The organism is Phenylobacterium sp. (assembly GCF_036677185.1).
Taxonomy (GTDB): domain Bacteria; phylum Pseudomonadota; class Alphaproteobacteria; order Caulobacterales; family Caulobacteraceae; genus Phenylobacterium.
Window position 1 is genome coordinate 225,011 of sequence record NZ_JAKFEN010000020.1, and the last position, 55,044, is coordinate 280,054.

The following is a 55,044-nucleotide window of genomic DNA, read 5'->3' on the forward strand; positions in this document are numbered from 1 at the left end:
TCACCGGCTTGCAGAACGCGCTCGCCGCCGCGGCGGGCGACACGGCCCTGGCCGGGGTGCGGCGGGTGGTCGAGGCCGAGGTCGCCGACCGCAACCTGCGCAACCGCGTCCTGGAGCCCATCGCCCCTCTGTTCGCGGGCGACGCCGCCGACCAGGCCCGCATCGCCTTCCCGCGCGCGGCCCTCGCCCTCATCTGGCGCGGGCTGAAGGCCCAGGCGCCGTTCGAGGTGGCTAGCGCCGCCCGGGCGCTGGTGGAATACCGCCCCGGGGCCAGCTCCACCGAACCCTTCGACATCCTGACCCAGATGGCCGCGGACGGCCTGCGGGCGGGCGAACAGCGCGACTTCATCGCGGCCATCGACGCCATCGAACCGACCCGGCCCGGCGGGACCCAGCACCTGCTCTCCTGCCTGACCCTGGCGCCGATCGTGCGGCAGGCGACCCTTCGGCTGCCCGAATGGATCGGCCGGTTCAACGAAGAGCACGCCGCCGCCGCGCGGGTGGCCTACAAGGACGCCAGCCTCGAGGCCGAGGACGCCGGCCCGAGGTTCTTCGAGATGCTCTCGGCCCAGCTCGCCGAGCCTTGGACCATCCTGCGGGTGGTCTCGGCGGTCATGGACCGGCCGAACGAGCACTACCTGGCTGACTCCGAGCTGGCGATCTTCGCGATCCGGCTGATGGAGGCCATCGACGCCAATCTGAAGAAGGTCGCCGACTTCGACCTGAACAGCGGGCCGCCCGGCGGCCTGGCCGCCGCCGCCACGGTTGAGACCCTGACCCTGCAGATCGCCGAGATGGAGAACTCCATCGAGCTGTCGCGCGAGAGCGGCTGGGGCTTCCGCGTCCAGAAGCAGAAGCAGACCCTGGCCGCCGTGGTCGAGGGCCGCCTGCGCGAGCTGGACAAGGTGCTGGGCGCAGCCCTGCCCAACCACAAGGTCCGGGTGGCGCGGATGATGCGCACCGAACCGCGCCTGACCCTGGAGCCCGACGCCAAGCTGGTCGACCGCTGCCGCACCCTGCTGGCCTTCGCCGAGGCCATCCGGCCCAGCGCCAACTATGGCGGCTTCGCCTCCACTCGCGCCAAGGTGATGGAGAAGGCCGGCGAGAGCCTGGACACCTATGTCGAGGAGGTCCTGTCGCTGGTGCGCGACAACGAGGTCCCCGATCGGGAGATCGCCGCCCGCTTCCTGCAGATCGCCGCCGAGTTCGCCGCCCCCATCCACGAGCCCCGCGCCGGGGACATCGTGCGCCGCCGCGCGGCCACCGCTTTTGGCGCCAGGAAGCCGCCGCCGCAGGTCTTCGCCGAGGACCCGGCCAAGCCGGTCTAGAACAAGCCCGCCGTTTCAGATAAACGCGCCTGATGATCGCCTTCTGGGTGGTCGCCGGCGTGCTTTCCGCCGCCGCGGCCGGCCTCATCCTGCAGAACGCCGCCCGCGCGGCCCATCGCGCCGGGTCCGTGGACCCGACGAGCGCGGTCTATCGCCGGCAGCTCCGCGAGATCGACGACCTGGCGGGACGGGGCCTGATCGCCGACGAGGAACGCAAGAGCGCCCACGCCGAGGCCGCCCGGCGCCTGCTGTCGGCCGCGGACGCCGCCGCGCCGCCCTGGACCGCGCAGACGCAATATCGCCGGCCGGTGCTGGTGGCCGCCCTGCTCGCGCCGTTCGCCGCCCTCGGCCTCTATCTGGCGGTCGGTGCGCCCGGCCTGCCGGACCAGCCCTTCCGCGGACGGATCGCCGCCTGGCGAGACCTGGACCCGGCCATGCTGACCGCGCCGCAGATGGCCGCCGTGCTCAAGGCGCTGATCGCCGAGCGCGGCCCCGACGCCGAGGCCTACGGCTTCCTGGCCAAGGCGGAGATCGCCGCCGACAATCCCAGCGGCGCCATCCGCGCCCTGCGCCGCGCCATTGAGCTCGCGCCCCAGCGGGTCGACCTCTGGGAGGGCTTGGGCGAGGTGCTGATGATCGAGGCCGGCGGAGAGGTCACGCCCCCGGCGCAGCGCGCCTTCGCCGAGGCCCTGAAGCGCGATCCGACCTCGGTGATCTCACGCTTCCACCTGGCCCGCGGCCGCATCGCCGCCGGCGACCGCGACGGCGGCCTGGCCGACTGGAAGGCCCTGGCCTCCGGGCTGCCCCAGGGCGACCCCCGTCGCGCCGCCGTGGAGAGCGCCATCGCGCAGGCTCAGGGCGCGCCGCCCGCCGCCCCGGGCGAGATGGCCGCGATCCGCGGCATGGTGGAGGGGCTTGCGGCCCGGCTGCAGGCCTCGCCGGAGGATCCGCAGGGTTGGGTGCGGTTGGTCCGCTCCTATGCCGTGCTGGGCATGGACAGCGAGCGCGACGCGGCGCTCGCCAAGGCCCGGGCCCGCTACGCCGACCGTCCGGAAATCGTCAAGGCGCTGGAGATCGCCGCCAAGACCGCGCCCATGCGGACGTCCCGGCCATGAGCGGCTGGTTGCCCAAGTCGCCCAAGGCGCGGCGTCGCCTGACGCTGGTGGCGGCCATCGCTCCGGTGCTGGCCCTCGCCGTGGGCCTGACCCTCTGGGGGCTGCGGGACTCGATCTCCTATTTCTACACCCCCTCACAGGCGATTGAGGCCAAGCCGCCGCCGGGCCGTTCGATCCAGTTGGGCGGCCTCGTCCAGGTCGGCAGCGTGGTGAAGCATCCGGATGGGCGGGTGGAGTTCACCGTCTCCGATCGCACCGCGACCACCCGCGTCACCTTTGCCGGCGACCTGCCCGACCTGTTCCGCGAGGGCCAGGGGATCGTGGCCACCGGCGCCTTCCGCGCCGACGGCGGCTTCGAGGCCAGGCAGGTCCTGGCCAAGCACGACGAGAAGTACATGCCGCGCGAGATCTCCAAGGCCTTGAAGGAACAGGGCGAATGGCGCGGCGAGGGCGCGCCGCCGCCGGCCTACGCCAAGGACGGCGAATGATCGTCGAGATCGGGGCTTTCTCCCTCGTGCTCGCTCTGGCGGTGTCGCTGGTGCAGGCTGTGCTGTCGGCCACCGCGCGTGTGACGCGCTCGCGGGTTCTGGCCGGGGCGGGGGAGGGCGCGGCGCTCGCCGCCTTCGCGGGGCTGATCCTGGCCTTCGCGGCCCTGATGTACGCCTTCGTGACCTCGGACTTCTCGGTGGCCAATGTCGCGGCCAATTCTCACAGCGACAAGCCGCTGCTCTATCGGATCGCCGGGACCTGGGGCAGCCACGAGGGCTCCATGCTGCTGTGGTGCCTGGCGCTGACCGGGTGCGGCGCGGCGGTGGCTGGGCTCGGCCGCGGCCTGCCGGACGGGCTGAAGGCCCTGACCCTGGCGGTCCAGGGCGTGCTGGGCGTGGTGTTCCTGGCCTATACGGTCCTGGCCTCCAACCCGTTCGCGCGCCTGGATGCGCCGCCCATCGAGGGCCGCTCGCTCAATCCGCTGCTGCAGGACCCGGCGCTCGCCTTCCACCCGCCCATGCTCTACCTCGGCTATGTCGGGCTCTCGGTGGTGTTCTCCTTCGCCGTGGCCGCCCTGATCGAGGGCCGGGTCGACGCGGCCTGGGCGCGCTGGGTGCGGCCCTGGACGCTCGCGGCCTGGAGCGCGCTCACCGTCGGCATCACGCTGGGCGCCTTTTGGGCCTACTACGAGCTGGGCTGGGGCGGCTGGTGGTTCTGGGACCCGGTGGAGAACGCCTCCTTCATGCCCTGGCTGGTGGCCACGGCCCTCCTGCACTCGGCCATTGTCACCGAGAAGCGCGGCGCCCTGGCTGGCTGGACGGTGTTCCTGGCGCTCGCGGCCTTCACCTTCTCCATGCTGGGCGCCTTCCTGGTGCGCTCCGGCGTCCTGACCTCGGTCCACGCCTTCGCGGTCGACCCGACGCGCGGGACCCTGCTGTTGATCATCCTCGGCGTCACGGCGGGCGCCGCCTTCGCCCTCTTCGCCTGGCGGGCGCCGGCGCTCAGTCCCGGCGGGGTGTTCGCGCCGGTCAGCCGCGAGAGCGCGCTGGTGCTCAACAACATCCTGCTGGCCGCGGCCACGGCGACCGTGCTGCTGGGCACCCTCTATCCGCTGATCCGCGAGGCCGCGACCGGTGAAGCGATCTCGGTGGGGCCGCCATTCTTCAACCTCACCTTCACGCCGCTGATGGCGGCTCTGGCCATCCTGTTGCCGGCCGGACCCCTGCTGGCCTGGAAGCGGGGCGATGCGCGGGGCGTGGCCCAGCGCCTATGGGTCGCGGTGCTGATCGCCATGGCCTGCGGCCTGGCGGCCTTCGCCCTGGTCAGCCCGCGAAAGGCCTTCGCCTCGGCCGGGATCGCCGTGGGCGCCTGGCTGGTGGTGGGCGCCTTTGTCGAGCTCGCGGAGCGCGCCCGGGCGTTCCGGGGACCGATGACCGAGACCTGGCGTCGCCTCAGCGGCTTGCCGCGGGGCGCCTGGGGCATGACCTTGGCCCACCTCGGCCTGGGCGTCTTCGTGCTGGGCGCCTGTTTCGAGACCGGCTGGAAGCTCGAAGCAGCCGAGGCTATCCCTATCGGCGGGCGGCTGGATGTCGGGGCCTATCAGCTGGTGCTGGACCAGGTCCGCGGGGTCGAAGGCCCCAACTACGACGCCGAGCGCGGCTATCTGCGCGCCACCAAGGCCGACGCGCTGGTCTGCGAGCCGCGCCCCGAGCGGCGTTTCTATCCCACCGGCGGCCAGACCACCTCGGAAGTGGCCATCTGCACCCGCGGGGTCAGCCATCTCTATGTGGTCCTGGGTGAGCGCCGGCCCGGCGCCGATGGTCCGGTCTGGCTGGTGCGGGCCTATTGGAACCCTTGGGCGCTGCTGATCTTCATCGGCCCGGCGATCATGGCCCTGGGCGGCTTGGTCTCACTGTCGGACCGCCGCCTGCGAATGGCGGTCGGCGCCAAGGAGGCGAGGGCGTGAGACGGGTCCTGGCCATTCTGGCGGCGATGTTCTGCCTGGCCGCGGCTTCCGACCCGGCCGAGCGGCTGGCCGATCCGTCCCAGGAGGCCCGGGCCCGCGCCATCTTCCGCGAAGTCCGCTGCCTGGTCTGCCAAAACGAGTCCATCGACGATTCCAACTCCGAACTGGCCGCCGACCTGCGCCGCCTGGTGCGCGACGAGGTGAAGGCGGGGATGAGCGACGACCAGGTCCGCGATCATCTCACCGGCCGCTATGGCGAGTTCGTGCTGCTGAAACCGGCCTTCTCCTGGGGCAACGCGGCGCTTTGGGGCGCCCCGTTCCTGGTCGTGGGCCTGGGTTTGCTGCTGCTGGTCCGGGGGTTTCGGAGCCGCGGAGCCGAGGCCGAACTGTCGCAGGATGAGGCCGAACGCCTGGCGCGGCTGTCTGACGACGAGCCGACATGACAAAGTTGCGCCCAACATCGGACGCTATGAAGCTTGGAGCGTGACCTAAACGTAACTTGAGAGACGTTGCGCTCTTTGGCATCGAACCTAGGTTGTTCGGGACGGGCGCATGATATGTGCGGCTCGCTCCCACAGGGAAATTGAAGGCTTATGACCTCGAAGAAGACCGGTTACCTCATCGGCGCCCTGGCCGGCGTCGGCGTCGCCACCGCAGCCCTCGCCGGCGCGGGCTTCAGCGACCGTGCTCCGGGCGCGGGGAACGAGGGCCTGCTGATCCGCGCTTCCACCGCTCCGATCTTCGCCCCGCCGCCGGGCGCGCCGCTCTCCTTCGCCGACATCTTCGACAAGGTCTCTCCGGCGGTGGTCTCGATCAACGTGACCTCGGAGGCCGATCCGGCCGCCCTGCGCCGCATTCCGGGCTTCGAGAACTTCCCCTTCGACGTCGTGCCGCGCGGTCAGCCGCCGAGCGGCGGCGGAGACGATGACGAAGCCCAGCCGGGCCAGCCGGCCCAACCCGGTCAGCCGGGCCGCGGCCAGCCGCGCCTGCCGCCGCAGCTCTCCTCCGGGTCGGGCTTCTTCATCTCGGCCGACGGCTACATCGTCACCAACAACCACGTCGTGGAGAACGCCAAGGAGATCAAGGTCGTGCTCAAGGACGAGCGCGAGCTGGACGCCGTGGTGGTGGGCCGCGACGAAGGCACCGACCTAGCCGTGCTCAAGGTCAAGGGCGCGGGCTTCCCCTATGTGAACTTCGAGAATGCCGCCAAGCCGCGGGTCGGCGACTGGGTGATCACGGTGGGCAACCCCTTCGGCCTGGGCGGCACCGCCACGGCCGGGATCATCTCGGCCTATGGCCGCGACATCGGTGAGACCTTCGTCGACTACATCCAGATCGACGCCCCCATCAATCGGGGCAATTCCGGCGGCCCGACCTTCGACGTCTACGGCCGGGTGATCGGGGTCAACACCGCGATCTTCTCGCCCTCCGGCGGTTCTGTGGGTATCGGCTTCGCCATCCCCGCCGAGGTGGCCGACGCCATCACCAAGCAGCTGATCGCCGGCGGCAAGATCACCCGGGGCTATATCGGGGCCTCGATCCAGAACTTCACCGCCGAGATGGCGGAAGCCCAGGGCCTGGGCGCCCAGCGCGGGGCCATCGTGGCCAATGTCACCGCGGGCGGTCCGTCCGAGCGGGGCGGCCTGCAGTCGGGCGACATCGTCACCGCCGTGAACGGCGTCAATGTGAAAAGCTCGTCGGAACTGACCCGCGAGGTGGCCAAGGCCCAGGCCGGTGACGTCCTGCGCCTCGACGTCTTGCGCGGCGGCAAGCGCAAGATCGTCGAGATCCGTTCCGGCGTGCGCCCCACCGAGCGCGAGCTGGCCGCCAACGACAACACCCCGGGCGGCGCCAACCGCGGCGGGGCCGACGGCGCGACGCCCCAGGTTCAGCGTCCGGTGGTGCTGGGTCTCGCCCTCGCCCCCCTGGACGACGCCACGCGCAAGCGCCTGAACCTCGATCCGGGCGTGCGCGGTGTGCTGATCGACCGGGTCGACCAGTCCTCCGACGCCGCTCAGCGTGGCCTGCGCAAGGACGACGTTATCGTCCAGGCCGGGGGCCTGCCGGTGGGCAGCGCTTCGGAATTCTCGGCCCAGGTCGACATCGCCAAGAAGGCTGGTCGCCCCAGCGTGCTGGTCGGCGTCCATCGCGGCGGTCGCACGTCCTTCCTGCCGCTGAAGATTTCCGGTTAGGTGGGATGAGGTTCGGGGGATTGAGTCGATGCGCATCCTGATTGTCGAAGACGACCTCGAAGCGGCCGAAGTCATGGATCGTGGCCTCACCGAGGCGGGCCATGAATGCGTTCGCGCTCAGGACGGCGAGGATGGCCTCAACGCCACCCGCGGCGGCGAGTTCGACGTGATGATCGTCGACCGGATGATGCCGCGGATGGACGGGGTCACCATGGTCCAGACCATCCGCCGCGAGGGCGACCAGACCCCGGTGCTGTTCCTGTCGGCGCTCGGCGAGATCACCGACCGCGTCGACGGCCTGAAGGCCGGCGGCGACGACTATCTGGTCAAGCCCTACGCCTTCGCCGAGCTGATCGCCCGGGTTGAGGCCCTGTCGCGGCGGCGCGAGACCGGCTCGGTCCAGACCCTGCTGCGGGTCGGCGAGCTGGAGATGGACCTGATCGGCCGCGCCGTGCATCGGCAGGGCAAGGAGATCGATCTGCAGCCGCGCGAGTTCCAGCTGCTGGAATTCATGATGCGCCACGCCGGCCAGTCGGTGACCCGCACCATGCTGCTGGAGAAGGTCTGGGAGTACCACTTCGACCCCCAGACCAACGTCATCGACGTGCACATCTCCCGCCTGCGCTCGAAGATCGACAAGGGCTTCGACAAACCGATGCTGCAGACGGTGCGCGGGGCGGGCTACCGCCTCGACCCCTAAGGTCCGGCCGGGCCCATGCGCCTGCCCAGGCTTTTCCGCACCACGCCGTTCCGGCTGACCCTGCTGTTCCTGGCGCTGTTCGCCGCGGCGGCCAGCGCCTTCCTGGCCTATATCTACCTGGCGACCGCCGGGGAGGCGACGCGGCGCACGGACGAGGATATCGGCCGCGAGATGCGCGCGCTCCAGGCCGCCTATGAGCGCGGCGGAGCCAATGTGCTGAACCAGTCGCTGATCGAGCGGGCGGCCAGCGAACGGCCGTTCCTCTATCTTCTGATGACCAAGGACGGGAAGCGGATCTCCGGCTCCATCGAGGAGTCGCCGGTCGAGGAGTTCACCGGCGCGCCCGCGCGAGCCAGCTTCTCGGTCACCGACATCGATGTGAACGGCCGTGAGCGCAAGCATCCGGCCCGTGGCTTCCAGGAGCAGCTACGCGACGGCGAGATTCTGTTCGTCGGCGCCGACATCAGCGAGGATCAGGCCTATGTCCTGAAGATCGTCCGGGCGCTGTGGGGCGCCGGCGCCCTGGTCATCGTGCTGGGCCTGCTGGGCGGGCTGCTGGTCAGCCGCAATGTCAGCCGCAGCATGGCCGGCCTCGCCGACGTGGTCACCGCCGTGCGTAACGGCGACCTGGAGGCCCGCGCGCAAGTTCGGGGAACCCGCGACGAGTTCGATGAGCTGGCCGAGGGCCTCAACGAGATGCTGGACCGGCTGGAGCGCTCCATGGCCGGCCACCGCCACGCCGGCGACGCCATCGCCCATGACCTGCGCTCCCCGCTCACCCGCCTGCGGGCGCGGCTGGAGACCGCCTATCTCGACGTGGAGGCCGGCAAGGGCAACGCCGAGGAAGCCCTCGCCCAGGCCCTGGAGGACACCGACGGGGTGCTGAAGACCTTCGGGGCCGTGCTCTCCATCGCCCGGCTGCAGGCGGCGGGCCAGGCGCCCGATCAGAACGTGTTCGACCCCGCCGAGCTGGGCGGCGACATGGCCGAACTCTATGAACCGGTCTGCGAGGACAAGGGGCTCGACTTCGCCGCCGAATTCGCCGTCGACCTGCAGGTGCGCGGCAACCGCGAGTTCCTCGCCCAGGCCCTGGCCAACATCCTGGACAACGCCGTGAAGTACACGCCCTCGGGAGGGGCGATCATGCTGCGGGTGCGCCGGCGGTCCTCGGGCGAGGTGGAGTATTCCGTCACCGACACCGGCCCGGGTGTTCCCGACGAGGACCGCGAACGGGTGGTCGAGCGTTTCGTGCGCCTGGAGAACAGCCGCAGTGAGCCGGGCTCGGGCCTGGGGCTCTCGCTGGTGGCGGCTGTGGCCGAAGCCCACGGGGGACGGCTGGAGCTGGCCGAGGGACCAGGCAAGGTCGGGGAGATGGGGCCCGGCCTGCGCGTGGCCCTGATCCTGCCCCGGGCCGCCTAGGAGCGCCGGGCCAACCCGGCGTCCAGGGCGTAGCGGCCGGGTCCGACCGCGGCCAGCAGCAAGCCCATGGCGACCAGGCTGGCCGAGGGGAAGGACCCGTCGATCCCTTGGAAACGGTCGACCATGGCGATGGCCACCACGAAGTTGAACGCCACGACCAGCCCGGCCCAGGCCGTGGCGAGGCCGGCGATCAGCGCCAGGCCGGCCAGCAGCATCGCCCAGATCGACAGCGGCGCCAGCAGTTGCGGCGCCGCGAAGCCGTGCTTGGCCATGAAGCTCGCGAACTCGGCTAGCTTCCCCGCCTGGAATCCGTAGGGCGCGGCCGAGACGATCAGGAAGCCGGCCACCAGCAGCCGGATCAGCAGCAGGACCAGATCGCGACCGCCGCGAAGGGGCGTCAGGGTCAGCAGGCGGCGGGGCGATGTCATGGGCGCATCAAGGCCCAAGCCTGGGCGCGCCGCTATCGAGTTCCGAGGGTGCGTGGGGCGATCAGCCTGTCCAGGGCCAACCGTCCGGGTCCATGGGTCGCCAGGTAGAGGCCGATCACCACCAGGCAGGCCGACGGGAATGACCCGCGAATCCCCTGATGATGGTCGACCATGGCGATGGCGACGACGAAGTTGAAGGCGCAGATCAGCCCCGCCCACCGGGTGGCGAACCCGGCGATGAACGCCAAGCCGCAGGCGAACTGGGCCCAGACCGAGAACGGCGCCATGAGCTTGGGGAGCGGAAAGCCGAACTTGGTGAGGAAGAGCTCGAACTCGGTCATGCGTTCGGCGCTTGCGATGTTGTCCCAGACCCCGAAGATCAGGAACGACCCGACCATCAGCCGCATGAGCAATAAAGCCGCGTCGGAACCGCGCGACAGGAATGGCAGCGTGAGAACCTCGACGTTACGCACCCCTGGACCCCTCCCCTGGATGTATCCGGCGCATCTGTGCCTGGGAACGGCCTCGCCGCTAGCTGGAATTTCTCAGTGAGCGTCGGCGTCGAGCAAATTCATCCCGGCCTGGCGGCGCGGATGACGCCGTGCGGGCCGATCGCCGATCCCAGGGCCGCCGAGCGCGCGCGCCACGTCCTGGTCGAGGCCGCGCTCCGCGACGGCTGGGCGGGCGAGCTGGAGGCCGCCTGGCCGGCGCTCGCCCCGGTGTTCGGCGCCTCGCCCTATCTGACCAGCCTCGCCCGCCGCGATCCCGATCGGCTGCGCGCCCTGCTGGCCGCCGATCCCGTTGCGCGGTTCGCCGATCTGCTGGACCGCACGGCGGCCCTCTCCACCGCCGCCTGGGACGCCGCCAAGACCGGCCTGCGAGTGCTGAAGGCCGAGGCCCATCTGCTGATCGCCCTGGCCGACCTGGGCGGGGTCTGGGACCTGGACGCGGTGACCGGAAGTCTCACCCGGTTCGCCGACGCAGCCCTGGACGCGGCGCTGACCGTGGCGGCCCGAGGCGAGCTGGAGGCCGGGCGGCTGACCCGTATCGGCCAGGGCGACGAGGGCCCGGTCCCCGGTTGGTTCTGCATCGCCATGGGCAAGCACGGCGCCTATGAGCTGAACTATTCCAGCGATATCGACATCTCGGTCTTCTACGAGCCGGAGGCCTTGCCCGTGGCCGAAGGGATCGAGACCCAGGCCTTCGCCGTGCGCCTGATCCAGCGGCTGGCGGAGCTGATGCATGAGAAGACCGCCGACGGCTATGTCTTCCGGGTCGACCTGCGCCTGCGTCCGGACCCCTCCTCGACCCCGCCGGCCATCCCGGCGGCGGCGGCCTTCGACTACTATGAGAGCGTTGGCCAGAACTGGGAGCGGGCGGCCTTCATCAAGGCCCGGGCCGCGGCGGGCGACCTGACGCGCGGCCGGGCCTTCCTCAAGGAACTGGCGCCGTTCATCTGGCGCAAGAACCTCGATTTTGCGGCCATCGCCGACATCCATTCGATCAAGCGCCAGATCCACGTCCATAAGGTCGACGAGCGCCTGACCGCCAAGGGCGTCGACCTGAAGCTGGGCCGGGGCGGCATCCGGGAGATCGAGTTCTACGTCCAGACCCAGCAGCTGATCCTGGGCGGTCGCCATCCCGAACTACGCTCGCCGCGCACCCTGGACGCGCTCGCGGCCCTTGCGGCGGCTGGGCATGTCACCGCCCAGACGGCTGGGGAACTGACCCTGGCCTATGAGCGCCTACGCGCCATCGAGCACCGCATCCAGATGCTGGCCGACGAGCAGACCCACCGGCTCCCGGAGTCCGACAGCGAGCGCAAGCGGGTGGGCGCCCTGGCCGGCTTCGACCGGGTGCGCAGTTTCGACGCTTCGGTCGAACGCATCCTGAAGACCGTCAACCGCCGCTATGGCGAGCTCTTCCCGGAGGAAGAGCAACTTTCCTCGAAGTTCGGCAGCCTGGTGTTCACGGGCGTCGACGACGATCCGGAGACCTTGGACACCCTGGCGCGGCTGGGGTTCTCCAATCCCTCGCGCATAGCCCAAACCATCCGTGGCTGGCACCATGGCCATATCCCAGCCACCCGCACCGAGCGGGGCCGCGAACTCTTCACCCGTCTGGCGCCGCGCCTGCTGGACGCGGCCCAGGCCACCGGGGCGCCAGACACCGCCTTCGCTCGGTTCGAGGACTTCTTCTCCAAGCTGTCGTCTGGGGTGCAGCTGCAGTCGTTGTTCCTGGCGCAGCCCAGGCTGTTCGAGCTGATGGTCCAGGTCATGGCCTTCGCGCCGCGGCTGGCCAACACCCTGGCGCGGCGGCCGGCCGCGCTGGACGCCTTGCTGGACGGCGCCTTCTTCGCCGATCTCGACCGCGATGAGGATCGCAGTGCGATGGCCGCCGCCGTCTCCCGCGCCGACGGGTTCGAGGGCGTCATGGACGCTGTGCGCCGGGTGCATCGCGAACAGGCCTTCCGGGTCGGAGTCCAGGTGATGAGCGGGGCGGCCACCGCCGAGACCGCCGGGCGCGCCTTCGCCGACCTGGCCGACATCTGCATCGAGGTCCTGGCGCCCGCCGCCCTGGCTGAGGCCGAACGGCTGGGCGGAGCCTTCGAGGGCGACGTGGCGGTGATCGCGCTGGGCAAGTGCGGCTCGAAGGAGATGAGCGCCGGCTCGGACCTCGACCTGATGACCCTCTACCGCGCGCGGGCGCCGGGCTCGGTCTCGACGATCAAGGACTGGAGCGCCGACGTCTTCTACGGCCGCTTCACTCAGCGGCTGATCGCGGCCCTGTCGACGCCGACCGGGGAGGGCGAGCTCTACGAGGTGGACATGCAGCTGCGCCCGTCCGGCACCAAGGGTCCGGTGGCGGTGAGCTTCCCGGCCTTCGAGGAGTATTACGACCGCGAGGCCGAGACCTGGGAGCTGATGGCGCTCACGCGCGCCCGGGTGGTCTGGGCGACCTCGCACGCCTTCGCCGGCGACGCGGAGGCGGCGGTCGAGACCGCCCTGCGCCGCCCACGCGACGTGGCGCGCACCGCCGCCGACGTCCGGGAGATGCGTGAACTTCTGGAGCGGGAGCGGCCTCCCAAGGGCGACTGGGATTTGAAGCTGTCGCCCGGCGGCCTGGTCGACGTCGAGTTCGCCGCCCAGTTCCTGCAACTGGCCCATGCCGCCTCGGGCGGACCGCTGAACCAGAACACCGCCGGCGCCCTGGCCGACGCCGCGGAGCTGGCTCCCGCCCGGGCTCTGGCCGATCTGCAGAAGGCCTGGAAGTTGCAGCAGGACCTGACCCAATTGCTCAAGGTCGCGCTCGGCGACAACGCCGATCCGGAAGGGGAGCCGAAGGCCTTCCGCGCCCTGCTGGCCCGGGCCGGCGGCGCGCGCGACTTCCGGGCGTTGAAGGGCAGGCTCGACGCCGCTCGCACCGCCGCCCGCGGGGCCTATGAAATCATCGTGCAACCTTGATCGACGGAAATCCGGGCGCGGGACGTTAGACGGTTGGGCGCGGACAAGACGCCTGAAGGGATTTTCGTATGAAGCGCTTGATCATCGCCGCCGCGGCCCTCTGCGTGGCGGGCTCCGCCCAGGCCCAGATGGGCCAACGGCCCAATCCAGACCTGGATCACGATGGCAGGGTCACCCTGGCCGAATTCCGCAAGAGCCAGGCCGACGCCATGCTGTCCCGGTTCGACGCCAACAAGGACGGCAAGATCGCCCGCGCCGAGCTGAAACCGCCAGCCGGCATGGTCGCCGGCAAGGAGGGACGCGGCGAGCGGATGTGGGATAGGCTGGACCTCAACAAGGACGGCGCCGTCACCCGCTCGGAGATGGACGCCGCCGCCAAGTTCCGCTTCGACCGCGGCGACACCAACAAGGATGGCTGGCTGAGCAAGGGCGAGATACTCGCCTTGCGCCAGAACCGGGGCCGTGACGCAGGTTGAGGACCATAGGCCGCCGCGAGGCGAGGTGAGGCTTGGACCCAGGCGATGGCGACGAGGCGCTGCTGGCGCGGGTGGCGGCGGGCGATCCCGCCGCGATCCGCAGCCTCGTGGCCCGAAAGCTGCCGCGACTGCTGGCCCTGGCCGGCCGAATGCTGGGCGAGAGCGCCGAGGCCGAAGACGTGGCCCAGGAGACCTTCGTGCGCGCCTGGAAACAGGCGGGGAACTGGAAGCCCGGCGGCGCGCGGTTCGACACCTGGCTGCATCGGGTGGCGCTCAATCTTTGCTACGACCGCCTGCGACGCCGGCGCGAGGTGGCCATGGACCACCCGCCGGACCGCGCGGACGACGGGCCGGGCCCCGACCGGGGGCTGCAGGCGCGCGATGTCGGCCGCCGGGTCGCCGCGGCCATGGCCGCCCTGCCGGATCGCCAGCGGGAGGCCGTCAGCCTCTGCCACTACCAGGAGGTCTCCAATATCGAGGCCGCAGCCCTGATGGGCGTGAGCGTCGAGGCCCTGGAGAGCCTATTGTCCCGCGGCCGGCGCGCCCTGCGCGCGGCGCTCGCGGATATGGTCGAACCATGAGGCGCTCTGCATGACCCCTGAACGGTTCGAGACTCTCGCCGAGGCCCATGGCGGCGACGTCGCCCGCTGGCCCGCCGCTGAGCGCGAGGCCGCGGCGGCCCTGATGATCGCCCAGCCGATCTTGGCCCAGGGCGTGCTGGCGCGCGCCGCGACGCTCGACGTGGCGCTGGACGCTTGGGCCCCTATGGCCGTGACCCACGAGCTGCGCGAGCGGGTGATCGCCGCGGCGCCGGCCGCCCGCCGCCGAAACCGTATGGCCGCATGGTTCTGGGGCGCCGGCCTGAGCGCGGGCCTGGCCGCCGCTTGCGCCGCCGGTCTCGCGGTCGGGGTGAGGCTCTATGATGTCTCGCAGCCGGACGATGCGGTCAGCGCCGCGCTGGCGGGCTATGACGATTTCTCCGCCGTGGTGACGGGGGAGGACGCCTGATGAGCCGCCGGACGCTGGCCATCATCCTGTTCGTCTCCTTGGCGGTGAACGTGTTCCTGATCGGCGCCGTGATCGGCGGGTTGGTGGTGGGCCAGAGGGTCCATCACCAGCGCCCGGCCATGATGGCCCGCGGCGGCCAACCCCTGTGGGCGGCCGCCAACGAACTGCCGCCCGAGCAGCGCCGCGCCTATCGCCGCCTGTTGCGCGGCGAGGCCGGCGAGGTGCGCGCCGGGATGCTCGCGGTCCAGGCCGCTCGCGCGGAAGCCTGGCGCGGCCTAGCCGCCGAGCCCTTCGACGCCGCGGCCGCCAAACGGAAGCTCGATATGGCGCGGGTTCAGGAGACGCAGGTCCGGGCCGGGGTGGAGAGCCGCATCATCGACTTCGCCGCCACGCTGTCACCGGCCGAACGCGCCACGCTGGCCGCGGGCTTGGCTGAGTCGCGTCCGGCGGCGGGCCAAGGCGGCCAGATGCACGATCGCCAGCCCCGCCGGGAACCCTAGTGCGCGGTCCGACCAGGTTGGCGCATCTCTAGAGCTCGTCATCCTCGACCGTGCGAAGCGCGTGTCGGGAATCCATACGCGCCAGCCTCGCGGGCAAACCGCTGACTCGGAGTTCATGGATGGCCGGGACTTGCGCCCGGCCATGACGAGCGTTGGAAGGGGCTGTTCAGGGCCACCCGAGCTCTCTAGGCGGCGACGAACCCCGCGGCGTGGGCGGCGGCCAGGCCGGCCTGGCGGATCGGCAGGGAGAAGCTGACCTGGGTGCCCTCGCCGGGCGCGCTCTGCAAGTCCAGGGTCCCGCCGTGCATCTCCACCAGCGACTTGGTGAGCGCCAGGCCGAGGCCCGTGCCCTGGGTGGTCTTGGAGTGCTGGTTCTCCACCTGTTCGAAGGGCCGCGCCAACCGGGCCAGGTCGTCCTGGGCGATGCCGATGCCGGTGTCTTGCACCGTCACCCGGATGCGCTCGCCCAGGGGATCCAGGCGGCCCTCTGCGCGGACCGCGACCTGGCCGCCGCGAGGGGTGAACTTGATGGCGTTGGAGAGCAGGTTGAGCAGCACCTGTTTGACCGCGCGATAATCGGCCTCCACCTCCGGCAGGTGCGGCGGAAACTCGACGGTGAGCGTCAGCCCGGCCGCCTCGGCGCGATTGCGCACCAGGCGCACGGCGTCCTCGGAGACCTCTTCCAGGGCCAGGGGCTCGAACTTCAGCGTCATCTTGCCGGCCTCGATCTTCGACATGTCGAGGATGTCGTTGATCAGGGCCAACAGGTGCTGGCCGGAGGACAGGATGTCCTGGGCGTAGCCCTTGTAGCGCTGGTCCCCCAGCGCCCCGAACATCTCGGCGACCATGATCTCGGAGAAGCCGTTGATGGCGTTCAGCGGGGTGCGCAGTTCGTGGCTCATATTGGCGAGGAACTCGCTCTTGGCCTTGTTGGCCCCCTCGGCGCGGACCTTCTCCATCTCGTACTTGCGGGCCAGTTCCGAGAGCTGTTCCTGGCTGCGCTCGAGCCCGACCACCGCCTTCTGCAACTGCTCCTCGTTGAGGCGGCGGGCCTCTTCCTGGGTCTTGATGGCGGTGATGTCCGAGGCGGTCATGACCAGGCCGCCCTCTGCGGTGCGCCGCTCGGAGATCTGGATCCAGCGACCGTCGTTCAGCTCGGCCTCGCGCACGCCCTTGCGGCCGTCGGGGGAGTCCATCTCCTGCTTGATGGCGAGCTGGGCGATGCGGCTGACCTCGTCGCGCAGCGCGCCGGGCTTCAGCAGCCGCGGCTCGATGGAGAAGAAGCTGCGATAGTTCTGGTTGCAGAGCAGCAGCCGCCCCTGACGGTCCCAGAGCACGAAGGCTTCCGACACGCTCTCGATGGCGTCGCGCAGGCGATTCTCGGCGGCCTGGGCGCGGGCCTGGGCGATGCGCTCCTCGGTGACGTCCAGCGCCACCCCGATTATCCGCGAATAGCCGTCCCGGTCGGATTCGCCGAAAGCTTGTCCCCGCGCGTCGATCCAGATCGGCCGCCCGCCCTGAGGCGAGGGCACGCGGAACGACACGTCGAAGCCGCCATAGACGGCGGCGGTGGAGAGCGCCTGGCGGACTCGCTCGCGATGGTCGGGGGAAACGCGGTCCAACACATCCTGGCCTGGGACGATGCCGCCGCCGCCCCAGCCGAAGATCGCCCCGGTTACGTCCGACATGTACATCTGGTCGGTGGCGAGATCCCACTCCCAGATGCCGCAGCGCGCGGCCTCGACCGCCAGTCGGAAGCGCTGCTCGGAATCGATGAAGGCCTGCTGGGCGTTCTCCACCTTGCGGCTCTGCTGCAACAGTAGGATGCCCAGCAGGAAGGCCACGCCCAAGGGCGCCAGCAGCCAGGCGAGTTGTTCGGCGGTGGTGCGCCGCTCCGAGGGGCCGGAGGGGGCCGAGGCCATGGCCAGCAGGCCCCCGCCCAGGGCGCGATGGACGGCCAGGTCCAGCTGCGCCCCGTCGGGCCGCTGGGCCCGGGTCAGGCCGCGGCCCGCCTTCAGTTCGGCCGGCGCTAGGGCGAAGGCTTCGTTGACGTCGCGGGCCTGGGCCAGGCCCGCGGGACCGGTTGCGGCGACGATGCGGCCCTGGGGCGTCGCCAGCGCCTGGGGCGGTTCCTGGGTCAGCAGGCCGCGCAGGCGGGCGGGGTCGCCCACCACGATGATCCAGCGGCGACCCTTGGCGGTGACGCTCGGCGCGGCGACGGCCAGCCTGGGGGCCGCCTGGTCGGTGACGCCGGCCCAGACGTCGCGGCCCGACCGTTCGGCGGTGAGCGCCAGGCCCCGCCAGTCGACGTCCCCGGCCGCGCCGGCGATGGCGACGACCTCCTGGTCGGAGACGACGCCCACCGCGGCGGCGGCCCCGCCGGCCGTGGCCAGTCCCGCCTCGGCGGCGTCGATCGGCGCCGGCGCATAGCGCCGCAAGGTCTCGCGGGCCGTCAGCAGGCCGCCGCGCAGGGCCACGCCCTCCGAGTCGACGCGGGCGGCCAAGGCTTCGGCCCGGCCCGCAAGGGCGGCGTTGGTCACTGTGGCGGACTGAGGTTCGCGGGTGATTCTGGCGACGGCGAAGGCTGTGTAGACGGCCAGCAGCAACAGGGTTGCGAGGATGGCGATGCGGATGAAGCTCTGGCCGGGCGGCGGGCGCACTCCTGGCGTCGTGTCGCTGGCCTTTCGGCGCGGCTTCGACTCAGCCACGTCTCCGCCCCCGCGTCTGGCCAACGCCCGTCCGCTCCTCACCCAAGGTCGAGTCACCCCCGAAGCACCGAAGTCTACGCGGGCGCGGGCGAGGCGTCACGGGAGTCATGCCGTCACAGACGAAGGTTTGATCGCCCGGGCAAATCCGATCCGCTTGGATCGGGCTTTGCTCAAGCCACTTTTGGTTTCAGACCATTTTCTTCGCCGAACCGGCGTCCACTCCGGCGGAGGATGGTCGGGCGGCGTCAGGTTTTGCGCTGGCGGTCCGCGCGGCGCTCGGGCCCGGTGTATTTCGGATCGTCGCGCCGTCGGCGGTCGGGGCCGAAATAGGCGCCGCTGCGGACGAACGGCCGGGCGTGGTCGATGACCCAGAGGATGCGCTTCATCAGGTCGGCCGGGGTCACCGGCTTGACGCAGAATTCGTTTACGCCCGCGTCGCGCGCCGCCATCACCCGGTCGCGGTCCGCATGGCCGGTCAGCATGATGATCGGGGTGAACTGGTTGGGGCTGTCGTTGTCGTTGCGCAGCCAGCGGGCGAAGGTGACGCCTTCCTCCGCGCCCATCATGTAGTCGAGGATGACGATGTCGGCCGGCGTGGCCTTCATCCGCTGCTTGGCGCCCTCGATGGTCTGGGCGTCGTAGAGCTGCTCGCAGCCGAAGCCTCGTAGCATCGCCTTCACCAGATTGATGGCGTGGGCGTTGTCATCGATGATCAGGAACCGCAACCGGTTCAGCGAGACGGTCATTGGCTGGCTGTCTCCTTCCTGGCCCGGGAATACGGCGAAGTCCCGGAATTAACGACAAGATTCGCGCGTCTGCAACGAACGGCGCGCAATGTCGGCTAGATGACCCGCCTAATCAGCGAGGGCTTTGCTGACAAGTTCATAGACGTTCTTGGAAAGCCCCTCCGTCCCCGCAATCCTGGCGAGTTCCCGTTTCATCAAGACGCCCAACTCTGGCTTGTACCGACGCCATCCGCCCAGGGGGTCGACCAGCCGCGCCGCGGTCATCGGATTGAACCCGTCGACGGCCAGGATCTGGTCGGCCAGGAAGCGGTAGCCGGCGCCGCTGGGATCGTGGAAGCGGGCCGGATTGAAATTGGCGAAGGTCGAGACCAGGGCTCGCAGCCGGTTGGGATTCTTCTCGTCGAAGGCCGGATGAGCGGTGAGGCCCAGAACCCGGCCCAACACGCCTTCGTCCGGATCGCGGGCCTGCAGGGCGAACCACTTGTCGACCACCAGGGGCTCGGATTTCCAGCGTTCGAAGAAGTCGGCCAGGGCCGCCTCATAGGCTTCGCCGCCGATCAGCATCAGGGCCGAGAGTCCGCCAATGGCGTCGGTCATATTGGCCGCGGCGCGGTAGTGGCCGTCCGCCAGTTCGGCCACCTCGGAGCGCGGATTGGCGGCCAGCAGGTCCAAGGCGGCGTTGCGCAGGGCGCGGCGGCCGGCGCTGGCGGCGTCCGGGGAGAACTCCCCAAGCTCCTGCAGGCCGATATGCAGCCGCTTCAGATCCTCGCCCAGATGCACCGAGAGGCGCTGGCGCAGGGCCTCGCGGGCCTCGTGGATGGACGCGGGGTCGGAGGGCTGCAGCGCCAGGGCCAGGTCCGACTCGCTGGGCAGGGCCAGCATCAGGGCCTTGAAGGCCGGATCGGCGGCCTGGTCGTCCAGCGACCGACCGAGCGCGTGGGCGAAGCGTTCCTCGCCGACCTCGTCGGCCGCCCCGATGGCGCGGGCCACGATCAAGGCGCGGGCCAGGTCCTGGCCGGCCTCCCAGCGATTGAACAGGTCGGGGTCGGCGGCGAGCTGGACGTAGCGGTCCTTGGGTTCGGCGTCGGTGGTGAGCGTCACGGGCGCGGAGAACCCGCGCAGGGCCGAGACCACGGGCGCGGAATCGACCCCGGTCAGGGTCACCTTGGTCCGGGCGCCCTCCAGCACGACCACGGTCTCGTCGAGCGCCACGCCGTCACGTTCGAAGGCCAACGTCCGGCCCTCGGCGTCCAGCAGGCCCACGGTCACCGGGGTGGGCAGGGGATGCTTGTCCGGCTGGCCCGGGGTCGGGGCGGTCTCCTGCGAGAGTTCCAACTCCAGGGTGCGGGCGTCCGCGTCATAGCGGTGCTTGAGGTCGAGCTTCGGCGTGCCGGCCTGCTCGTACCAGGCGAAGAAGGCCGACAGGTCGCGGCCTGACACCTCGGCGAAACAGCGGATGAATTCCTCCACCGTGGTGGCGTGGCCGTCCCAGCGGTTGAAATAAAGGTCCATGCCCTTTCGGAACGCCTCGGCGCCGATCAGGGTCTTGAGCATGCGGATGACCTCCGCGCCCTTCTCGTAGATCGTGGCGGTGTAGAAGTTATCGATCTTCAGATAGGTCGACGGCCGCACCGGATGGGCCAACGGCCCCTGGTCCTCAGGGAACTGGCGCGCGCGCAAGGCCTTCACGTCCTTGATCCGCTGGACCGCCGCGCCGCGCATGTCGGCCGAGAAGCTCTGGTCGCGGAAGACCGTCAGGCCCTCCTTCAGACAGAGCTGGAACCAGTCGCGGCAGGTGATCCGGTCGCCGGTCCAGTTGTGGAAATATTCGTGGGCCACGACGCTCTCGATGCGCTCGTAGTCCATGTCGGTGGCGGTGGCGGGCTCGGCCAGCAGAAGCGAGGAGTTGAAGATGTTCAGCCCCTTGTTCTCCATCGCCCCGAAATTGAAGTCGCGGACGGCGACGATCATGAACAGGTCGAGGTCGTATTCCCGGCCGAACGCCTCCTCGTCCCATGTCATCGAGCGCTTCAAGGCGTCCATGGCGTAGGCCGCGCGAGGCGCCATGCCGGGATCGACGAAGATGCGCAGATCCACCGTGCGCCCGCTCATGGTGACGAGCTTGTCCTCCAGCACGTCCAGTTCGCCGGCCACCAGGGCGAACAGGTAGCAGGGCTTCGGGAACGGATCGTTCCAGACGGCGAAATGACGGCCGTTCGGCAAGGCGCCCGACTCCATCAGATTGCCGTTGGAGAGCAGATGGCGGAAAGCGTCGTCGGCCTCGATGCGCACCGTGAAGCGGGACAGCACGTCGGGGCGGTCCGGATACCAGGTGATCTTGCGGAAGCCCTCGGCCTCGCACTGGGTGCAGAACCGGCCGCCGGACATGTAGAGGCCGTCCAGCGCCTTGTTGGCCTCGGGATCGATCTCGACCTCGGTCTCCAGGACGAAGGCGTCCGGGACGTTCGGCACGGTCAGGAACTCGGCGTCGATCGTCCGCTCGCTGTCGTCCAGGGCCTTGCCGTCGACCGCCACGGAGACCGGCTTCAGACGCTCACCGTTCAGGACCAGCGGGTCGGCGTGCTCGCCATTGCGACGGATGCTCAGCCTGGCCTTCACCCGCGTAGCGTTGGGCGCCAGGTCGAAGTCCAGCCGAACCTCGTCGATCAGGAAGGCGGGAGGACGGTACTCGGAGAGCCGGATCGGCTGAGGGGTCTCTGTGCGCATCAGAACGATTTAGGCGATCTGGCCGCCCAGGGCGAGACCGAGCGACGCACGCTCAGAGTTCAAACTGACGTTTGAGATGCGTCAAGGCCCGGGCGCCGGCCCTGCGCGATGCCGATCCCCAAGCGCGGCTGCACCGCGCTGAATGAGGGGATTGAAGATGAAAGCCAAGACCTACGCGCTTGCCGTGGGCGCCGCGCTGACGCTTGTCACGGGCGCGCAAGCACAGGACTTCCAGCCCAAGGCCAAGGGCCACGTCATTCTGAACACTCGCGTCACCGACATTTCGTCGGACGCCGACGCGGCCATCGTGACCGCCGCGGGCGCGGCCACCGGCCTGCACGTCGATGTCGAACATGACGTCATGCCCACCGTGGGCATCCACTACTTCCTCACCGACAACGTCGCCGTTGAGCTTGTTCTGGGTACGACCCAGCACACGATCCGCGCGCAGGGGCCGGCGACCGACGTGGTGGTCCACAAGACCTGGGTCCTGCCGCCCATCGCCACGGTGCAATACCACTTCGCGCCGACGGCCCGGGTTAGCCCCTATGTCGGGGCGGGCCTGAACTACATGATGTTCTATAGCGGGGACGACAAGAACGGCTTCTCGGTGAAGCTGGACGATGGCGTCGGCTATGCTTTGCAGGCCGGCGTGGACGTGGCGGTTCGGGGCGCCTGGAGCGCCAATCTGGACGTGAAGAAGGTGTTCTTCGACACCGACGCCAAGATCAATGGCGGCGCGCTGAAGTCCAAGGTCAATCTGGACCCGTGGGTGGTCTCGGCCGGCCTGGGCTACAGGTTCTAGGCCCGGCGCCGTGGACCGTCCTCCAGCCGGAGGACGGTCCACGGCCGGGAACGCCTCAAACCGGCACGGTGGCGAATGCCTTGGCCTGCCTGGCCAAGTAGGCCCGGGCTACGACGCCGCACACCCACCAGATTCCGGAGGTCGCGACGATCGAGACATATCCGTCGATGGCGTAGTGATAGCCTAGGTGGACGGAACCAATCAGGATCAGCCCCAGGAATACGGTCGCCGCGATCCCCCAGCGTTTCGAGACGCTCCATCCCAGCAGGGCGAACAGCGTGGCGATGGAGAGGTGCATCGATGGCATGGCCGAGATGCCGCCTCCGGCGCCTTGTCCGCCGGTCTTCGCCCAGTGCAGCAGCGCGTTCTGAACCTCGAGCGCGGGCATGGGAAACTGAGTTCCGGCCTCGGTCAGATAGGTGGTCAACGGAACGAAGCGGTCGTCGCCATAGAAATGTTCGTAGAAGACAGGACCGCACGAAGAGAGCGACGTCGCGGCGAACGCTCCCAATAGAATCCAGCATAGGGAATGGGCGATCAGGTACTGCAGGCGAAGCGCCGGGCGCTCGAGCCATCCCATGACGAACAACGCCACGAAGAACACCAGTGCGAACCAGAGATGGTAGGTGAGGTTCAAGGCCGAGCTGATGATTGGATAGCCGACGATGGGCTGGATTAGCCGCCAAGGGTCGCCGCCGTGGATCTGGGCGTCGATATTGGCGAAGAGCGGATCGAGGTCGAAGGGGTGGGCCAGGGGTATCGCGCTCTTCAGGACACCGAATGTTGTCGACTGGAAGATCAACGCGAAGAAGGCCGGCGCGACGAACCAGACGCGGTGCGACAGGCGCTGCTCGCGCGCCCAGATCTTGAAGTGAGCGAAGGGGCTTTTCGGCCGGACCTTCACGAGCTCGAGGCCGAATAGGGCCAGGATCAGCGCCGCACAGAAGGTCAGCAGGGTGCGGACCGCCAAGACATAGTCCGTCGGCGTCGGGAGCGAGAAGCCGAGGATGCGGCTCTGCCAGACCCCGTAAGCGACGAACAGGACGGCGATGAGAACCACCGGGGCGTTGTGTCGAACCACGCCGCTGAGATCTGGTGTCGCGGGGCCGGACGATTCAGGGGACTTGAGCAAGTTGGAAGCCCTTCTGGCTTGAGCGATCGCTCTCTAGACGGGGCCCTATTCGGCCGCGTGGACGGCTTCGTCCGGCTCGCTATCTACCCCGGAGGGGATTTCCAAGAGGTAACGCTCCAGCTTCAGGATGTCGTCGGCCACCTGCGTCAGCTCGTTCGGGGCGTCGCCGTTGCTCTCGTCGACGACCTTCACCACCTGCCGCGCCAGGCTCAGCAGGCGCGGGGCGTTGGCGATCAGCCGCGCCTGGAACTCGATCTTGTGCGGATCGCGGTCGTACTCCGCGCCCGGCACGCGCCAGCCGCCCCAGTCGTTGGGATCGGTGACCACCACCGGATAGGTTCCGGGGAAGGGGTGGTTGCGGGTCTCCTGATCGGTCTGCCACTTGTTGTTGGCGCGCAGCAGCCGCCAGCGCGCACCGTCCTCGGTGAGCGCCTCGCGATCATTCTCCTGCTCCGGCTTCAGCTCGTGGGCCGAGAACTCGCGGCCCAGGCCGACGTCGTAGGTGACCTTGACCGGCTCGTCGAAACCCTTGGCCCAGATGGGGACGATCTTCTCGATCACCGCCCAGGCGCCGACACTCTCGACCCACACCTTCTGGTTTCGCTGGTATATCGCCTTGGCCATGCGCGGTGTCCCTGACAGCCCGTTTCAGCCGGCGATAAGACGCTGAAATCCTTGACGCGAGGTCAATCTTTCAAAGGTGGGCAGGGCGCGTATGTTGCCCGAAAGCTATTTCAACGACCGCCCGTGAAGGGCGGGGATGGGCGGAAATGAATTTCGATTTCTCCGACGACCAGAAGTTCCTGCAGGGCGAGGCGCGCAAGTTTCTGGCCGCCAATTGCGGAACCGACCGGGTGCGCAAGACCCTCGACGACGACGAGCGGACCTATGACGAGGCCCTGTGGAAATCGGTGGCCGAGCAAGGCTGGCTGGGCGCCGCCATCCCCGAGGAACATGGCGGCCTGGGCCTGGGACACCTTGAACTCTGCGTGATCGCCGAGGAGTTGGGCCGCGCGGTCGCCCCGATCCCCTTCGCGTCCACCGTCTATTTCCTGGCCGAGGCGATCATGCTGGCCGGCAATGACGAGCAGAAGGCTTACCTGCTGCCCAAGATCGCCGCCGGCGAGGTCATCGGCGCCGTGGCGACCAGCGAGGGGCAGGGCGTCGTGACCGCGGGCAATCTTCAGTCCGCCGTCTCGGACGGCAAGCTGAACGGCGTGAAGATCCCGGTCACCGACGGCGGCGTCGCCACGGTCGCCCTGGTGCTGGCCAAGGAGAACGGTAAGCCCGGCTTGTTCCTGGCCGACCTCACCGACGGCTCGGTGACCCGCGAGAGCTTGAAGACCCTCGATCCCACCCGGGACGCCGCCCGGCTGACCTTTAAGGACGCGCCCGTCCGGCGGATCGGGAACGCCGGCGAGGGCATGGAGCTCATCGAGCAGATCTTCGACCGCGCCGCGGTGCTGCTGTCATTCGAGCAGCTCGGCGGCGCCGACCGCTGCCTGGAGATGGCCAAGGAATACGCCTTGGAGCGCTACGCCTTCGGCCGGGTGATCGCGTCCTACCAGGCGATCAAGCACAAGCTCGCGGACATGTACGTCAAGAACGAGCTCGCCCGCTCCAACGCCTATTACGGAGCCTGGGCGCTCAATACCAATGCGCCGGAACTGCCGGTGGCCGCCAGCGCCGCCAGGATCGCGGCCTCGGAGGCCTTCTGGTTCGGCTCGAAGGAGAACATCCAGACCCACGGCGGCATCGGCTTCACCTGGGAGATGGACTGCCATCTCTACTACCGTCGCTCGCGCCAGCTCAGCCTCGTAGCCGGCGCGCCGCGGGTCTGGAAGGAACGCCTCGTCAGCCACCTCGAACGTCGCAACGCGGCCGCCTAAGGGACATCGGATCATGGACTTCAACGACACCCCCGAAGAAGCCGCCTACCGTACCCAGGTCCGCGCCTGGCTGGAGGCCAACGCCCCCAAGCAGCATGTCGGCGCCGACCCAGAGGGCGGCGGGGACTCGATGGCCGCCTCCAAGGCCTGGCAGGCCAGGAAAGCCGCCGCCGGCTATGCCTGCATCACCTGGCCCAAGGAGTGGGGCGGCCAGGGCGGCAATCCGTTGCAGAACGTGATCTTCGGCCAGGAAGAGTCGAAATATCCGATCCCGCCCAACCCGTTCCAGATCGGCCTGGGCATGTGCGTGCCCACGGTGATGAACTTCGCCGACCAGGGGACGAAGGACCGTTTCGCCGGACCCGCCATCCGGGGGGAGGAGATCTGGTGCCAGCTGTTCTCCGAACCCTCCGGCGGCTCGGACGTGGCCGCGGCGCGGACCAAGGCGGTGAAGGTCGACGACGGCTCCGGCGACTGGCTGATCTCGGGCCAAAAGGTGTGGACGACCGGCGCCCAGTTCTCAGACTACGGCATCGTCATCGTCAGGACCGATCCGGACGCGCCCAAGCACAAGGGCCTGACCATGTTCTGGATCGACATGAAGGATCCGGGGATCGAGGTGAAGCCGATCCACCAGATGTCGGGCGGGTCGGGGTTCAACGAGGTGTTCTTCACCGACGTGCGGGTCAAGGACAGCCAGCGTCTGGGCGCGGTGGGCGAGGGCTGGAAGGTCAGCCTGGTCACCCTGATGAACGAGCGGCTGGCGGTCGGCGGGGCCACGGGGGCCGGCTGGTCGCAGTTCCTGGAGACCGCGCGCGACACGCCGGGTCTCGACGGCCAATCGGCGCTGAAGGACAGCGCGCTCCGCGAGAAGCTGGCCGACTGGTATGTCCAGGCCGAGGGGCTGAAGCATACCCGCAACCGCACCATGACCGCCCTGTCGCGCGGTCAGACCCCGGGGCCGGAAAGCTCGATCGGCAAGATCATCTCCGCGGTCCAGATGCAGGAGCTGGGCAATTCAGCGGTCGAGATGCTGGATCAGTACGGGATCATCATTGACTCGGACCTGGCCCCGCTGCACGGCGGCTTCCAGTCCTCGGTGATGTTCGCGCCGGGCCTGCGGATCGCCGGCGGAACCGACGAAATCCTGCGCAACATCATCGCTGAGCGCGTCCTGGGCCTGCCCGGCGACATCCGCGTCGACAAGGACATCCCGTTCAAGGACATGCCGACCGGGCGTTAGGCTCGCAAGGCCACAGGGGCGTCGGACGAGCGGCCGACGACCAGCTCGCCATAGATCCGGGTCAGGCCTTCGAAGGTGTTGTCCCAGCTATGACGCTGCTCGGCGCGGCGGCGGGCGGCGGCCTTCACCGGGCCGAGGTCGCGTTCGAACAGGGCCTCGATCGCCTCGGCCATGCCGGCCGGATCGACGCTGCGCGCCTGCTGGCCGACGCTCTCGTCGATGAGCTCGGCGATCCCGCCGCGGGAGGGGCCCACCACCGGCAGGCCGGCGGCCAGGGCTTCCAGCACAACCAGGCCGAAGGGCTCGTTCTCGTTTGCATGGACCAGGGCGTCGCAACTGGCGATGACCCCGGCCAGGGTGGCCGGATCGCGCTCGTAGTCCAGGGGGATCACCCGCGGTGAATAGTGGGCGTCCTTGCCGGCGCCGATCAGCAGCAGGTGATAGGGCTCGCCCAGCCGCTCCACGGCGCAGATCAGACTCTCGATGTTCTTTTCCCGCGCCGGGCGGCCGGCGAAGACCAGCAGCCGGGCGTCGGCCTTCAGGCCCAGTCGCTTCAGCAGCTTGGCGCGGTCGGCGCGGGCGGGATGGAACAGCTCGGTGTCGACGCCCAGGAGCTGGACGCTGACCTTCTCGACCCCGGCCTCGGCCAGGCGTGCGGCGATGTGGCGGCTGGGGGCCACCACGCGGTCAAAACGCTGATAGGTCGCCGCCCAGCGCTTCATGGCTGGCGCCTCGGCCCAGTCGCCGAAATGGATGGCGGCCAGGGCCGCGGCGTCGGTGTGGCAGAAGCCGACCACGGGAACGCTCAACGCCTCGCCGGCCTCCAGGGCCGCGTGTCCGGGCACGAAGATGTCGCCGGCCTCGATGATGTCCGGCTCCAGCATCCGGATCACCGTCTCCCACTTGGCCATGGAGGCGGGCATCCGGTAGCCGTCGCCGAACGGCAGGCGGGCGGCGGCCACGGTCACGATGCCGTGAGCCTCGAGTCCCGTCGTGGCGCCGGGCACCACCAGGGTGTGGCTGATGTCCGGCCGCCGCTTGGCGAGCCAGGCCCGTTTCTGGTGGAGGTAGCGCTTCACCCCGCCCGAGCGCGGGGCGTACATCATGGTGGTGTCGATCAGGTGGAACCCGACGCGGCCGGGGGCGCCGAAATAGGGCGCGTCGGCCGGGTTCAAGCGGATCAGGTTCTCGGTGTGGGAATCGGTGACGTCAAACACCCGCGCCCTCTTTCTGCACTGTCTTCTTCAATGCAACGAACGGCGGCGCGATTGGTTCGGCCGCGCCGTCCCTGCAGCTAAAATATCAGATCGGACGAGTCTGTTCGCTGATTTCTTCGAGAATGTGACCCGCCGTCGAATCCTTCACCCGGCCGGCGATATCGCCGAGGGCCAGAATGCCCACCAGGCGGTTGGTCTCGCGGTTCAGGACCGGCAGGCGGCGGATCTGGGCGCTGGCCATGCGGCCCGCCGCCTCCCGGGCGTCGTCGTCGTCGAACACGCATTCGACCTCGGCGCTCATGATGTCGGAGACCGGGCCTTCGAAGCTGCGGCCCTCGGCCACGGCGCGGATGGCGATGTCGCGGTCAGTGACCATGCCATGCACCCGCTCGCCATCGCAGATGGGCATGGAGCCGGCGTCGATCTCCCGCATTCGCTTGGCCACGGACTGGATCGAGTCTTGCGGCCGCGCGATCTGGACGTCGCGGGACATGATGTCGCTGACTTTCATCGGGGATGCTCCTGGGGTTCGACACACAACTGGAGAGGGCCGCGATAGGTTGCCAAGCTTCCGATCACCCCTTCGTCATCCCGGACGGGCGCGGCGTCCGGGATGAGGCCGGCTGCCGCTACTCGTTCAGGGACCGGGCGCCGTCGGCGTTGCGGACCAGCTGGACGAACTCGGCGCGCAGGCCGAAGGGGTCCTCGCCGCGCGCGCCCTGGGCCAGGGCGGCCACCTGCGGCCAGCCGAAACGCTCGTCGATCCGAGGATCGCCGCGCAGCTTCTGACCGAAGCCCGCCACCGCCAGGGCCCAGCGGGCCGGTTCGGGGGCGGCGGCCACACTGGCGTAGACGTCGGCTCCGCCGATCGGCCGCTCGATCACGTGCGAGGCGCGCTCGCCCGGCAGCTTGTAGCGCACCTTCAGGAAGGCGATCTCTCCGGCGGGCATGGCGGCCGGGGCGGGCTGACGGCCATAGCGCAGGGGATCGCTGGAGGCCGCCGCGCCGGTCGGGGTGATTTCGTAGAGGGCGGTGACCGAGGCGCCGGCCCCGACCTCGCCGGCGTCCACCCGGTCGTTGTTGAAGTCCTCGCGGGCCAGCATGCGGGTCTCGTAGCCGATCAGCCGGTACTCGCTGACCCGGGCCGGGTTGAACTCCACCTGGATCTTCACGTCGTCGGCGATGGGGAACAGCGAGGCGGTGAAGTCGTCGCGAAACAGCCGGCGGGCCTCGTTGAGGGTGTCGACATAGGCCGCCGTCCCGTTGCCGTTCTGGGCCAGGGTCTGCATCATCGTATCGTTGTAGTTGCCGCGGCCGTAGCCATAGACCGAGAGATAGACGCCGGTCTTTCGCTGCTCGGCGACGAAATCCTTCAGTTTGGCGGGGTCGGCCACGCCGACATTGAAGTCCCCGTCGGTGACCAGGATCACCCGGTTGACCGCCTTGGGATCGAAGTTCTGACGGGCTAGGTCGTAGGCGAGCGCCAGGCCCGCCCCGCCGGCCGTCGAGCCGCCGGAATGCAGGGCCTCCAGGGCGCAACGCATCTTCAGCTTCTGGCGGCCATCGGTGGGGGCCAGCACTGCGCCCGCCGAGCCGGCATAGGCCACCATGGCCACCCGGTCCTGGGGCCGCAGCTGGTCGATCAGCAGGCCGAGGCTCTTGCGGGCGAGCGGCAGCCGGTCCTCGGAGCTCATGGAGCCGGAGGTGTCGATCAGGAAGACCAGGTTGAGCGGCGGCTGGGCGGCGCGCGGCGCCTCATAGCCCTGCAGCCCGATATGCATGATCTGGCGTTCGGCGGACCAGGGCGAGGGGGTCACCGCCACGAAGGGTCGGAAGGGTATGGTCCGCTCGCGCGGCGCGGCGTAGCCGTAGTCGAAATAGTTCACCAGCTCCTCGACCCGTACGGCGTCGGCTGGCGGCCGGCGCCCGTCGTTCAGGAAGCGGCGGACATTGGCGTAGGCGGCGGTGTCGACATCGACCGAGAAGGTGGAGACCGGCTCGTCCGCCACACGCCGGATCGGGTTGGCCTGGGCGTTGGGATAGCGCTCGGTCTCCGCCTGCTGGCGCATGATCGCGGGCGGCGGCGCGTACATCGACGGCGCGGCGGGACGCACCCGATGGCCGGTTACGGCCAGCTCCTCGATTCGCTTGTGGGCCTCCGCCGCGGCGTCGGCGGCCCGCCCGCGCGGCTCGCGTTGCGGCGGCGGCGGCGGCGGCGGGGACGGCATGCCGACCCGTGCGGAGCGTCGATAATCGTCGTGTTCGGAGACTGTGGTGAAGCCCAGGGCCTCGCAGGCCGCCGGGGTTGGTGAGCCGTCGCGATAGGCGCTCTGGGCGACGCCTGGCGCCGGCGGCGCCCCCGCGGCGGTCAGAGCCGCCAATGCGATGAAGGATACGCTACGGACCGTCTTCGAACCGGACATGGTCTTCCAAGCTCCTGCCTTCGCCCCTCAAGGCGCAGCTTGGCGCGGGGCGTAAGGCGGAATGTGGACGCGGCGGCGGCGGGAGGGAGGCGAACCCGGGCCGACCGCTCAGGACTTAATGTTCGGGCGCCCGAACTGGGGGCGAACGACCTGGCCCTCATCCGCCCGGAGCGGGGCCACCGGGGGCAGGCTGCGCGCCACGGATCGGTGGAAGGGAAGCTGCAGCAGCAGCTCCCCGCCCAGCGCCAACTGCGACGGGCCGAAGTCGCGCAGGAGATGGGCCAGGACATCCTCCGGGATGCTGCCCTCGGGCGCGAGGGGATCCTGCATCAGCAGTTCCTGATAGCGCCGCTCGTCCGCCGCGGCGTCGCCCGACAGCTCGCCGATCCGGTCGAGCAGGAGCGTGGCCGCGGTGATGCCGGGCAGGGAGCCCGCGCCCATGCCGAGGCTCAGCCCGTCCAGGCGCTGGACCCGGCCCGCCGGCGGCGTGCTGAAGATCGCGAAGACCAGCCCGCCGCTGACCGCGTCGGTGGCGATACAGAACAGCTTGCCGCGAATGGGGAAGAGCCAGCCGGCATAGACGGTCTCGCGGATGCCCATGCGGAACTCGAGCAGGCCGTTGTCGCCGAGCCGCAACATGCCCTGGTCGTGCAGGAAGCGCCCCGGCGCGGCCTCCGCGGGACGGGTGGTGCGGAAGAAGCATTCGAGGTCGGCGGCGCAGGTCTCGGTGGCGCTGCGGATCTGGCCCATGATCGGCAGGATGATGCTGTCGCTGGCGCTGTCGGGCGCCGGCGGCTGGGCGCCGAACAGGTCGGCGAAGTCGGGCAGGGTCCGCTCCCAGTCCAGCATCGTGAAGCCGGGCCGCTTGCCGGCTATGTAGCGCGTCAGGTGGGCCATGTTGTGAGTCGCGGGCGCGGCCGAACCGCTGACCCAGCGGCCGATCACCGACTTGTCGACCGCCAGATCGGCGGCAAGCTGAGAGCGGCTCATGGAGAAGACCTTCAGCACCAGCTCCAGTTTTGCGCCGAAAGGTGTTTTCGTCATGGGTGCAGCCTAGCTCAGGAAACCGTCGCATTGCCACCTGCATGCGACATGAATTCTGGCGAATGCGTAAATTGGCGGCAGGCTATACTTAATCCCGTGGGTTGCGATCCGGCTTCATTCGCCGGCCTCGGCGAGGGCCGCGTCGCGCGCGGCGGCCCGGCGCTGGCGCAGCCACATGGACGCATAGGCGCCGTCCTTGGCCAACAGCTCGGCATGTCGACCGCGCTCGACGATGCGGCCGCCGTCGAGGACCAGGATCTCGTCGGCCTCGACGATGGTCGAGAGCCGGTGGGCGATGACCAGAGTCGACCTCTGGGCCGAGACCTCGCGCAGGCTGGCCTGGATCTCCTGCTCGGTATGGCTGTCGAGCGCGCTGGTAGCCTCGTCGAAGATCAGCACCGAGGGCTGCTTTAGGATCACCCGGGCGATGGCGACGCGCTGCTTCTCGCCGCCGGAGAGCTTCAGCCCCCGCTCGCCGACCCTCGTCTCGTAGCCGTCCGGCAGACGCAGGATGAAGTCGTGGATGCGGGCCAGGCGCGCCGCCTGCTCGATCTCCTGGCGGCTCGCCCCGGCCCGGCCATAGGCAATGTTGTAGCCGATGGTGTCGTTGAACAGCACCGTGTCCTGCGGCACCACCCCGATCGCCTGGCGCAGGCTGAGCTGGGTCACGTCGCGCAGGTCCTGACCGTCGATGGTGATGGCGCCGCCGTCGACGTCGTAGAAGCGGAACAGCAGCCGGGCCAGGGTGGACTTGCCACCGCCGCTGGGGCCCACCACGGCCACGGTCTTGCCGGCCGGAACCTCAAAGCTGAGATCGGCGAGGATCGGGCGGCGCGGATCATAGGCGAAGCAAACCCGGTCGAAGACGATATGGCCTCGGGGCGCGGCCAGGATCGGGGCCCCAGGGCGGTCGGCGACCTCCACCGGCTCGGCCAGCAGCCGGGTCATGGCCTCGACGTCGGTCAGGGCCTGTTTCACGCTGCCATAGACCGTGCCCAGCATGCCCAGCGGCACGTAGAGCTGCAGCAGGTAGGCGTTGACCAGGACGAAGTCGCCCAGGGTCATGGTTCCCGCGGCGACCCCGCGGCCGGCCATGATCATCACCGTGATCGATCCGCCGGCGATGATCGCCACCTGGCCGATGCTGAGCGCCGCCTGCATCGACAGGCTGCGGATCGCGGCCTTTTCGTAGGCCCGCTTGGCCTCGTCATAGCGCGCGGTCTCGTGGGCCTCGGCGCCGAAATACTTCACCGTCTCATAGTTGAGCAGGCTGTCGGTCGCCTTGACGCTGGCGGCGACGTCGCGGGCGTTCATCTCCCGCCGGAAGGCCACCTGCCACTGGGTGACCCCGAAGGTGAAGGCGAGGTAGCAGAGGATGGTGACCAGCGCCGCCAGGGCGAAACCGGCGCTGTAGAACCGCCACAGGATGGCCGAGACCAGGGTCAGCTCCAGCAGGGTCGGCAGGACATTGAAGAGCGCCAGTTCCAGCAGGTACTCGACCCCGATGACCCCGCGCTCGATCACCCGCGACAGGCCACCGGTCTGGCGATCCAGGTGGAAGCGCAGCGACAGGGCGTGCAGGTGCTTGAAGACCTCCAGCGCGGTCAGCCGGATGGCGCGCTGGGCGACCCTGGCGAAGATGAGCTGGCGTAGCGCGCCCGCCACCTGGGCCCCGACCTGGGCCACCCCATAGGCGAGGATGAGGGCCACCGGCACGACCACCAGGGCCGGATTCGAAAGGGCGTCGATAGCCTGTTTGTAGAGCAGCGGCGCGGCGATGCTGATCAGCTTGGCCGCGGCGACCAGCGCCACCGCGGCGATCACGCGCGCCTTCAGCCCCGGCTCGCCGCGCGGCCAGAGCAGGGACAGCAACCGACGGACCATGGGGTGGGGCATCGGCCTCACGGGCGGCTCGCGCGGGGCGCCGGAAACGAACTTTCGCCGATCACCCGAAATCATCGCCCTGGCGTGGCTTGGCCGTCAACGCGTCTTGGTTGATCACGCAAGAGTTGATTACATCGACGTTGATGTCGCCACGTGGTTGCGTAACCCTTGGTTGCAGCGTTGCTGAAAACGCGACGACATGGCCTCGCCGTGCCGACCTCAACCTGCCACAGAGGATCTCTCGATATGGAACGCGAAAAGACGGTCTTCGCCTTCAAATTGGCCGAGACGAAACGCAAGGACGCGGGCGCGAACGCCGACAAATGGAAGGCCCGCGATGGCCTGTCCGTGGCCGGCTGCACCGATCCCACGGGCGACGGCGACTATCGCGAATGGTTCAACTACGCCGGCGGCGGACACGACGCCGGGGACTGGTGCTAGGGCGCCACATCTCGGCGCGCGACCTGGCCGGCCACGCCGGCGAGACCGCGGTCCGATCCAGACCCTGATCCTGAACCGCCGTCACCTGCCCGAGGGCGCTGGCGGCCCTCATCGAGGATTTCATCATGCAGAACGAAAAGACCGTCTTCGCCTTCAAGCTGGCCGAGAAGAAGGACGCCGCCCCGCAGACCGGCAAGTGGAAGGCGCGCGACGGCGTTTCCGTGGCCGGTTGCACGGACCAGACCGGCGACGGGGATTACCGCGCCGAGGTGGACATCTGGGGCCAATATCGCGGGGTCGACAACGGATACTGGTGCTAACCGCCACCATCCGCGAAGGGCCGCCGGACTATCCGGCGGCCCTTTGTGTCTTGCGCCAGGCGTGACCGCCGCCGCTCATCAGACCGCCCGGACCGCCTCATGGCCAAGCGTATCTTGATCGTCACCAATCGCGCCGATCTGCATGCCGACCTAGTCGCGGCGAAGGTCGCCTCGGGCGATGGAAGACCCTTCAGGCTCAATCTCGACGAGTTTCCCGAGCACTTCGCCATCACCCTCGAGTTCGTCGGCGGACGATGGGAGGGGGGCCTATCGCACCTTCCCAGCGGCGACGTCCTGTCCCTGTCGGACATCGGCGCGGTCTGGATGCGCAAGAAGGCGGATTTCAGCTTCCTCTCGGGCCGGTTGACCCCGCAGGAGAAGGCCTTCGCCGACGCGGAGATGGAGCACATCCTCTTCAGCCTGCTCTACGGCCTCGATTGCTACTGGATGAGCCATCCGGTCGCCATTCGCGGCGCGATCTGGAAGGGCGAGCAGCTCCTGCGCGCGGCGCGCATGGGGTTTGGCGTCCCGCCCTCGATCGTGACCAACCGCAAGGGCGACATCGACGCGTTCCGGGGCGCGGTGGGCGCCGATATCGTCTTCAAGGCGCTCTCGTCCCCGTCCCTGGCGGCGGAGAAGGTCGCCCCGGGCCAGCGCATCGCGGCCAACCTGTCCACCACCCGCATCACGGAGGACCACGAAGAGCTGCTGGAGGCGGTGGCGCAATCGCCGTGCTTCTTCCAGCAGTACATCGCCAAGCAGTACGAACTGCGGGTGACGGTGATCGGCGACCAGGTGTTCGCCGCCAAGATCCATTCCCAGGACGACCCGCGGACCGCCACCGACTACCGGGATTTCTCGGCTGAGATCCTCTACGAGGCCGAAGACCTGCCGCCGGAGATCGCGAGCCGCTGCCTCGATTTCGTGCGCAGCTACGGCCTGGCCTACGGCGCGCTCGACCTCATCGTCACGCCGAGCGGAGAGTATGTCTTCCTCGAGAACAATCCCGTCGGCCAGTTCCTGTTCGTCGAGCAGCTGGTTCCGGAGCTGGACATGACCGGCGCGCTGGCGGCCTGCCTGGTGCGGGGCGCGGCCGGCAAGTGAAGATCCGCGGCCACATCGAGGAGATCGAACGGCGGCGGGGCGCCACGGTCCTGGTGATCTCGGCGACCAATCTCGAGATCGAGCTCCTGCCGCCCCTGTACGACGCCCTGCGCGAGATCGGCCACGTCCCGCGTCTGGAGGTGGTCTTCTCCTGCCGGGGCGGCGTGGTGCACGCCGCGCGGCGCATCGCCCTGCTGCTCCACGACTTCACCGATCACCTGACCTTTATCGTGCCGCATCATTGCGAGTCGTCGGGGACGATCACGGCCCTGGCGGCCCGTGAGATCATCGCTGGGCCGGTGGCTGTGTTCTCGCCGATCGACCCGCTGCTGCAGACCTCTCCGACGGCGTCCAATGAGGGCGGGCCGCTGGGCGTCTCGGCCCAGGACGTGCGGCTGTTCAGCCAGATGAGCAAGGATTGGTTCGGCCTGGAGGAGGGGGAGGCCAAGCTCAAGGCCCTGTCGGTGCTGAGCGACAGCATCTTCCCCACCACCCTGACCTCCTTCTACCGCTCGATCCTCGAGATCCAGTTGATCGGCGCGGAGTTGCTTTCGCTGCACATGCCGCCGGGATCGGAGGCGGAGATGTCGAAGATCGTCGACCAGCTGCTGTTCGGCCACCACTCGCACGGCTTCGCCCTGAGCCGGGGCGACATGGCCGCCCTGGGGCTGCCGCTGCGCGGTGACCCGGCGATCGAGGACCTGGCCTGGGAGATCGCACGCGAGCTGCGGGGCTTGGTCGGCGCCGGCGCGCGCCAAGCGATCGAGGACGACTGGTTCGACGCGCTCATCGCCACGCGATCCGGATCGAGACGCCGGCGCCGAAGCCCCGGGGCGCCGGGGTCCAGGTGGGAGGCGGGAGACATCGAATGACAGCGACCTATATCGCAGAGGCGTGCCGGCTCTACATCCTGCTGGTCCTGGCCGCCTCGGTCGCGGGCAAGGCGACCGCCCTGGAGGACTTCCGGAAAACGATCGGTGAGCTGTTCCCCGTCCCATGGACTTGGACGCGGTCGGCGGCCTTCGGGGTCATCGGCGCCGAGGCGCTGATCGCCCTCGCCCTGCTGGCCGGCGGCGCCTGGGCCCGTCTCGGCATGGCCGCGGCGTTCGCTCTGTTTGCGGTCTTCACCGTCGTCATCCTCGCAGCCCTGGTCCAACGAAAGGCGGTGAGCTGCAACTGCTTCGGCGGCGGTAGCCACGTGATCTCGGCCTATGACCTTGCCCGGAACGCGGTGCTGATCGGCGCGTGCGGGACCTATCTGCTCGGCGCCCCGACGGCCGGCGGGCTCGGAGCGGGCGTCTATCTCCTGTTGTTCGGCGTCGCGATCATCCTGTTCCTGATCTCGACCAACCTGGACGACATCGCGCTGCTGCTGCGCTGAGCGCCAGAGGGCGAGATGGACGGTTCCCTGACGCTCATCGTCCTGGTGGTGCTGACCTTCGCGACGGCGCTCAACCTCTTCCTGACCCTGCGCCTGGCGGCCAAGGTCCGGACGGCGGCCGAGCTCTCCGCGCCGCCCTCCAGCCTGCCCATCGGACGGACGGTCCCGGCCTTCGAAGGAACCCGCCGCGCCGACGGCGCCCGCATCGCGTCGCAGGACCTCGCCGGCCAGGCGGCGGTCCTGGTCTTCCTGTCCGCAGGTTGCCCGAAATGCCGGGAGAAGGCGGCTGAGCTGCTGGAGATCCTTCCGGCGGTTCGCCGCGCCGGGGTGGCGCTGTGGATCATCGGCGCCGACGCGGCGCACGACGTCTCCCAGGTCCTCGGGACCTCGCCCCTGCTGGACCATGTGCTGGTGCTGGACGCGGCTGCCCGCCAGCGGCTCAATCCGCGGGGCGCGGCGCCGTTCTACATCTTCATCGACGACCGGTCGGTCGTCCAGGCGAGCAGCTTCGTCGGCGACGAGGACTGGCTCAGCTTCGTCGGCCAGATGCGCGAGATCGCCGTTCAGGCGCCCGAATAATAGCCGGAGGCGCGCTTGGCCGTGATCTCGACCCCGGCGCGGGCCGGCACACGGTCGTCGGGGAGGGCCACCTGGCGGACGATCTCGATGCCGGCCTCAGCCAAGGCGTCGGCCTTCAGGTTGCTCATGGAGATCCAGCGGTCGATGCGCGTCAGGCCCAGCCAGTGGAGCACATCCACCGACAGCGCCTGGAACCGCATGTCGCAGACCCCGGCCACCTCGACGGTGCGGTCGAAATAGGCCTCGGCGCGGTCGCCGCCCTCGGCCCGGGACCGGGCGTTGTAGACCAGCAGCTTGACCACCTCGCCCAGGGCCCGGCCTTCCTTGCGATTGTAGATCACCACCCCCAGCCCACCGGCCTGGGCCATGCGGACGGCTTCCTCCACCCCAAGCGCCAGGTAGGGCCGGCAGGTGCACAGGTCCGAGCCGAAGACATCGGAGCCGCCGCACTCGTCGTGGACGCGGCAGGAGACCTTTCGGTCGGTCGCGCTCAGCAGGGCGGGTTCGCCGAACAGATAGACGCTGGTCCCACCGATGGGGGGCAGGAACACCTTGCGCTGCGGATCGGTCTTGAGCGCCGGATACATGCCGTCGGTGCAGCGGAACAAGGCCTCGCGCAGGGTGGTCTCGGCCAGGCCGAACCGGGCGGCGACGCCAGGCAGCCACCAGACCGGCTCGATGGCGATCTTGGTCACCGCCATGTCGCCGGCCCGCGTCAGGACCCGGCCGTCCGGGCGCAGGCGGCCCAGGTCCACGGCGTCGTTGATCTCCGCCATCCTCAGGCTTCCCGCGGTCACCGCGATGCTGGGGCGGATGTCGAGGCCGGCCTCGAGCTCCGGGGCGAAGACCTCGGCGACCCGGTGGCCCCAGGGGTCGAGGGTGACGATCCTGCCGGGATCGGACCATTGGTCGAACGGCCCGATCTCGATGCTGGGCGCCGTGCCGTCGAGGTTCGGGCGATGGCGGGCCGACAGGGAGCCGGTGGCCACGGCCAGGGCCTGGTAGACGCTGAAGGTCGCGGCGTGCACGCCGATGGCGTTGCGCGCGCCGCCGGCGTCGAGGCCGGCCACCACCGGGCCGCGCAGCCGCGGGTCGCGCGCACCCCAGGAGATCGCGGGCGGGCGGGTCATCGCCTATTCCTTCATCTGGAAGGCAGGACGGGGCGGGGAGAAGCCGTGGGCGGCGTCCAGGTTCTGGCCGCCACGCAGGATGTAGAGAATCTGCTCAAGCCGGCTGAAGGCCACCAGCGCCGCGGCGGCGGGAAGCCAGGTCTCCCAACCGCTCAAGGCCATCAGCGGCCAGAGGCAGAACAACAGCACGGCGCCGGCCTTGGCCGACCAGAAATGGAACATCAGGAACCGGCGTCGCAGCAGCCAGGAGGCGGCGAGGTAGACGAGCGGCCCGCCGAACAGCACCGCCAGCGCCAACGGATGGCGCCCGGCGATCCCCGGATAGGCCAGCAGCAGGAAGCCTAGGATGGCCAGGGAGAAGACATTGTCCACGGCGGCGTCGAGCTGGGCGCCGAAGGCCGAGGCCCGGCCGCTGCGCCGGGCCAGCCAGCCATCGACCAGGTCGGTCGCCGCCGCCAGGCCGTAGAGGAGGAGGGCGGCCAGGCCCTGGCCCGCCGCCAGCAGGGCGAAGATCGGCAGGACCAGCAGCCCCCGCGACAGGGTGACCAGATTGGCCAGCTTCAAGCCGCCGCCCTCGGACAGGACCCGACGCCAGAGGGGGGCGGTCACGGGGCGGCTCCCGGCTGTTCGTCCAGGCGGATGGTCGACGGCTGGGCGAGAAGTTGGGCGATCTTGAACACGCCGTGATGCAGCGGGCAGACGATCTCGTCGTCGCCGTTGACGACGCCGAACTTTAGCGGGCCGCCGCGATGCGGGCAGCGGTTCAGCACCAGGTAGAGCCGATCGGCGTGTCCCAACAGGAAGTACTCCTGCCCGTCGCGATAGATGGGCGGCAGGTCCGCGCCGATCCAGCTCGCGGTCGTCACGTCTCCACCCCCGCGATCCGCCCGAGGGCGCCGGCGGGAAAGGCCGCGAAGGCCGCGCCGCCCAGGACCAGGCCAAGGCCGCCCACCTGAATCCGTGCGGCGGGTTCCTCGAGGCCGGAGGTGGGCGTGATCGCCCGGCCGAGTGCGGCGAGATCGGGCGGCGCGTAGATCGCCAGGCCTGCCGCGGCCGCCGCGTCGAAGGCCTGGCTGACCGCCAGCATGTGCGCGCCCGCCCGGGCGAAGGCGTCGCGGGTCAGCTCCGCCCCGGCGACGATCTCGGCGCCCACCTCCTCGCCATAGGTCGCAACCAGGGGCAGGGCCGCCTCGTCGATCACCATCCGGGTATGGTGCAGGTCGATATGGGCGTGCTCGGCGAAATAGCGCGCATCCACGTCGGGATGGAATTCCCGCAGGTAGCGCGCGTGGTCGCGGGTGGAGCGCTGGTAGGCGGTCTCGGCGAACAGCAGGAACCCGACCTGCAGGAAGAAATTGCGCGGGTTCTGGAACAGGTGGTGGATGGTGTTGTGCAGCTCCAGGGCCGCGGTGTCGAAGAACGGCCAATAGGCGTTGTAGGTGTCGGCGAGGCCGAAATCGCGCATCACGGCGCGATAGAGCACGCTGTGCTTGCGGCCATGGGCGCCATAGCCGAACTCGTCGATCAGGATGCGGAACAGGGCCGACTGCGGGGCGCCGAACTCGCCCACCACCCCCAGAGCCGAGGCCGAGGCCTCGGCCAGCAGGTCGGCCGAGGATTGGATCAGGAAACTTCGGTAGTGGTGCTCGCGGTTCGGGTTGGTCCGCAGCCAGGCGGTGAAGGCGTCCTCGGGGCGCTCGCGCAGCTCGGGCAGGAGGGCCGTGGCGTAGGCGGCGAGATCGCGTCCGGCCGACGCCTGCTTGGCCGCCTCGACCATCGGCGCGATCAGCTCAGCCTCCAGCCCGGCGCGCAGGCCCTCCAGCCGGGCCATCTCGACGGGGTCGTAGTGACGGTGCAACCGCTTGAGGATCGAGCCGCCGGCGTCGTCGTCGGGCAGCAGCATGTAGCGCGCCTGGTAGGCCCGCATCAGGGCCTGGTGCTTGGCATGGCGCAGCCGGGCCGGGTCGGCGTCCCAGCCGGATTCGCCCGCGTCGATGCGCAGGTCCCAGGCCGGGGGCGGATCGGCGCCCGTGCGGACGGCAAGGTGTCCGCCGATCTCCTCGATTTGCGGCGCGCCGATCATGCCGCGGCCTGCAGCGGACGATAGATGGAAACCCCGACCCCGCTCTTCACGAACCAGTCGGTGAGCCGCCAGCGTGAGAGCGACAGGGGCGAGGCGCCGGCCTCGGCGCGCAGGAAGGTGGGGGCGTCGGCCGCGCCGGAGATCACCGGGATGTGTTTGATCACGATCTGGGAGACCATCTGCGCCTCGAAGAGGCTGTGCAGCAGACGCGAGCCGCCCTCAGCCATCAGGGTTCGGACTCCGCGGGCATGGAGCAGGGCCATCAGGGCGGCCAGGTCGACCCGATCCTCGCCGCAGCGGACCACCTCGACGCTCGGCTTGGCGCGGAGCGCCTCGACGGCCTCTTCCGGGGCCTGGTTCGACACCGCCACCAAGGTGGGTCGCCCGTCGTTCAGCAGCCGGGAGTCGAGGGGCAGGCGCCCCATGGAAGCGGGGACCACGCGCAGCGGGTCGCGGCCTTCCGCATAGCGGACCGTGAGCTCGGGATCGTCGCTGCGGACCGTGCCGGCGCCGACCATGATGGCGTCATGCTGGGCGCGCTGGGCGTGAAACCAGGCCCGCAGATCGTCTCCATAGAAGGCGAACAGATCCTTGCTGGACGCGCCGGGGCCCAGGGACAGTTTTCCATCGATCGTCAGTTCGGACAGGGTGGTGATTTCGAGCATCGGCTTCTCGCGGCGATCACTGTTTCGGCCTGTCGTTACTGCAACGCTTGGCCTGGGCGTTTGTTGCCGCACGGACGGTTCGAAAATAAACTCCGCGCGCCTGTCGGCTGGGCGTGGGCGCGTTCGTCCTGAGATACGAACAAGCCCCGAAAGGAGACTCCCATGTCGGACGTCATCGACCCCAAGGCCCCTGCAGCCGTCGAAGTGAAGGGCGGCGTCGTACCCTATCTGAGCCTTGATGGCGCCGTTAAGGCGGCGACCTTCTACGAGAAGGCGTTCGGCGCGACCGTCGCCGCGCAGTATCCGCCCGACGAGAACGGGCGGACCATGCACATCCACCTCTATATCAACGGCGGTTCGCTGATGTTGAGCGACGGCTATCCGGAGCATGGCGCCCCAGCCCTGCCGCCCCAGGGCTACACCCTGATGCTACCGGTCACGGACATCGAGACCTGGTTCAAGCGTGCGGTCGATGCCGGCGCGGAGGCGAAGATGAAGCCCGAGAAGATGTTCTGGGGCGATATCTATGGTGAGCTCCGTGACCCGTTCGGCGTCACCTGGGCGATGAACCAACAGGCCTGAGGGGGAAAGCAGGCGAGGCGCTTCCTTCTCCCGCAAGGGGAGAAGGGATTTGGCGCGAGCCTCAGGCTAAGGCGCGCTTGTAGAGGGCCAGCAGTTCGGCCCAGGCCTTTTCGGCGGCGGGCTCGTTGTAGACCTGGCTGCCCTTGACGGTCCAACCGTGGGCGGCGCCCTCATAAACCTCGACCTTGTTCGGCCGCTTGGCGGCGTCGAGGGCGGCCTTGATCCTGTCCTTGGCGGTCGGGTCCTGCTTGTCGTCGTTGTCGGCCACGGCGACCAGGTACTCGGCATGGCTCTTGGTCAGGGTGAGGTGCGGGCTGGTGGGCTGGTCGGTATGGAGGCCGCCGCCATGGAAGCTCGCCACCGCGCCAATACGGCCGGGCACGGCGCCGGCGGTGCGGAAGGCCAGCGGGCCGCCCATGCAATAGCCCTGGGTTCCGACCTTCTTCTTCTTGCTGGTCTGGGGCTGGGCGTCGAGGAAGGCGAGATAGGCCGCGGCGTCGCGGTCCGTGCCCTCAGGAGTCACGCTGGCGCGCATGGGGGTCAGCTTGGCGCGGTCCTCGGGATTGGCGAAGTTGAAGCCGCCCTCGACGACCGGCGCGCGCTTGACGCGGTAATAGAGGTTGGGGACCAGCACCACATAGCCCTCGGCGGCGAGCCGCCGGCCCATCTCGCGGAACGCCGGGCGCAGGCTGACCACATCGGGCCAGATCACCACGGCCGGCCACGAACCCTTGCCTTCCGGATAGTAGAGCGCGGCGTCGGCGACGCCGTCGGCGGTCTTGATCTCAACGTCCTTCTCGACCACCGGGACGGCGGCGCGGGCCGAGCCCGCGATCCCGGCGACCGCCACGGTCATCAAGCCGAAGGCCCGGCGGGAAACGGACGGATCGTCGATCAGACCCTGGTGGATGTCGTCGTCGCACATATGGGGTCTCCTCACCTCGCGATTGAAGCTCGACCCGGATTGTTGCGTGGATGTGTCGGCGAGAGAAAGGCCGATCCTGAACGCCAGCTAACCGGCGCCTCAGGACGCGTTCAGCCGTGGGCGGCCAGCTTGGCGCCATGGCCGTGAGACCCACGGCGCCGACAAGGAACAGCAGCGATGTCAGCAGCCCTCCACGTGGTGGCGCCAGGTCCGGCCGCCCCGCCCAGCCTGAGCCAACGGGTCCATCAGCTCCAGGCCGAGGCCCGACGCCTGGCCCGCGAGCACATCGACATGCTGGAAGCCAACCTGCGCCAGATGCAGCACATCGCCGACGAGATCGCCCAGGGCGGCGAAGCCTATCCTCCGGGCGTGCGGGACATCGCGCGCCGGCTGAGCGAGGACAGCACGGCCAAGGCCCAGACCCTCGAGGCGATCATGGCGCGGCATTGAGCCGGCCCGCCTCAACTTGACGCGGCGGCTTGTGGCCCCGGTCGGTCGGGGCTATGGGCGGCGCCATGCTGGAACACCTGAAGGCGAACAACCGGGCCTGGGCTGAGCGGATGCTCTCGGCCGACGCGGGGTTCTTCAAGCGGCTGGCCGATCAGCAGGCGCCTGAATATCTGTGGATCGGCTGTTCCGACAGTCGTGTGCCCGCCAACGAGATCGTCGACCTCGACCCGGGCGAACTGTTCGTGCACCGCAACGTGGCCAACCTCGCTCCGCCGCAGGACGCCAACTACCTGTCGGTGCTGCAGTTCGCCGTCGACGTGCTGCGGGTTAAGCACATCATGGTGGTGGGCCACTATGGCTGCGGCGGCGTCGCCGCGGCGGTGGACGGCCAACGGCGCGGCCTCGTGGATCACTGGCTGCACCCGATCCGTGAGGTGCATCACCAGCATCGCCACGAACTGGACGCGATCCCGGAAGAGCAGGCGCGCCTGGATCGGCTCTGCGAACTCAACGTGATCCGCCAGGTCCGCAACGTCGCCTCGGACGTCTTCGTGCAGGACGCCTGGGCCCGCGGCCAGGACATCTGCGTCCACGGCTGGGTCTATTCGCTGGCCAACGGCCTGGTCACCGATCTGGACGTGACCATCGGCGGACCGGACGACCTCGCCTCGCTCGACTGAGGCTTCGCCGGCTAGGGTTTCACGTCGTAGGCGCCGGCGATCTCCGGGCGCAGGTCGACGGAGGTCGCGAAGGTCGGCGTCAGGCGGGCATGGGTCGCCTGCTCGAAGGCGTAGCCCAGGGACAGCAGCCGCGCGTCTGACCAGGCGGTTCCGATGAAGGACAAGCCCACCGGCAGGCCTGAGACCTCGCCTATGGGCACGGTCAGGTGCGGATAGCCCGCCACGGCCGGTGGACTGGAGAACGAGCCCAGCCAGCGGCTGCCATTGACCGGATCGACCCGCGGCGCGGGGCCGCCGGAGACCGCCACCAGCACCTCGACATTGGCGTCCTTCAGCCACTTGTCGATCCCCTCGGCCCCCGCCAGTCGCCGGGCGTCATCGCGGGCCTTGAGATAGCTCGGGTCGTCCAGCCCCGGCGCGGCCTGGGCGGTCTTGAAGGTCTCCTGGCCGAACAGCGGCATCTCGCGATCGGCGTTCGCCTCGTTGAAGGCGATGAGGTCGGCCAGGGTGCGGGTCTTGACCTTGGCGGGCGAGGTGCTGGCCAGATAGGCGTTCACGCCAGCCTTGAACTCGGACCGTAGCACCAGCTCCTCGGCGGCGGCGATGGCGGTGGTGCTGGGGGCGGGGACCTCCACCAGCACTGCGCCGCCGGCCTTGAGGGTGGCCAGGGCCCTATCGTAGGCCGCGTCGATCCCCGGATGGCGACCCGCCATGTTGCGCAGGACGCCGATCCGAGCGCCCTTCAGCGCCCCGGCGTCGAGGGCCTTCAGGTAGTCGGTCCGGCGGGCGTCAGCCTCACCGGTCGCCGGGTCGGCGGGGTCGGTGCCGGCCAGGGCCGTCAGCATGACCGCGGCGTCGGCGACATTGCGGGTCATGGGCCCGGCGGTGTCCTGGCTGGCCGAGATCGGGACGACGTGGGTGCGCGAGACCAGGCCGACCGTGGGCTTCAGGCCCACCACGCCGTTCATGGTCGCCGGGCAGGTGATCGAACCGTCGGTCTCGGTGCCGACCGCGCCGGCCGCCAGCCCTGCCGCCACCGCCGTGCCGGAGCCGGACGACGAGCCGCAGGCCCCGCGGTCCAGGGCGTGGGGATTGCGCACCAGCCCGCCCACCGCGCTCCAGCCGCTGATCGAGCGGGAGGAGCGGTAGTTGGCCCATTCCGACAGGTTGGCCTTGCCCAGGATAACGGCCCCGGCGTCGGTCAGGCGCCTGACCAAGGGCGCGTCGCGCTCGGGCACGTTGTCCTTCAGGGCCAGGGAGCCGGCGGTGGTGGCCGTGCCGTCCCAGGACTCGATGTTGTCCTTCAGGAGGATCGGCACGCCGTGCAGGGGGCCGCGGACCTTTCCGGCCTTGCGCTCGGCGTCCAGCTTTCGGGCGTCGGCCAGGGCGTGGCTGTTCAGGGCGATGACGGCGTTGAGCCTCGGGCCCTTGCGGTTCATCGCCTCGATGCGGTCGAGATAGGTCCGGGTGAGGCTCTCCGAGCTGGCGGCGCCCGAGGCCATGGCCTGTTGCTGCTGGGCGAAGGAGGCGAGGGCGAGATCCTCCGCCGCCATCGCGCCCGTCGCCAGGGTCATCGCCATCGTCGCGCCCACCAGGATCTTCATGCCACGCCCCCACCCGCTAAGGCCCGATGAAGCGGCGCCCCGGCGGACATGACAAGGGCCGCGCCCGGCCGCGCGGTTCGGTTCCTAGCCGGCCACCGTGCGGTCCAGCAGGGCGGCGAAGGCGGCGTGGGCGGCCTTGCGGGCGGTGGAATCCCCCATCAGCCGCTTGGCGTCGGCCTGGCCCAGGACGTAGCTCTTCATCTGGAAGCCCACGCTGGCGGCCTCCTCGTCGGAGAGCTCGGGATCGCGCAGCGCCTTCACCTCGCGGGCCAGCGCCTTGCGCCATTGCTTGACGCGGCGGATCAGGAGGTCGCGTAGCGGACCCGGCTGGTCGTCCAGCTCGACGCTGGCGGCCACGATCAGGCAGCCGCCGGCGGCGTTCTCCACCTCGGACCAGTCGAGCCAGCGATCGAAGATCATTTCCACGCGCGGCCGGCCCGGGGGCAAGGTCCCGACGGGCCCCAATATGTAGTCCACGAAGCGGTCGAAACCCTGGTCCAGGGTCGCCAGCTCCATGACTTCCTTGGACTCGAAATGCTTGAAGAGGCCGCTCTTGGAGAGGCCCACGGCCTCGGCCACGTCATTGAGGCTGACCGCCCCAAAGCCCTTCACCGCAGCCTGTCGCGCGGTCTCATCGAGAATCCGCGCCTTAGTGGCGTCGCCCTTGCGCAAAGCCAAGCCTCCCCGCTTGACAGAAAGTGACCGATCGTGCTCTTTGAGCGGTAGTGACCGATCGTGCCTTTTTTAAGTCTTTGGAGCGCACAATGCAATTGAAGCTTTTCTCCGCAGGCTTCCTCTCCTGCGCCGTGCTCGCCGCGAGCCCCGCCTTCGCCGCCGGCTTCCGCGCCGAGGCCAAGCTCGCCACCCCGGTATCGTCCCCAGCCGCCACCGTGGTCGAGGGCGTGGAATGGACCTGTGACGGCGACGCCTGTGTCGGCGTGGCCGACAAGAAGGCGGGTCTCGATTCGCTGATGAAGGAATGCCGCAAGGTGGCCGCCGCCGTGGGGCCGCTGGCCTCCTACACCAGCCGCGGCCGCACCCTCTCGGCCGGCAATGTCTCCGTCTGCAACCGCCTGGCGGCCCAGTCGAAGTCCGACAGCACTCTCGCCGCGCGGTAAGCGGCGGACGCCGTTCGCCCGCCTGCTCCGGGCGGACGGCGTATTTTGCCTTAGACGCGTGGCGCGAAAGGTCGCGCGCCGTTGCGCCGAGCGGCCCCGACCGCTATCTCCCTCCGCGAATTCCCCTCTTTTCGAAGAAGCGAGCGCGGACGCCTCATGGCGCAGCAATACATTTATCAGATGCAGGGCCTGACCAAGGCCTATCCCGGCGGCAAGAAGGTGTTCGAGAACATCTGGCTGTCGTTCTATTCCGACGCCAAGATCGGCGTGGTGGGCGTCAACGGCTCCGGCAAGTCGACGCTGCTGAAGATCATGGCCGGGATCGATACGGAATTTAACGGCGAGGCCAAGGCCGCCGACGGCGTCAAGATGGGCTACCTGGAGCAGGAACCCCACCTCGACGAGCAGCTCAACGTCTGGGGCAACGTCATCGCGTGGTGCGAAGAGAAGAAGATCTTCGACCGCTACAACGAGATCGCCGCCAAGCTGGGCGAGGACTATTCCGACGAGCTGATGGAGGAGATGACCGCCCTCCAGGAGAAGATCGACGCCGGCGACCTGTGGGACATCGATTCCAAGATCGAGATGGCCATGGACGCCCTGCGCTGCTCGCCCAACGACTGGCCGGTGGACAAGCTGTCGGGCGGTGAGAAGCGCCGCATCGCGCTGGCCCGCCTGCTGCTCTCCAAGCCCGACATGCTGCTGCTGGACGAACCGACCAACCACCTGGACGCGGAGTCCGTGGCCTGGCTGCAGCACCACCTGGAGGCCTTCCCGGGCTGCGTGATCCTTGTCACCCACGACCGCTACTTCCTGGATCAGGTCACCAAGTGGACGCTGGAGCTCGATCGCGGCAAGGGCATCCCCTACGAGGGCAACTATTCCGGCTGGCTGGAGCAGAAGACCAAGCGCGTCGTGCAGGAGCAGTCGGAGTCCGCCGCCCGCCAGCGCGCCATGACCCGCGAACTGGAATGGGTGCGCTCCGGCGCCAAGGCCCGCCAGGCCAAGTCCAAGGCCCGTCTGGCCGCCTATGACCAGATGGTCCGCGAGCAGGAGAACGCCCGCGGCGCCCAGACCACCGCCACCATCCAGATCCCGCCCGGCCCGCGCCTGGGCGGCGTGGTGCTGGAGGCTCAGAACCTCTCGAAGGCCTATGGCGACAAGGTGCTGTTCGAGGACCTGTCTTTCAAGCTGCCGCCCAACGGCATCGTCGGCGTCATCGGGCCCAACGGCGCCGGCAAGTCGACCCTGTTCAAGATCATCACCGGCCAGGAGACCCCCGATGGCGGGACTTTCCGGGTCGGCGAGACCGTGAAGCTCGCCTATGTGGACCAGAGCCGCGACGCGCTCGATCCCAACAAGACCATCTGGCAGGAGGTCTCCCAGGGCCTGGACATCCTCACCGTGGGCAAGCGCGAGATCAACACGCGCTCCTATGTGGGGTCGTTCAACTTCAAGGGCGGCGACCAGCAGAAGAAGGTCGGCCAGCTCTCGGGCGGGGAGCGCAACCGCGTCCACCTGGCCAAGACGCTGACCACCGGCGGCAACCTGATCCTGCTCGACGAACCGACCAACGACCTGGACATCGAGACCCTGCAGAACCTGGAAGAGGCCCTGGAGGAATTCGCTGGCTGCGCCGTGGTCATCTCCCACGACCGCTGGTTCCTGGACCGCCTGGCCACCCACATCCTGGCCTTCGAGGGCGACAGCCACGTGGAATGGTTCGAGGGCAACTTCGAGGCCTATGAAGAGGACAAGAAGCGCCGCCTGGGCGCCGACAGCCTGATCCCCCACCGGATCAAGTTCCACAAGTTCACGCGGTAGAAACCCACCACCGGGCCGCCCGCCAGGGTAGACTCGGGGCGGGGGAACCCGCCATGATGGCGCAAAGTGCGTGCCGCCACTGTCATGGTCGTTCGCCAGTCGGGGGACGACCATGTTTATGAGCAGCACCGCGCCGGGCGGCGTCCACGTGACGACGCCTGAAGACCAGACCCTGATCGGGACGCTCCTCGCCGACACCCTGATCGGTGGGGCAGGCCATGACTCCATCGAGGGCGCGGCGGGAGCCGACAGCCTCTCGGGCGGCGCGGGGGACGACGACTTCACCGCCGGCCTGGGCGCCGACTGGATCGACGGCGGCGCCGGGATCGACTGGGTGTACCTGGACGAGCAGACCGGCCCGATCGAGGTCTGGCTGAACCAGGCCGCGCCCCTGGGGCATATCCGTATCGACAACGCCGAACTGATCATCGGCGGCGAACTGGACCTCCGGGTCCACGGCGGGGCGACCGCTGACTTTGTAATCGGCGGCGACGGCATCGACGAGTTCGACGGCGACGCGGGTGATGACGTCCTCGCGGGACTGGGCGGGGCCGATATCCTGCGCGGCGGGTCGGGTGACGACCTTTTGGACGGGGGCTCCGGCGACGACATCGTCGAAGGCGGAACGGGCTACGACTTCGCCGACTACAGCGCGGCCACCAATGCGATCATCGTCGACCTCAACCTCACGGGGTCGCAAGCCACCGGCTTCGGCCTCGACCGGCTGACCGGGATCGAGGGGATTTTCGGGGCGAGCGACTACAACAGCACCCTGATCGGCGACGCGGGAGCCAACGAGCTCTACGGCTTCGGCGGCGACGACAAGCTGATGGGCGGAGCGGGCGACGACATCCTGATCGACCAGGCCGGCCGCAACTTCATCCGCGGCGAGGAAGGCGACGACTATCTCGAGGGCGGCGTCGAATTCGACGACCTGCACGGCAATATGGGCAATGACACGGTCCTGGGCTTCCAGGGCGACGACTGGGTGGTCGGGGGCAAGGACAGCGACCACCTGGAGGGCGGTTCGGGGATCGACGTCCTCTACGGCAATATGGGCGCTGACACCCTCTACGGCGGCGCCGACCGCGACGTCATGCGCGGGGGGCAGGACAACGACACCCTGTCCGGCGGCGGCGGCGATGACTGGATCTCCGGCGACCGGGGTTCCGACACCATCTCCGGCGGCGACGGCGCCGACACCTTCCACATCTTCGCCGGCTCGGGACTGGACCAGATCATCGACTTCTCGGCGGGCCAGGGCGACCGGGTGCAGCTCGAGATCGGCAAGGCCTACACGGTCAGTCAGCAGGGCGCGGACACTGTGATCGACCTGGGCGCGGGCGACCAGATGGTGCTGGTGGGGGTGACGCTGTCGACCCTCCCGGCCGGCTGGATCGTGGCGGACTTCTAGAGCGTTCCGGGGGAACGACCTTGACCACAGTCAGCCTGCCCGAACGCGGCGACATGATCGGCCAGAGGCTGCCGGACTTCGATGTCCTGCGGCCTCAGTTCGCACCGCGACCGACGACCGCCTACTACTTCTCCGCCCTGGGCGAATCCATCCGTGTAGCCGGCGTCGACTTGGCCGACTTCGACGCGAACGGCGTGCCCGCGAGCGGCGTGGTCACCGGCTTCTGGATCTATTCCGGCGGCCTCGAACTCGTGGTGGGCATCGACTACATCGCCATGCCGGCGGCCGACTTCTTCGAGCTGTTGCCCGATCTGACCTGGGACAAGATCGTCGAGGTCTTCATGCTCGGTGTCGACACGGTGACGGGTGGAACGGGGAACGACACCCTCCGTGGCGGTGACGGCCACGACTACATCAGCGACCACACGGGCCAAAACTATCTGCGGGGCGACGGCGGCGACGACTACATCACCGGCGGCGACGGCTTCGACGACATCAATGGCAATATGGGCCAGGACATCATCTATGGCGGGCTCGGCGACGACTGGGTGGTCGGGGGGAAGGACAATGACCGCGTGCATGGGGACAAGGGAAACGACCTCGTCTACGGCAATATGGGCGCGGATCTATGTGACGGCGGCGACGGCGCGGACACCCTGCGCGGCGGCCAGGATGACGACTACATTCAAGGTGGCGCCGGCGACGACTGGCTGTTCGGAGACCGAGGCTCCGATTGTCTCAGTGGGGATAGCGGCGCCGACATCTTCAATCTCTCGACCGGCTACGGGCTCGACAGGGTCAGCGATTTCTCAGCGACCCAGGGCGACCGGGTGAGGGTGGAGGGTCGCTCGGACTTCACGGTCCAGCAGGTCGGCTTCGACGTGGTGGTCGACCTGGGCGCCGGCGACCAGCTTGTGCTGTCCCGGGTGACTCTCGCGAGCCTGCCGCCGGGCTGGATCTTCGCGGTCTAAGCCGCCCGGCCGATCGTCACGCCGGTCATGCTGATGGCGCCCAGCTCGATGGCGTCGTTGAAGAAGGCGACCTCGTCGTCCTGGCCCTGAGCGCCCAGGACATAGAGCAGTGGCAGGTAGTGCTCGTCGGTGGGGATCGACAGGGCCGCGTCCTGGCCCAGGCTGATCCAGTCGATCAGCGGGCCGTGATCGTGGACCGTGATCAGGGCCTTCACCGTCTCGTTGAAGCGATCGGCCCAGTCGAAGGGCGTGGCGCTCTGGGCGCGGATGGCCAGGCCGAGATTGTGCACCCAGTCGCCCGAGCCGAGGATCAGCACGCCTTCCTCGCGGAGTTCCGCCAGCTTGCGGCCGAGCTCGTAGTGGAAGGCGGCCGGCTGGCCCCGGTCGATGGCCAGTTGCAGGACGGGCACGTCGGCCTGCGGGAAGAGATGCATCAGCACCGACCAGGCGCCGTGGTCCAGACCCCAGTCCTGGTCGTGGCGCACCGGGATCGGGGCCAGCAGGTCGCTGACCCGGTCGGCCAGCCAGGCGTCGCCGGGCGCGGGATAGGCGATGTCGTAGAGCGGCTTGGGGAAGCCGTAGAAGTCATGGATCGTGCGCGGCGCGTTCATGGCCGTCACCGCTGTCTCCTCCACATACCAGTGGGCCGAGATGCAGAGGATGGCCTTGGGGCGGGGCAGGCTCTCGCCCAGGGCCCGCCAGGTCTCGGCATAGGGTCCGCCCAGGGCGTTCATCGGGCTGCCGTGGCCGACGAAGATCGCCGGCATGTGGGGGACGCGTTCGCTCATGGGCCATCAGATTGTGCCGCGGGGTGTCCAGGTCAATCGGCGCCCGGCATCTCGCGGACCTGCCGCAACGGCGACAGCGCGCCGATCAGCGGGATGCTGAGGAAGCCCACGGCGGCGGCGAAGAGCGCCAGGCGCGGGCCGATCAGGGCGCCCAGCGCCCCACCGCCCAGGGCGCCCAGGATCGCCACGCCACCCGCGGAGGCGTGGAAGGCGCCCGCGACCCGGCCCAGCACCTGCTGCGGCAGCAGGGTCTGGCGCAGGGTGGCGGTCAGCACGCCCGCCGCCACGGCCAAGGCGTCGCCGCTGATCTGGGTGGCGATGAGCACGACGCTCGCGCCCAGGCGGTCGGTCGGCGCCAGGGGGATGGCCATGGCCGAGAGGCCGGCGCCGAGGATCGCCGTCAGGATGGCGGGGCCGACCCCCAGGCGTCTCGCGAGCCAGGGGCCGAGCCAGGAGCCCGCCAGCGCGCCCACGCCGCCGGCGGCGATAGCCACGCCCAGGACCGAGGTCGGCAGGCCGAGGGTGCGCAGTGCGAACAGGATGTAGAGCGCCGAGAACACCCCGCCGAACAGCCCCTGGGCGATCCCCATCAGCAGCAGGGCGCGCACCCGGGCCTCGGCCCAGGCCAGGCGGAAGCCCTGGACGGCCTCGGTCAGCCAGGGCGCTGGCGGTTCCGGCTCGGCTGCGGGTTCAGGCTCCCGGATCAGGGCCAGCAGCCCGGCCGAGGCCAGGTAGGTCGCCGCGTTGACGGCCACCGCGAACGGCGCCGTCAGCCACTGGAAGAGGACACCAGCCAGGGCTGGGCCGCCGACCTCGGCCACGGCTTCTGTCGAGGCCAGCTTGGAATTGCCGTCGACGAGGGCGGCGCGGCCGATCAGGCCCGGTAGATAGGCGTGGCTGGCGATGTCGAAGATCACGCTCGCGGCCGCGACGATGGCTGCGGCGGCGAAGACCTGAACCAGGCTCAGGACCCCGAGCCAGGCCGCCAGCGGAATGGCGATCAGCACGCCCGCGCGGACCAGGTCGGCGGCGATCAGCAGCGGCCGGCGCCGCACCCGGTCGACATAGCCGCCGCCGGCCAGCCCCGCGAGGACGGCGGCTGCGCTGGCGATGGCCGCCAGCACGCCCAGGGTCGCGGCCCCGGCGCCCAAGGCCACGACGGCCATGATCGGCAGGCCCTCGCGGGTGATGCGGGCGCCGAACGCCGAGACGGCCTGGGCAGCCCAGAGGCGAGTGAAGTCGCCGTCGCGCCAGAGGGCGCTGGGAGCGGTCATGGAAGATGGTCCGTGGAGGAGGCCATGGGCGTACGCTCGCGCAAGTCTCGCGAGGGTTCGATGTGGGCGCGATATTTGTTCGCCGCCTCGCGGGCCCACCTGCGCCTTAAGGCCAGAATCCGCGATCCCGAGTCAAGGCGCATGACGCGGCCGGCCGGCTTGGCTATGGCTCGCCGGTCGCCTGGAGATGTCTCATGCCCGCCAAGCCCGTCGTCCTGCTATCTCACCAGATGCTCTCGCCCATGCAGCCGGCGCTGGAGGGGCAAGGCTATGAGGTGGCGCGACGTTGGGACCTGACGCCGGAGCAGGCCGCCCAAGCCCGCGCCGTCGTTCATGCCGGCGAGATCGCGCTGGAGCCGGAGTTCCTGGCGACCCTGCCGATGCTCGGCCTGATCGCCTGCGTCAGCGTCGGCTATGACGGGGTGAACGTCCCGGCCGCGCGGGCGAAGGGGATCGAGGTCACCCACGCCAAGGGGTTGAACGCCGACGACGTGGCCGACCACGCCATGGGCCTGCTGATCGCGGGATGGCGCAATATCGTGGTGGGCGACGGGGTGGTCCGCGCCGGCGGCTGGCGTGACGGTGACCGCATGGGCCCTCGCGCCGGACTGCGCGGCCGCAAGGTCGGGATCATGGGTCTGGGCGCCATCGGCGAGGCGGTGGCCGTGCGGGCCCAGGCGTTCGGCATGGAGATCGCCTGGTGGGGCCCGCGGGCCAAGCCGGACGCGCCCTGGCCTCGGGCCGAGAACCTGCTGGCCCTGGCGCAGGCCAGCGACATCCTGGTGGTCGCCAGCCGCGCCGACGAGAGCAATCGCCGCGCCGTGGACCGCGCCGTCATCGAAGCGGTCGGCCCGCGCGGCATGATCGTCAACGTGGCGCGCGGCTCGATCATCGACGAGGACGCCTTGATCGCCGCGCTGAAGGACGGACGTCTTGGCCGGGCGGGACTGGACGTGTTCGAGACCGAGCCGACCCCGGCGGCGCGCTGGGCCGATGTGCCCAATGTAGTCCTGACCCCGCACACCGCCGGGGGCACCGTGGATTCGATCCCACGGATGGTCGGACAGGCGCTGGAGAACGTACGCCTGTTCCTGGCCGGCGAGCCGGTGATGAGCCCGGTTTCGGCGTGAAACGCTTTCGCAAGGCAATGTGCTAGAATGCGCGCTCGCGGGGCTGCCTTAACTTGACATAAAGACATAAGGATATCTTTATGTCGTCATGACTCTCTCAACGATCCAGGCGGTCGAGGTGTTGCGCGCGGCGGGCGAGCCGACGCGCCTGCGCATCCTGGCCCTGCTGGCCCGCGAGGAGCTGGCGGTGCTGGAGCTCTGCCGGGTTCTCGACCAGAGCCAGCCCCGCGTTTCCCGACATCTCAAGCTGCTGGCCGAGGCCGGGCTGGTCGAACGGTTCCCGGACGGCGCCTGGGTATTCTACCGGCTGGTCACCGGCGGCGACGCCCGCCAGTTGGTCGATGAGACCTTGGCGCTGATCGATCCCACCGACCTGGGGTTGGGCCGTGACGCCGAGCGCCTGCAGTCGGTGCGCGGCGAACGTTCCGCCGAGGCCGGAGAGTACTTCGCCCGCAACGCCGCGCGCTGGGATGAAATCCGCTCGCTCTATGTGTCGGAGACCGCCGTCGAGGACGCCATTCTCCAGGCCGCGGGGCCGGGCCCCTTCAAGCGGCTGGTGGACCTGGGCTCGGGCACCGGCCGGATGCTGACCCTGCTGGGACCGCAGGCCGAGGCGGCGCTCGGTCTCGACCTCTCCCAGCAGATGCTGAACATCGCGCGCAACCACGTGGCCGAGGCCGGACTGGAGCGTTGCGAACTGCGCCACGGCGACATCTTCGGAACCCGCCTGCCGGACCAGAGCGCCGACCTCGTGGTGGTCCATCAGGTGCTGCATTACCTGGCCGATCCCGCCGCGGCGGTGCGCGAGGCCGCACGCCTGGTGGCCGAGGGCGGCCGGCTGCTGATCGTCGACTTCGCCCCGCACACCCTGGAGTTCCTGCGCGAGCAGCACCAGCACCGGCGGCTGGGTTTCTCCGAGCCCGAGATGGAACGCTGGCTGAACGAGGCGGGCCTCTCGAAGGTTCGGGCCGCCGCCCTGCCGCCGGCCCGTTCCGAAGGGCTCACCGTCAAGATCTGGGTCGCCGAACGCGCCCGTCAGTCCCAAAGGAGCGCCGCATGAGCCCGCAAGACACCGCGCTCGGCCCCGTGGCGCGCGCCGGCGCCGGGACCGCGCCGCGCCCCTCGGTTTCCTTCGAGTTCTCGCCGCCGAAGACGCCCGATGCCGAAGAGAACCTGTGGGAAGCGATCCGCCGGCTGGAGCCGCTGAACCCGTCCTTCGTCTCCGTGACCTATGGCGCGGGCGGCTCCACCCGCGAGCGCACCCACCGCACGGTGGTGCGGATGCTGAAGGAGACCACCCTGCGTCCGGCCGCGCACCTGACCTGCGTCGAGGCTTCCAAGGCCGAGGTCGACGAGGTCGTGCAGGACTATTGGGACGCCGGCATCCGTCACATCGTGGCCCTGCGCGGCGATCCGCCGGGTTCCCTGGGCGGGGTCTATGCGCCGCGCGCGGACGGCTATCTCAACGCCACCGATCTGACGGCCGGGATCAAGGCCATCGCGCCTTTCGAGGTCAGCGTCAGCCTCTATCCGCAGAAGCATCCCGAGAGCCCGTCGCTCGACCACGACATCGACGTGCTGAAGGCTAAGATCGACGCCGGGGCGACCAGGGCCATCACCCAGTTTTTCTACGACATCGACGCCTTCCTGTTCTTCATGGACAAGGTCCGCAAGGCCG

Annotated in this window: 54 protein-coding genes (2 of these 54 only partly in view); 32 read left to right on the forward strand and 22 right to left on the reverse strand. The window is 69.4% G+C overall.

Features of this window, described 5'->3' with window-relative positions:
• The 8 genes from V6M51_RS11620 to V6M51_RS11655 all read left to right on the forward strand — a co-directional run.
• A protein-coding gene (locus V6M51_RS11620) for a hypothetical protein (protein ID WP_332767320.1) crosses the window boundary here: on the forward strand, nucleotides 1-1,328 show its 3' portion. Its footprint begins 70 nt before the window's first position; the window shows 1,328 of its 1,398 coding nt (coding positions 71-1,398); the start codon falls outside the window, past its left edge; the stop codon is at nucleotides 1,326-1,328.
• A gap of 32 nt (nucleotides 1,329-1,360) precedes the next feature.
• Entirely contained in the window at nucleotides 1,361-2,443 is a 1,083-nt protein-coding gene (gene ccmI, locus V6M51_RS11625) for a c-type cytochrome biogenesis protein CcmI (RefSeq protein WP_332767321.1), read from the forward strand.
• A complete protein-coding gene (gene ccmE, locus V6M51_RS11630; RefSeq protein ID WP_332767323.1) occupies nucleotides 2,440-2,931 on the forward strand; it encodes a cytochrome c maturation protein CcmE in 492 nt (163 codons plus the stop codon). Before ccmI ends, ccmE begins: the two co-directional genes overlap by 4 nt.
• Entirely contained in the window at nucleotides 2,928-4,898 is a 1,971-nt protein-coding gene (locus V6M51_RS11635; RefSeq protein WP_332767325.1) for a heme lyase CcmF/NrfE family subunit, read from the forward strand. Before ccmE ends, V6M51_RS11635 begins: the two co-directional genes overlap by 4 nt.
• Nucleotides 4,895-5,341 (forward strand): cytochrome c-type biogenesis protein, encoded by a 447-nt coding sequence (locus V6M51_RS11640; protein ID WP_332767326.1) that lies wholly within the window; start codon nucleotides 4,895-4,897, stop codon nucleotides 5,339-5,341. Before V6M51_RS11635 ends, V6M51_RS11640 begins: the two co-directional genes overlap by 4 nt.
• Nucleotides 5,342-5,491: 150 nt before the next feature.
• On the forward strand, nucleotides 5,492-7,090 hold the full coding sequence (locus V6M51_RS11645) for a Do family serine endopeptidase (protein ID WP_332767327.1): 1,599 nt from the start codon (nucleotides 5,492-5,494) through the stop codon (nucleotides 7,088-7,090).
• Between the two features lie 28 nt (nucleotides 7,091-7,118).
• Nucleotides 7,119-7,790, forward strand: coding sequence for a response regulator transcription factor (locus V6M51_RS11650; protein ID WP_332767328.1), 672 nt, complete (start codon nucleotides 7,119-7,121; stop codon nucleotides 7,788-7,790).
• A gap of 15 nt (nucleotides 7,791-7,805) precedes the next feature.
• The gene (locus V6M51_RS11655; protein WP_332767329.1) at nucleotides 7,806-9,209 is read left to right on the forward strand and encodes a sensor histidine kinase; all 1,404 of its coding nucleotides are present in this window, start codon (nucleotides 7,806-7,808) and stop codon (nucleotides 9,207-9,209) included.
• On the opposite strand, the gene V6M51_RS11660 is transcribed toward V6M51_RS11655, so the two are convergent.
• Nucleotides 9,206-9,637, reverse strand: a complete 432-nt coding sequence (locus V6M51_RS11660) for a DoxX family protein (protein WP_332767331.1) — start codon at nucleotides 9,635-9,637, stop codon at nucleotides 9,206-9,208. The genes V6M51_RS11655 and V6M51_RS11660 overlap by 4 nt on opposite strands.
• A 32-nt stretch (nucleotides 9,638-9,669) precedes the next feature.
• Complete coding sequence (locus V6M51_RS11665) at nucleotides 9,670-10,110, reverse strand: DoxX family protein (protein WP_332767333.1); 441 nt, start codon at nucleotides 10,108-10,110, stop codon at nucleotides 9,670-9,672.
• A gap of 120 nt (nucleotides 10,111-10,230) precedes the next feature.
• Here V6M51_RS11665 and V6M51_RS11670 point away from each other — a divergent pair, with 120 nt between their 5' ends.
• The 5 genes from V6M51_RS11670 (at nucleotide 10,231) to V6M51_RS11690 (ending at nucleotide 15,085) form a co-directional block, all read left to right on the forward strand.
• Entirely contained in the window at nucleotides 10,231-13,101 is a 2,871-nt protein-coding gene (locus tag V6M51_RS11670) for a bifunctional [glutamine synthetase] adenylyltransferase/[glutamine synthetase]-adenylyl-L-tyrosine phosphorylase (RefSeq protein ID WP_332767443.1), read from the forward strand.
• Nucleotides 13,102-13,169: 68 nt separating this feature from the next.
• Nucleotides 13,170-13,577 (forward strand): EF-hand domain-containing protein, encoded by a 408-nt coding sequence (locus V6M51_RS11675; protein WP_332767335.1) that lies wholly within the window; start codon nucleotides 13,170-13,172, stop codon nucleotides 13,575-13,577.
• Nucleotides 13,578-13,609: 32 nt separating this feature from the next.
• Nucleotides 13,610-14,158, forward strand: a complete 549-nt coding sequence (locus tag V6M51_RS11680) for an RNA polymerase sigma factor (RefSeq protein WP_332767337.1) — start codon at nucleotides 13,610-13,612, stop codon at nucleotides 14,156-14,158.
• Nucleotides 14,159-14,168: 10 nt separating this feature from the next.
• Nucleotides 14,169-14,585: a hypothetical protein gene (locus tag V6M51_RS11685; RefSeq protein WP_332767338.1), complete on the forward strand. Its 417-nt coding sequence runs from the start codon at nucleotides 14,169-14,171 to the stop codon at nucleotides 14,583-14,585.
• Nucleotides 14,585-15,085: a periplasmic heavy metal sensor gene (locus V6M51_RS11690; protein WP_332767339.1), complete on the forward strand. Its 501-nt coding sequence runs from the start codon at nucleotides 14,585-14,587 to the stop codon at nucleotides 15,083-15,085. The genes V6M51_RS11685 and V6M51_RS11690 overlap by 1 nt, the downstream gene beginning before the upstream one ends.
• Before the next feature lie 185 nt (nucleotides 15,086-15,270).
• On the opposite strand, the gene V6M51_RS11695 is transcribed toward V6M51_RS11690, so the two are convergent.
• From V6M51_RS11695 to pepN, 3 genes are all read right to left on the reverse strand, one after another.
• A complete protein-coding gene (locus tag V6M51_RS11695; RefSeq protein ID WP_332767340.1) occupies nucleotides 15,271-17,793 on the reverse strand; it encodes a PAS domain-containing sensor histidine kinase in 2,523 nt (840 codons plus the stop codon).
• Nucleotides 17,794-18,038: 245 nt separating this feature from the next.
• Nucleotides 18,039-18,539, reverse strand: coding sequence for a response regulator (locus tag V6M51_RS11700; RefSeq protein WP_332767341.1), 501 nt, complete (start codon nucleotides 18,537-18,539; stop codon nucleotides 18,039-18,041).
• Between the two features lie 108 nt (nucleotides 18,540-18,647).
• Nucleotides 18,648-21,266 carry an aminopeptidase N gene (gene pepN / locus V6M51_RS11705; RefSeq protein ID WP_332767342.1) on the reverse strand — a complete coding sequence of 873 codons (2,619 nt, stop codon included), beginning with the start codon at nucleotides 21,264-21,266 and terminating at the stop codon, nucleotides 18,648-18,650.
• Nucleotides 21,267-21,423: 157 nt separating this feature from the next.
• On the opposite strand from pepN, the gene V6M51_RS11710 reads away from it, so the two are divergent.
• Nucleotides 21,424-22,071 carry an OmpW/AlkL family protein gene (locus tag V6M51_RS11710; RefSeq protein WP_332767343.1) on the forward strand — a complete coding sequence of 216 codons (648 nt, stop codon included), beginning with the start codon at nucleotides 21,424-21,426 and terminating at the stop codon, nucleotides 22,069-22,071.
• A gap of 55 nt (nucleotides 22,072-22,126) precedes the next feature.
• Here V6M51_RS11710 and V6M51_RS11715 read toward each other — a convergent pair whose 3' ends face one another.
• Nucleotides 22,127-23,152 (reverse strand): phosphatase PAP2 family protein, encoded by a 1,026-nt coding sequence (locus V6M51_RS11715; RefSeq protein ID WP_332767345.1) that lies wholly within the window; start codon nucleotides 23,150-23,152, stop codon nucleotides 22,127-22,129.
• Between the two features lie 96 nt (nucleotides 23,153-23,248).
• The gene (locus V6M51_RS11720; protein ID WP_332767347.1) at nucleotides 23,249-23,827 is read right to left on the reverse strand and encodes a hypothetical protein; all 579 of its coding nucleotides are present in this window, start codon (nucleotides 23,825-23,827) and stop codon (nucleotides 23,249-23,251) included.
• Between the two features lie 146 nt (nucleotides 23,828-23,973).
• Here V6M51_RS11720 and V6M51_RS11725 point away from each other — a divergent pair, with 146 nt between their 5' ends.
• Together V6M51_RS11725 and V6M51_RS11730 are read left to right on the forward strand one after the other, a co-directional pair.
• Complete coding sequence (locus tag V6M51_RS11725; protein WP_332767349.1) at nucleotides 23,974-25,092, forward strand: acyl-CoA dehydrogenase family protein; 1,119 nt, start codon at nucleotides 23,974-23,976, stop codon at nucleotides 25,090-25,092.
• 13 nt (nucleotides 25,093-25,105) lie between these two features.
• Nucleotides 25,106-26,335, forward strand: a complete 1,230-nt coding sequence (locus tag V6M51_RS11730) for an acyl-CoA dehydrogenase family protein (protein ID WP_332767351.1) — start codon at nucleotides 25,106-25,108, stop codon at nucleotides 26,333-26,335.
• Here V6M51_RS11730 and V6M51_RS11735 read toward each other — a convergent pair.
• The 5 genes from V6M51_RS11735 to V6M51_RS11755 all read right to left on the reverse strand — a co-directional run bounded on the left by V6M51_RS11735 (nucleotide 26,332) and on the right by V6M51_RS11755 (nucleotide 32,915).
• Nucleotides 26,332-27,552, reverse strand: coding sequence for a glycosyltransferase (locus V6M51_RS11735; protein WP_332767352.1), 1,221 nt, complete (start codon nucleotides 27,550-27,552; stop codon nucleotides 26,332-26,334). The two genes, V6M51_RS11730 and V6M51_RS11735, sit on opposite strands and share 4 nt — an antisense overlap.
• 85 nt (nucleotides 27,553-27,637) lie before the next feature.
• Entirely contained in the window at nucleotides 27,638-28,063 is a 426-nt protein-coding gene (locus V6M51_RS11740; protein ID WP_332767354.1) for a CBS domain-containing protein, read from the reverse strand.
• Nucleotides 28,064-28,181: 118 nt separating this feature from the next.
• A complete protein-coding gene (locus V6M51_RS11745) occupies nucleotides 28,182-29,975 on the reverse strand; it encodes a vWA domain-containing protein (RefSeq protein ID WP_332767356.1) in 1,794 nt (597 codons plus the stop codon).
• A 108-nt stretch (nucleotides 29,976-30,083) separates the two neighbouring features.
• Nucleotides 30,084-31,019 carry a hypothetical protein gene (locus V6M51_RS11750; protein ID WP_332767358.1) on the reverse strand — a complete coding sequence of 312 codons (936 nt, stop codon included), beginning with the start codon at nucleotides 31,017-31,019 and terminating at the stop codon, nucleotides 30,084-30,086.
• Nucleotides 31,020-31,133: 114 nt separating this feature from the next.
• The gene (locus V6M51_RS11755; protein ID WP_332767445.1) at nucleotides 31,134-32,915 is read right to left on the reverse strand and encodes an ABCB family ABC transporter ATP-binding protein/permease; all 1,782 of its coding nucleotides are present in this window, start codon (nucleotides 32,913-32,915) and stop codon (nucleotides 31,134-31,136) included.
• A 234-nt stretch (nucleotides 32,916-33,149) separates the two neighbouring features.
• Here V6M51_RS11755 and V6M51_RS11760 point away from each other — a divergent pair, with 234 nt between their 5' ends.
• The 6 genes from V6M51_RS11760 (at nucleotide 33,150) to V6M51_RS11785 (ending at nucleotide 36,728) form a co-directional block, all read left to right on the forward strand.
• Nucleotides 33,150-33,344, forward strand: a complete 195-nt coding sequence (locus V6M51_RS11760) for a hypothetical protein (RefSeq protein ID WP_332767359.1) — start codon at nucleotides 33,150-33,152, stop codon at nucleotides 33,342-33,344.
• 125 nt (nucleotides 33,345-33,469) lie between these two features.
• Nucleotides 33,470-33,664 carry a hypothetical protein gene (locus V6M51_RS11765; RefSeq protein ID WP_332767361.1) on the forward strand — a complete coding sequence of 65 codons (195 nt, stop codon included), beginning with the start codon at nucleotides 33,470-33,472 and terminating at the stop codon, nucleotides 33,662-33,664.
• 99 nt (nucleotides 33,665-33,763) lie between these two features.
• Nucleotides 33,764-34,768, forward strand: coding sequence for an ATP-grasp domain-containing protein (locus V6M51_RS11770; protein ID WP_332767364.1), 1,005 nt, complete (start codon nucleotides 33,764-33,766; stop codon nucleotides 34,766-34,768).
• Nucleotides 34,765-35,640: an SDH family Clp fold serine proteinase gene (locus V6M51_RS11775; RefSeq protein ID WP_332767366.1), complete on the forward strand. Its 876-nt coding sequence runs from the start codon at nucleotides 34,765-34,767 to the stop codon at nucleotides 35,638-35,640. Before V6M51_RS11770 ends, V6M51_RS11775 begins: the two co-directional genes overlap by 4 nt.
• Nucleotides 35,637-36,149 carry a MauE/DoxX family redox-associated membrane protein gene (locus V6M51_RS11780; RefSeq protein WP_332767368.1) on the forward strand — a complete coding sequence of 171 codons (513 nt, stop codon included), beginning with the start codon at nucleotides 35,637-35,639 and terminating at the stop codon, nucleotides 36,147-36,149. Before V6M51_RS11775 ends, V6M51_RS11780 begins: the two co-directional genes overlap by 4 nt.
• A gap of 15 nt (nucleotides 36,150-36,164) precedes the next feature.
• Nucleotides 36,165-36,728 (forward strand): redoxin domain-containing protein, encoded by a 564-nt coding sequence (locus V6M51_RS11785; protein ID WP_332767369.1) that lies wholly within the window; start codon nucleotides 36,165-36,167, stop codon nucleotides 36,726-36,728.
• Here the strand turns inward: V6M51_RS11785 and V6M51_RS11790 are convergent.
• From V6M51_RS11790 to V6M51_RS11810, 5 genes are read right to left on the reverse strand one after another with little or no spacing between them, the layout of a single operon-like run.
• Nucleotides 36,713-37,858, reverse strand: a complete 1,146-nt coding sequence (locus V6M51_RS11790) for a GTP cyclohydrolase II (protein ID WP_332767370.1) — start codon at nucleotides 37,856-37,858, stop codon at nucleotides 36,713-36,715. The genes V6M51_RS11785 and V6M51_RS11790 overlap by 16 nt on opposite strands.
• Before the next feature lie 3 nt (nucleotides 37,859-37,861).
• Nucleotides 37,862-38,467 carry a CDP-alcohol phosphatidyltransferase family protein gene (locus V6M51_RS11795; protein ID WP_332767371.1) on the reverse strand — a complete coding sequence of 202 codons (606 nt, stop codon included), beginning with the start codon at nucleotides 38,465-38,467 and terminating at the stop codon, nucleotides 37,862-37,864.
• Complete coding sequence (locus V6M51_RS11800; protein ID WP_332767373.1) at nucleotides 38,464-38,724, reverse strand: Rieske (2Fe-2S) protein; 261 nt, start codon at nucleotides 38,722-38,724, stop codon at nucleotides 38,464-38,466. Before V6M51_RS11800 ends, V6M51_RS11795 begins: the two co-directional genes overlap by 4 nt.
• Nucleotides 38,721-39,941, reverse strand: a complete 1,221-nt coding sequence (locus V6M51_RS11805; RefSeq protein ID WP_332767375.1) for an iron-containing redox enzyme family protein — start codon at nucleotides 39,939-39,941, stop codon at nucleotides 38,721-38,723. The genes V6M51_RS11800 and V6M51_RS11805 overlap by 4 nt, the downstream gene beginning before the upstream one ends.
• Nucleotides 39,938-40,606, reverse strand: a complete 669-nt coding sequence (locus V6M51_RS11810) for a dihydrofolate reductase family protein (RefSeq protein ID WP_332767377.1) — start codon at nucleotides 40,604-40,606, stop codon at nucleotides 39,938-39,940. The genes V6M51_RS11805 and V6M51_RS11810 overlap by 4 nt, the downstream gene beginning before the upstream one ends.
• A 162-nt stretch (nucleotides 40,607-40,768) precedes the next feature.
• Between V6M51_RS11810 and V6M51_RS11815 the strand changes: the two genes are divergently transcribed.
• Nucleotides 40,769-41,188: a VOC family protein gene (locus V6M51_RS11815; RefSeq protein ID WP_332767378.1), complete on the forward strand. Its 420-nt coding sequence runs from the start codon at nucleotides 40,769-40,771 to the stop codon at nucleotides 41,186-41,188.
• Between the two features lie 61 nt (nucleotides 41,189-41,249).
• Here V6M51_RS11815 and V6M51_RS11820 read toward each other — a convergent pair whose 3' ends face one another.
• Nucleotides 41,250-42,113 (reverse strand): dienelactone hydrolase family protein, encoded by an 864-nt coding sequence (locus V6M51_RS11820; RefSeq protein ID WP_332767379.1) that lies wholly within the window; start codon nucleotides 42,111-42,113, stop codon nucleotides 41,250-41,252.
• A gap of 177 nt (nucleotides 42,114-42,290) precedes the next feature.
• Between V6M51_RS11820 and V6M51_RS11825 the strand changes: the two genes are divergently transcribed.
• Together V6M51_RS11825 and V6M51_RS11830 are read left to right on the forward strand one after the other, a co-directional pair.
• A complete protein-coding gene (locus tag V6M51_RS11825) occupies nucleotides 42,291-42,563 on the forward strand; it encodes a hypothetical protein (RefSeq protein WP_332767381.1) in 273 nt (90 codons plus the stop codon).
• Between the two features lie 65 nt (nucleotides 42,564-42,628).
• On the forward strand, nucleotides 42,629-43,243 hold the full coding sequence (locus V6M51_RS11830) for a carbonic anhydrase (RefSeq protein ID WP_305676173.1): 615 nt from the start codon (nucleotides 42,629-42,631) through the stop codon (nucleotides 43,241-43,243).
• 11 nt (nucleotides 43,244-43,254) lie between these two features.
• On the opposite strand, the gene V6M51_RS11835 is transcribed toward V6M51_RS11830, so the two are convergent.
• Together V6M51_RS11835 and V6M51_RS11840 are read right to left on the reverse strand one after the other, a co-directional pair.
• A complete protein-coding gene (locus V6M51_RS11835) occupies nucleotides 43,255-44,847 on the reverse strand; it encodes an amidase (protein WP_332767384.1) in 1,593 nt (530 codons plus the stop codon).
• 84 nt (nucleotides 44,848-44,931) lie between these two features.
• Complete coding sequence (locus tag V6M51_RS11840; protein ID WP_332767385.1) at nucleotides 44,932-45,525, reverse strand: TetR/AcrR family transcriptional regulator; 594 nt, start codon at nucleotides 45,523-45,525, stop codon at nucleotides 44,932-44,934.
• 86 nt (nucleotides 45,526-45,611) lie between these two features.
• Between V6M51_RS11840 and V6M51_RS11845 the strand changes: the two genes are divergently transcribed.
• The 4 genes from V6M51_RS11845 (at nucleotide 45,612) to V6M51_RS11860 (ending at nucleotide 50,174) form a co-directional block, all read left to right on the forward strand.
• Nucleotides 45,612-45,965 (forward strand): CC_3452 family protein, encoded by a 354-nt coding sequence (locus V6M51_RS11845; protein ID WP_332767386.1) that lies wholly within the window; start codon nucleotides 45,612-45,614, stop codon nucleotides 45,963-45,965.
• 156 nt (nucleotides 45,966-46,121) lie between these two features.
• Nucleotides 46,122-47,789: an energy-dependent translational throttle protein EttA gene (ettA, locus tag V6M51_RS11850; RefSeq protein ID WP_332767388.1), complete on the forward strand. Its 1,668-nt coding sequence runs from the start codon at nucleotides 46,122-46,124 to the stop codon at nucleotides 47,787-47,789.
• 112 nt (nucleotides 47,790-47,901) lie between these two features.
• Nucleotides 47,902-49,203 (forward strand): calcium-binding protein, encoded by a 1,302-nt coding sequence (locus V6M51_RS11855; RefSeq protein WP_332767390.1) that lies wholly within the window; start codon nucleotides 47,902-47,904, stop codon nucleotides 49,201-49,203.
• A 20-nt stretch (nucleotides 49,204-49,223) separates the two neighbouring features.
• Entirely contained in the window at nucleotides 49,224-50,174 is a 951-nt protein-coding gene (locus tag V6M51_RS11860; RefSeq protein WP_332767392.1) for a calcium-binding protein, read from the forward strand.
• Here the strand turns inward: V6M51_RS11860 and ygiD are convergent.
• Entirely contained in the window at nucleotides 50,171-50,962 is a 792-nt protein-coding gene (ygiD, locus tag V6M51_RS11865) for a 4,5-DOPA dioxygenase extradiol (RefSeq protein WP_332767394.1), read from the reverse strand. The two genes, V6M51_RS11860 and ygiD, sit on opposite strands and share 4 nt — an antisense overlap.
• 32 nt (nucleotides 50,963-50,994) lie before the next feature.
• On the reverse strand, nucleotides 50,995-52,236 hold the full coding sequence (locus V6M51_RS11870) for an MFS transporter (RefSeq protein ID WP_332767396.1): 1,242 nt from the start codon (nucleotides 52,234-52,236) through the stop codon (nucleotides 50,995-50,997).
• A gap of 194 nt (nucleotides 52,237-52,430) precedes the next feature.
• Here V6M51_RS11870 and V6M51_RS11875 point away from each other — a divergent pair, with 194 nt between their 5' ends.
• The 3 genes from V6M51_RS11875 to metF form a co-directional block, all read left to right on the forward strand.
• Nucleotides 52,431-53,366 carry a 2-hydroxyacid dehydrogenase gene (locus tag V6M51_RS11875; protein ID WP_332767397.1) on the forward strand — a complete coding sequence of 312 codons (936 nt, stop codon included), beginning with the start codon at nucleotides 52,431-52,433 and terminating at the stop codon, nucleotides 53,364-53,366.
• A gap of 88 nt (nucleotides 53,367-53,454) precedes the next feature.
• Nucleotides 53,455-54,426: an ArsR/SmtB family transcription factor gene (locus V6M51_RS11880; RefSeq protein WP_332767398.1), complete on the forward strand. Its 972-nt coding sequence runs from the start codon at nucleotides 53,455-53,457 to the stop codon at nucleotides 54,424-54,426.
• On the forward strand, nucleotides 54,423-55,044 hold the 5' portion of the coding sequence (metF, locus tag V6M51_RS11885) for a methylenetetrahydrofolate reductase [NAD(P)H] (protein ID WP_332767399.1). It continues 302 nt past the right edge of the window; the window shows 622 of its 924 coding nt (coding positions 1-622); it begins with the start codon at nucleotides 54,423-54,425; its stop codon lies off the right edge, out of view. The genes V6M51_RS11880 and metF overlap by 4 nt, the downstream gene beginning before the upstream one ends.

What these genes read in the sequence shown, in the direction of transcription:
- V6M51_RS11755 (WP_332767445.1), bottom strand. Translation starts at nt 32,915, where the DNA reads ATGCCCCACCCCATGGTCCGTCGGTTGCTGTCCCTGCTCTGGCCGCGC.
- ccmI (WP_332767321.1), top strand. Translation starts at nt 1,361, where the DNA reads ATGATCGCCTTCTGGGTGGTCGCCGGCGTGCTTTCCGCCGCCGCGGCC.
- V6M51_RS11875 (WP_332767397.1), top strand. Translation starts at nt 52,431, where the DNA reads ATGCCCGCCAAGCCCGTCGTCCTGCTATCTCACCAGATGCTCTCGCCC.
- pepN (WP_332767342.1), bottom strand. Translation starts at nt 21,266, where the DNA reads ATGCGCACAGAGACCCCTCAGCCGATCCGGCTCTCCGAGTACCGTCCT.
- V6M51_RS11845 (WP_332767386.1), top strand. Translation starts at nt 45,612, where the DNA reads ATGCAATTGAAGCTTTTCTCCGCAGGCTTCCTCTCCTGCGCCGTGCTC.
- ccmE (WP_332767323.1), top strand. Translation starts at nt 2,440, where the DNA reads ATGAGCGGCTGGTTGCCCAAGTCGCCCAAGGCGCGGCGTCGCCTGACG.
- V6M51_RS11785 (WP_332767369.1), top strand. Translation starts at nt 36,165, where the DNA reads ATGGACGGTTCCCTGACGCTCATCGTCCTGGTGGTGCTGACCTTCGCG.
- V6M51_RS11635 (WP_332767325.1), top strand. Translation starts at nt 2,928, where the DNA reads ATGATCGTCGAGATCGGGGCTTTCTCCCTCGTGCTCGCTCTGGCGGTG.
- V6M51_RS11650 (WP_332767328.1), top strand. Translation starts at nt 7,119, where the DNA reads ATGCGCATCCTGATTGTCGAAGACGACCTCGAAGCGGCCGAAGTCATG.
- V6M51_RS11710 (WP_332767343.1), top strand. Translation starts at nt 21,424, where the DNA reads ATGAAAGCCAAGACCTACGCGCTTGCCGTGGGCGCCGCGCTGACGCTT.
- V6M51_RS11745 (WP_332767356.1), bottom strand. Translation starts at nt 29,975, where the DNA reads ATGTCCGGTTCGAAGACGGTCCGTAGCGTATCCTTCATCGCATTGGCG.
- V6M51_RS11675 (WP_332767335.1), top strand. Translation starts at nt 13,170, where the DNA reads ATGAAGCGCTTGATCATCGCCGCCGCGGCCCTCTGCGTGGCGGGCTCC.
- V6M51_RS11815 (WP_332767378.1), top strand. Translation starts at nt 40,769, where the DNA reads ATGTCGGACGTCATCGACCCCAAGGCCCCTGCAGCCGTCGAAGTGAAG.
- V6M51_RS11700 (WP_332767341.1), bottom strand. Translation starts at nt 18,539, where the DNA reads ATGACCGTCTCGCTGAACCGGTTGCGGTTCCTGATCATCGATGACAAC.
- V6M51_RS11655 (WP_332767329.1), top strand. Translation starts at nt 7,806, where the DNA reads ATGCGCCTGCCCAGGCTTTTCCGCACCACGCCGTTCCGGCTGACCCTG.
- V6M51_RS11870 (WP_332767396.1), bottom strand. Translation starts at nt 52,236, where the DNA reads ATGACCGCTCCCAGCGCCCTCTGGCGCGACGGCGACTTCACTCGCCTC.
- V6M51_RS11740 (WP_332767354.1), bottom strand. Translation starts at nt 28,063, where the DNA reads ATGAAAGTCAGCGACATCATGTCCCGCGACGTCCAGATCGCGCGGCCG.
- V6M51_RS11855 (WP_332767390.1), top strand. Translation starts at nt 47,902, where the DNA reads ATGTTTATGAGCAGCACCGCGCCGGGCGGCGTCCACGTGACGACGCCT.
- V6M51_RS11730 (WP_332767351.1), top strand. Translation starts at nt 25,106, where the DNA reads ATGGACTTCAACGACACCCCCGAAGAAGCCGCCTACCGTACCCAGGTC.
- V6M51_RS11780 (WP_332767368.1), top strand. Translation starts at nt 35,637, where the DNA reads ATGACAGCGACCTATATCGCAGAGGCGTGCCGGCTCTACATCCTGCTG.
- V6M51_RS11690 (WP_332767339.1), top strand. Translation starts at nt 14,585, where the DNA reads ATGAGCCGCCGGACGCTGGCCATCATCCTGTTCGTCTCCTTGGCGGTG.
- V6M51_RS11645 (WP_332767327.1), top strand. Translation starts at nt 5,492, where the DNA reads ATGACCTCGAAGAAGACCGGTTACCTCATCGGCGCCCTGGCCGGCGTC.
- V6M51_RS11805 (WP_332767375.1), bottom strand. Translation starts at nt 39,941, where the DNA reads ATGATCGGCGCGCCGCAAATCGAGGAGATCGGCGGACACCTTGCCGTC.
- V6M51_RS11835 (WP_332767384.1), bottom strand. Translation starts at nt 44,847, where the DNA reads ATGAAGATCCTGGTGGGCGCGACGATGGCGATGACCCTGGCGACGGGC.
- V6M51_RS11810 (WP_332767377.1), bottom strand. Translation starts at nt 40,606, where the DNA reads ATGCTCGAAATCACCACCCTGTCCGAACTGACGATCGATGGAAAACTG.
- V6M51_RS11830 (WP_305676173.1), top strand. Translation starts at nt 42,629, where the DNA reads ATGCTGGAACACCTGAAGGCGAACAACCGGGCCTGGGCTGAGCGGATG.
- V6M51_RS11685 (WP_332767338.1), top strand. Translation starts at nt 14,169, where the DNA reads ATGACCCCTGAACGGTTCGAGACTCTCGCCGAGGCCCATGGCGGCGAC.
- ettA (WP_332767388.1), top strand. Translation starts at nt 46,122, where the DNA reads ATGGCGCAGCAATACATTTATCAGATGCAGGGCCTGACCAAGGCCTAT.
- V6M51_RS11725 (WP_332767349.1), top strand. Translation starts at nt 23,974, where the DNA reads ATGAATTTCGATTTCTCCGACGACCAGAAGTTCCTGCAGGGCGAGGCG.
- ygiD (WP_332767394.1), bottom strand. Translation starts at nt 50,962, where the DNA reads ATGAGCGAACGCGTCCCCCACATGCCGGCGATCTTCGTCGGCCACGGC.
- V6M51_RS11880 (WP_332767398.1), top strand. Translation starts at nt 53,455, where the DNA reads ATGACTCTCTCAACGATCCAGGCGGTCGAGGTGTTGCGCGCGGCGGGC.
- V6M51_RS11825 (WP_332767381.1), top strand. Translation starts at nt 42,291, where the DNA reads ATGTCAGCAGCCCTCCACGTGGTGGCGCCAGGTCCGGCCGCCCCGCCC.
- V6M51_RS11770 (WP_332767364.1), top strand. Translation starts at nt 33,764, where the DNA reads ATGGCCAAGCGTATCTTGATCGTCACCAATCGCGCCGATCTGCATGCC.
- V6M51_RS11765 (WP_332767361.1), top strand. Translation starts at nt 33,470, where the DNA reads ATGCAGAACGAAAAGACCGTCTTCGCCTTCAAGCTGGCCGAGAAGAAG.
- V6M51_RS11720 (WP_332767347.1), bottom strand. Translation starts at nt 23,827, where the DNA reads ATGGCCAAGGCGATATACCAGCGAAACCAGAAGGTGTGGGTCGAGAGT.
- V6M51_RS11750 (WP_332767358.1), bottom strand. Translation starts at nt 31,019, where the DNA reads ATGACGAAAACACCTTTCGGCGCAAAACTGGAGCTGGTGCTGAAGGTC.
- V6M51_RS11820 (WP_332767379.1), bottom strand. Translation starts at nt 42,113, where the DNA reads ATGTGCGACGACGACATCCACCAGGGTCTGATCGACGATCCGTCCGTT.
- V6M51_RS11670 (WP_332767443.1), top strand. Translation starts at nt 10,231, where the DNA reads ATGACGCCGTGCGGGCCGATCGCCGATCCCAGGGCCGCCGAGCGCGCG.
- V6M51_RS11660 (WP_332767331.1), bottom strand. Translation starts at nt 9,637, where the DNA reads ATGACATCGCCCCGCCGCCTGCTGACCCTGACGCCCCTTCGCGGCGGT.
- V6M51_RS11790 (WP_332767370.1), bottom strand. Translation starts at nt 37,858, where the DNA reads ATGACCCGCCCGCCCGCGATCTCCTGGGGTGCGCGCGACCCGCGGCTG.
- V6M51_RS11760 (WP_332767359.1), top strand. Translation starts at nt 33,150, where the DNA reads ATGGAACGCGAAAAGACGGTCTTCGCCTTCAAATTGGCCGAGACGAAA.